The organism is Paenirhizobium cremeum (assembly GCF_047553425.1).
Lineage (GTDB): Bacteria > Pseudomonadota > Alphaproteobacteria > Rhizobiales > Rhizobiaceae > Allorhizobium > Allorhizobium cremeum.
Window position 1 is genome coordinate 3310344 of the sequence record NZ_CP180217.1, and the last position, 57671, is coordinate 3368014.

50 protein-coding genes (2 of these 50 cut by a window edge) are annotated in these 57671 nt (G+C 59.7%); 27 read left to right on the forward strand and 23 right to left on the reverse strand.

Annotation, left to right across the window (positions count from 1 at the left end):
• The 4 genes in view from ACLBKR_RS16085 to ACLBKR_RS16100 are tightly spaced (at most 57 nt apart) and all read right to left on the reverse strand, a layout consistent with a single transcriptional unit that may run on beyond the window.
• Nucleotides 1-1150 carry the 5' portion of an ABC transporter substrate-binding protein gene (locus ACLBKR_RS16085; protein ID WP_113486330.1) on the reverse strand. Its footprint begins 110 nt before the window's first position, so only the first 1150 of its 1260 coding nucleotides appear in the window; the start codon lies at nt 1148-1150; the stop codon falls past the left edge of the window.
• Nucleotides 1151-1167: 17 nt separating this feature from the next.
• Nucleotides 1168-2280 carry a sn-glycerol-3-phosphate ABC transporter ATP-binding protein UgpC gene (locus ACLBKR_RS16090; RefSeq protein WP_113448639.1) on the reverse strand — a complete coding sequence of 371 codons (1113 nt, stop codon included), beginning with the start codon at nt 2278-2280 and terminating at the stop codon, nt 1168-1170.
• Nucleotides 2281-2282: 2 nt separating this feature from the next.
• Complete coding sequence (locus tag ACLBKR_RS16095; protein WP_113486373.1) at nt 2283-3137, reverse strand: carbohydrate ABC transporter permease; 855 nt, start codon at nt 3135-3137, stop codon at nt 2283-2285.
• Nucleotides 3138-3194: 57 nt separating this feature from the next.
• Entirely contained in the window at nt 3195-4076 is an 882-nt protein-coding gene (locus ACLBKR_RS16100) for a carbohydrate ABC transporter permease (RefSeq protein ID WP_113339371.1), read from the reverse strand.
• Between the two features lie 211 nt (nt 4077-4287).
• Between ACLBKR_RS16100 and ACLBKR_RS16105 the strand changes: the two genes are divergently transcribed.
• Nucleotides 4288-5205, forward strand: a complete 918-nt coding sequence (locus tag ACLBKR_RS16105) for a helix-turn-helix domain-containing protein (protein ID WP_113339372.1) — start codon at nt 4288-4290, stop codon at nt 5203-5205.
• A 7-nt stretch (nt 5206-5212) separates the two neighbouring features.
• On the opposite strand, the gene kduD is transcribed toward ACLBKR_RS16105, so the two are convergent.
• Complete coding sequence (gene kduD, locus ACLBKR_RS16110) at nt 5213-5953, reverse strand: 2-dehydro-3-deoxy-D-gluconate 5-dehydrogenase KduD (RefSeq protein ID WP_113339373.1); 741 nt, start codon at nt 5951-5953, stop codon at nt 5213-5215.
• Entirely contained in the window at nt 5950-6774 is an 825-nt protein-coding gene (kduI, locus tag ACLBKR_RS16115; RefSeq protein WP_113443025.1) for a 5-dehydro-4-deoxy-D-glucuronate isomerase, read from the reverse strand. The genes kduD and kduI overlap by 4 nt, the downstream gene beginning before the upstream one ends.
• A gap of 248 nt (nt 6775-7022) precedes the next feature.
• On the opposite strand from kduI, the gene ACLBKR_RS16120 reads away from it, so the two are divergent.
• The 3 genes from ACLBKR_RS16120 (at nt 7023) to ACLBKR_RS16130 (ending at nt 9997) form a co-directional block, all read left to right on the forward strand.
• On the forward strand, nt 7023-7823 hold the full coding sequence (locus tag ACLBKR_RS16120; RefSeq protein WP_113448638.1) for an NAD-dependent epimerase/dehydratase family protein: 801 nt from the start codon (nt 7023-7025) through the stop codon (nt 7821-7823).
• A gap of 185 nt (nt 7824-8008) precedes the next feature.
• Nucleotides 8009-8782, forward strand: a complete 774-nt coding sequence (locus tag ACLBKR_RS16125; protein ID WP_113339376.1) for a FadR/GntR family transcriptional regulator — start codon at nt 8009-8011, stop codon at nt 8780-8782.
• A gap of 171 nt (nt 8783-8953) precedes the next feature.
• On the forward strand, nt 8954-9997 hold the full coding sequence (locus ACLBKR_RS16130; protein ID WP_112829472.1) for a GlxA family transcriptional regulator: 1044 nt from the start codon (nt 8954-8956) through the stop codon (nt 9995-9997).
• Between the two features lie 44 nt (nt 9998-10041).
• Here ACLBKR_RS16130 and ACLBKR_RS16135 read toward each other — a convergent pair whose 3' ends face one another.
• The 3 genes from ACLBKR_RS16135 to xylF form a co-directional block, all read right to left on the reverse strand.
• Entirely contained in the window at nt 10042-10824 is a 783-nt protein-coding gene (locus ACLBKR_RS16135) for an ATP-binding cassette domain-containing protein (protein WP_112829471.1), read from the reverse strand.
• A gap of 15 nt (nt 10825-10839) precedes the next feature.
• Entirely contained in the window at nt 10840-12144 is a 1305-nt protein-coding gene (locus tag ACLBKR_RS16140; RefSeq protein WP_414899666.1) for a sugar ABC transporter permease, read from the reverse strand.
• A 133-nt stretch (nt 12145-12277) separates the two neighbouring features.
• Nucleotides 12278-13321, reverse strand: a complete 1044-nt coding sequence (gene xylF / locus ACLBKR_RS16145; protein WP_113339378.1) for a D-xylose ABC transporter substrate-binding protein — start codon at nt 13319-13321, stop codon at nt 12278-12280.
• A 297-nt stretch (nt 13322-13618) separates the two neighbouring features.
• On the opposite strand from xylF, the gene ACLBKR_RS16150 reads away from it, so the two are divergent.
• The 15 genes from ACLBKR_RS16150 (at nt 13619) to ACLBKR_RS16220 (ending at nt 32577) form a co-directional block, all read left to right on the forward strand.
• Nucleotides 13619-14854 carry an ROK family transcriptional regulator gene (locus ACLBKR_RS16150; protein WP_112829570.1) on the forward strand — a complete coding sequence of 412 codons (1236 nt, stop codon included), beginning with the start codon at nt 13619-13621 and terminating at the stop codon, nt 14852-14854.
• Nucleotides 14855-15121: 267 nt separating this feature from the next.
• Entirely contained in the window at nt 15122-17857 is a 2736-nt protein-coding gene (locus tag ACLBKR_RS16155) for a DNA translocase FtsK (RefSeq protein WP_414899669.1), read from the forward strand.
• Between the two features lie 157 nt (nt 17858-18014).
• The gene (gene galE / locus ACLBKR_RS16160) at nt 18015-19001 is read left to right on the forward strand and encodes a UDP-glucose 4-epimerase GalE (RefSeq protein ID WP_113424734.1); all 987 of its coding nucleotides are present in this window, start codon (nt 18015-18017) and stop codon (nt 18999-19001) included.
• Nucleotides 19002-19571: 570 nt separating this feature from the next.
• Nucleotides 19572-20423 (forward strand): glycosyltransferase family A protein, encoded by an 852-nt coding sequence (locus tag ACLBKR_RS16165; protein WP_113339381.1) that lies wholly within the window; start codon nt 19572-19574, stop codon nt 20421-20423.
• A gap of 37 nt (nt 20424-20460) precedes the next feature.
• Entirely contained in the window at nt 20461-20907 is a 447-nt protein-coding gene (locus ACLBKR_RS16170; RefSeq protein ID WP_112829465.1) for an acyltransferase, read from the forward strand.
• A gap of 33 nt (nt 20908-20940) precedes the next feature.
• The gene (locus ACLBKR_RS16175; protein WP_162748286.1) at nt 20941-21867 is read left to right on the forward strand and encodes a glycosyltransferase family 2 protein; all 927 of its coding nucleotides are present in this window, start codon (nt 20941-20943) and stop codon (nt 21865-21867) included.
• A gap of 43 nt (nt 21868-21910) precedes the next feature.
• Nucleotides 21911-23398 carry a lipopolysaccharide biosynthesis protein gene (locus ACLBKR_RS16180; protein ID WP_113339383.1) on the forward strand — a complete coding sequence of 496 codons (1488 nt, stop codon included), beginning with the start codon at nt 21911-21913 and terminating at the stop codon, nt 23396-23398.
• 43 nt (nt 23399-23441) lie between these two features.
• Entirely contained in the window at nt 23442-24443 is a 1002-nt protein-coding gene (locus ACLBKR_RS16185; protein WP_113339384.1) for a polysaccharide pyruvyl transferase family protein, read from the forward strand.
• A 20-nt stretch (nt 24444-24463) separates the two neighbouring features.
• The gene (locus ACLBKR_RS16190; protein WP_113339385.1) at nt 24464-25273 is read left to right on the forward strand and encodes a galactosyl transferase; all 810 of its coding nucleotides are present in this window, start codon (nt 24464-24466) and stop codon (nt 25271-25273) included.
• Entirely contained in the window at nt 25248-26318 is a 1071-nt protein-coding gene (locus ACLBKR_RS16195; RefSeq protein ID WP_113339386.1) for a glycosyltransferase family 2 protein, read from the forward strand. Before ACLBKR_RS16190 ends, ACLBKR_RS16195 begins: the two co-directional genes overlap by 26 nt.
• Nucleotides 26319-26335: 17 nt before the next feature.
• Nucleotides 26336-27361, forward strand: a complete 1026-nt coding sequence (locus tag ACLBKR_RS16200; RefSeq protein WP_113339387.1) for a polysaccharide pyruvyl transferase family protein — start codon at nt 26336-26338, stop codon at nt 27359-27361.
• 122 nt (nt 27362-27483) lie between these two features.
• Complete coding sequence (locus ACLBKR_RS16205) at nt 27484-28680, forward strand: O-antigen ligase family protein (RefSeq protein WP_113339388.1); 1197 nt, start codon at nt 27484-27486, stop codon at nt 28678-28680.
• A 40-nt stretch (nt 28681-28720) separates the two neighbouring features.
• On the forward strand, nt 28721-29395 hold the full coding sequence (locus ACLBKR_RS16210) for an SGNH/GDSL hydrolase family protein (protein WP_414899675.1): 675 nt from the start codon (nt 28721-28723) through the stop codon (nt 29393-29395).
• A 210-nt stretch (nt 29396-29605) separates the two neighbouring features.
• Complete coding sequence (locus tag ACLBKR_RS16215) at nt 29606-31300, forward strand: SGNH/GDSL hydrolase family protein (RefSeq protein ID WP_162759177.1); 1695 nt, start codon at nt 29606-29608, stop codon at nt 31298-31300.
• 290 nt (nt 31301-31590) lie between these two features.
• Nucleotides 31591-32577 carry a substrate-binding domain-containing protein gene (locus ACLBKR_RS16220; RefSeq protein WP_112829456.1) on the forward strand — a complete coding sequence of 329 codons (987 nt, stop codon included), beginning with the start codon at nt 31591-31593 and terminating at the stop codon, nt 32575-32577.
• Nucleotides 32578-32659: 82 nt separating this feature from the next.
• Here ACLBKR_RS16220 and ACLBKR_RS16225 read toward each other — a convergent pair whose 3' ends face one another.
• From ACLBKR_RS16225 to ACLBKR_RS16255, 7 genes are all read right to left on the reverse strand, one after another.
• Complete coding sequence (locus ACLBKR_RS16225) at nt 32660-33925, reverse strand: ABC transporter substrate-binding protein (protein ID WP_113424741.1); 1266 nt, start codon at nt 33923-33925, stop codon at nt 32660-32662.
• A gap of 24 nt (nt 33926-33949) precedes the next feature.
• Complete coding sequence (locus ACLBKR_RS16230; protein WP_113467217.1) at nt 33950-34786, reverse strand: carbohydrate ABC transporter permease; 837 nt, start codon at nt 34784-34786, stop codon at nt 33950-33952.
• Nucleotides 34783-35718: a carbohydrate ABC transporter permease gene (locus ACLBKR_RS16235; RefSeq protein WP_112829453.1), complete on the reverse strand. Its 936-nt coding sequence runs from the start codon at nt 35716-35718 to the stop codon at nt 34783-34785. Before ACLBKR_RS16235 ends, ACLBKR_RS16230 begins: the two co-directional genes overlap by 4 nt.
• The gene (locus tag ACLBKR_RS16240) at nt 35711-36880 is read right to left on the reverse strand and encodes an ABC transporter ATP-binding protein (protein ID WP_113448635.1); all 1170 of its coding nucleotides are present in this window, start codon (nt 36878-36880) and stop codon (nt 35711-35713) included. The genes ACLBKR_RS16235 and ACLBKR_RS16240 overlap by 8 nt, the downstream gene beginning before the upstream one ends.
• Nucleotides 36877-37713 carry a metallophosphoesterase family protein gene (locus tag ACLBKR_RS16245; RefSeq protein ID WP_113448634.1) on the reverse strand — a complete coding sequence of 279 codons (837 nt, stop codon included), beginning with the start codon at nt 37711-37713 and terminating at the stop codon, nt 36877-36879. The genes ACLBKR_RS16240 and ACLBKR_RS16245 overlap by 4 nt, the downstream gene beginning before the upstream one ends.
• A gap of 215 nt (nt 37714-37928) precedes the next feature.
• The gene (gene hutC / locus ACLBKR_RS16250) at nt 37929-38654 is read right to left on the reverse strand and encodes a histidine utilization repressor (RefSeq protein WP_113448633.1); all 726 of its coding nucleotides are present in this window, start codon (nt 38652-38654) and stop codon (nt 37929-37931) included.
• Between the two features lie 86 nt (nt 38655-38740).
• Nucleotides 38741-40087, reverse strand: coding sequence for a formimidoylglutamate deiminase (locus ACLBKR_RS16255; protein ID WP_113448692.1), 1347 nt, complete (start codon nt 40085-40087; stop codon nt 38741-38743).
• Between the two features lie 122 nt (nt 40088-40209).
• Between ACLBKR_RS16255 and hutI the strand changes: the two genes are divergently transcribed.
• The 5 genes from hutI to ACLBKR_RS16280 are packed head-to-tail and all read left to right on the forward strand — an operon-like array spanning nt 40210 to nt 46167.
• Nucleotides 40210-41472 (forward strand): imidazolonepropionase, encoded by a 1263-nt coding sequence (gene hutI, locus ACLBKR_RS16260; RefSeq protein ID WP_113424752.1) that lies wholly within the window; start codon nt 40210-40212, stop codon nt 41470-41472.
• Nucleotides 41469-43004, forward strand: coding sequence for a histidine ammonia-lyase (gene hutH / locus ACLBKR_RS16265; RefSeq protein ID WP_113448632.1), 1536 nt, complete (start codon nt 41469-41471; stop codon nt 43002-43004). The genes hutI and hutH overlap by 4 nt, the downstream gene beginning before the upstream one ends.
• 1 nt (nt 43005) lies before the next feature.
• Complete coding sequence (hutG, locus tag ACLBKR_RS16270; protein WP_113448631.1) at nt 43006-43806, forward strand: N-formylglutamate deformylase; 801 nt, start codon at nt 43006-43008, stop codon at nt 43804-43806.
• Nucleotides 43807-43830: 24 nt separating this feature from the next.
• Nucleotides 43831-45507 carry a urocanate hydratase gene (gene hutU / locus ACLBKR_RS16275; RefSeq protein ID WP_113448630.1) on the forward strand — a complete coding sequence of 559 codons (1677 nt, stop codon included), beginning with the start codon at nt 43831-43833 and terminating at the stop codon, nt 45505-45507.
• Nucleotides 45508-45564: 57 nt separating this feature from the next.
• Nucleotides 45565-46167: a HutD family protein gene (locus tag ACLBKR_RS16280; RefSeq protein WP_162757806.1), complete on the forward strand. Its 603-nt coding sequence runs from the start codon at nt 45565-45567 to the stop codon at nt 46165-46167.
• Between the two features lie 71 nt (nt 46168-46238).
• Here the strand turns inward: ACLBKR_RS16280 and ACLBKR_RS16285 are convergent, their stop codons facing one another.
• From ACLBKR_RS16285 to ACLBKR_RS16315, 7 genes are all read right to left on the reverse strand, one after another.
• The gene (locus ACLBKR_RS16285) at nt 46239-47936 is read right to left on the reverse strand and encodes a glycosyltransferase family 2 protein (protein ID WP_414899682.1); all 1698 of its coding nucleotides are present in this window, start codon (nt 47934-47936) and stop codon (nt 46239-46241) included.
• Nucleotides 47937-48043: 107 nt separating this feature from the next.
• The gene (locus ACLBKR_RS16290; RefSeq protein ID WP_414899684.1) at nt 48044-50071 is read right to left on the reverse strand and encodes a hypothetical protein; all 2028 of its coding nucleotides are present in this window, start codon (nt 50069-50071) and stop codon (nt 48044-48046) included.
• Between the two features lie 58 nt (nt 50072-50129).
• Nucleotides 50130-50627 (reverse strand): acyltransferase, encoded by a 498-nt coding sequence (locus tag ACLBKR_RS16295; protein ID WP_113448627.1) that lies wholly within the window; start codon nt 50625-50627, stop codon nt 50130-50132.
• An 18-nt stretch (nt 50628-50645) separates the two neighbouring features.
• On the reverse strand, nt 50646-51401 hold the full coding sequence (locus ACLBKR_RS16300) for a TylF/MycF/NovP-related O-methyltransferase (RefSeq protein WP_414899686.1): 756 nt from the start codon (nt 51399-51401) through the stop codon (nt 50646-50648).
• Nucleotides 51398-52633 carry an ABC transporter ATP-binding protein gene (locus ACLBKR_RS16305; RefSeq protein WP_113448626.1) on the reverse strand — a complete coding sequence of 412 codons (1236 nt, stop codon included), beginning with the start codon at nt 52631-52633 and terminating at the stop codon, nt 51398-51400. Before ACLBKR_RS16305 ends, ACLBKR_RS16300 begins: the two co-directional genes overlap by 4 nt.
• Nucleotides 52623-53501 (reverse strand): ABC transporter permease, encoded by an 879-nt coding sequence (locus ACLBKR_RS16310; protein ID WP_244712185.1) that lies wholly within the window; start codon nt 53499-53501, stop codon nt 52623-52625. Before ACLBKR_RS16310 ends, ACLBKR_RS16305 begins: the two co-directional genes overlap by 11 nt.
• Complete coding sequence (locus tag ACLBKR_RS16315) at nt 53491-54414, reverse strand: methyltransferase type 12 (RefSeq protein ID WP_113448625.1); 924 nt, start codon at nt 54412-54414, stop codon at nt 53491-53493. The genes ACLBKR_RS16310 and ACLBKR_RS16315 overlap by 11 nt, the downstream gene beginning before the upstream one ends.
• A gap of 250 nt (nt 54415-54664) precedes the next feature.
• Between ACLBKR_RS16315 and ACLBKR_RS16320 the strand changes: the two genes are divergently transcribed.
• The 3 genes from ACLBKR_RS16320 to ACLBKR_RS16330 form a co-directional block, all read left to right on the forward strand.
• Nucleotides 54665-55675 carry a glycosyltransferase gene (locus ACLBKR_RS16320; RefSeq protein ID WP_112829565.1) on the forward strand — a complete coding sequence of 337 codons (1011 nt, stop codon included), beginning with the start codon at nt 54665-54667 and terminating at the stop codon, nt 55673-55675.
• A gap of 308 nt (nt 55676-55983) precedes the next feature.
• Nucleotides 55984-57060, forward strand: coding sequence for a methyltransferase domain-containing protein (locus ACLBKR_RS16325; protein ID WP_112829439.1), 1077 nt, complete (start codon nt 55984-55986; stop codon nt 57058-57060).
• A gap of 121 nt (nt 57061-57181) precedes the next feature.
• Nucleotides 57182-57671, forward strand: the start of a protein-coding gene (locus tag ACLBKR_RS16330) for a glycosyltransferase (protein ID WP_113448624.1). Its footprint extends 752 nt past the window's final position; only the first 490 of its 1242 coding nucleotides appear in the window; its start codon is at nt 57182-57184; the stop codon falls past the right edge of the window.

Genomic DNA, 57671 nt, shown 5'->3' on the forward strand with positions numbered 1-57671 from the left:
AACGCACCTGCGGATGCTCGTTGAAGGGCGAGACCGAAGGGCCACTCGCGGCGATGACGATATCGTTCGCCGCCTTAACATTGGCATCGACCTTGCCGGCTTTGGCGAGCATCTCCGCCGCGATCCGGGAAGCGGGCAGGCCGCGGCTGTCGCCAAGCGCTGCGATACCCTCGGGCTCGTTCAGCAGGCAGTTGAGGATCTGTGCGGCAGCCTCGGGATGCTTGGAATTCCGTGAGATGGAAAACACCATGGAGGGACGCCGATAAACCCCGTCCGTCACAGCATCGGCGAAACGGATCATCGGCCGCGGTTCGAGCTTCTGCCCGTCTTTCAGGGGATCGGCATATTTCGAATAGGTCGAATCCCATTCATAGGACCCGGCAATCCTGCCGTCTGCCCATGCCGGCTTTTCAAAGAGATTAACGCTGCCCTCGCCCGCTTCCTTTTCGATGGACTGCACCGTCCCCGTCTTGACGAGCTGCCCGTAGAATTCGATGCCGGCGGCCAGTTCCTGCGGCGTCCAAGCGACCCGGTTGATCGACGGATCGACCATATCCTTGCCGGTCTTCTGGACGACAGCGAGCGTCACCAGAAGCTGGGCGGTTTCCTTGACCGCGTTGAAGGCAAAGGCATCGGCTCCGAGCTTTTCCTTGATGACGGGAGAGACGGCCATCAGTTCGTCCCAAGACTTCGGCACTGCGACACCGATCTTGTCGAATGTCGTTGTATTGAAGAAGAAAACGCGACCGGTCGTCGAAACCGGGATACCATTGATCTTGCCGCCGATGGTCGTGGTTGCCAACGCCTCAGGGGACCATTGGCCAAGGTCCAGCGCCGAAAGGCTCTTGAGATCGACAAAACCGGTTCCATCACGCGAGAAGAGCGGCAACCACGGCCAGTTGACCTGAATGATGTCCGCCTCCGTGCCACCCGCCATCTGGGTGGTGAGCTTTTCGAGGTAACCGTCGAAACCGGTGAATTCAGCGGCAATCTTATGGCCGTGCTTCGCGCCGCAGGCCTCCAGCGCCTTCTGCGTTGCCACGTGGCGGCTCTCTCCTCCCCACCAGGACATGCGAAGGCTTTCGGCACGCGCAGTGCCGGAAAGCGCCGTTGCGGCAATCAGGGCCGCTGTCGTCATCAGTCGTCTCATGTTTTCCTCCCTCAAGGTCAGGCATTTGCGCCCAGCGAAACGTTCTGACCGCTCCCACGGTCGAACACATACATCCACTCCGCATCGGGCCTCATCCGGATGCGGTCGTCAGCGCGGCTTGTCGCCTCGAACTCGTCGGCTCCGACGACGGCAACAAGCTGCCGGCCGCCGAGCGAGACATGCAGGTAGACTTCGTGCCCCATGAATTCGACATTGGTCAGCCGCGTATCGAAGGCCGGCACGCCATCCCCGGAGACGATCTTGAGATGCTGCGGGCGAAAGCCAAGCACCGCATCCTGGGGGCGCGCGCTCATGCGGGCAGAAAGCGATGGCCCGATCGGCAGCGTCTGTCCTTCGCCATGAAACCCGTCGCCATCGAGCTGCCCTTCCAACAGGTTCATCTCGGGACTGCCGATGAAGCCCGCGACAAAAAGATTGGCGGGTCGGCTGTAAAGCTCCTTCGGTGTTGCCACCTGCATGATGCGGCCCGCCTGCATGACGCAGATGCGGTCGCCCATGGTCATCGCTTCCGTCTGGTCATGGGTGACGTAGACCACGGTCGAGGCAAGACCGTCTGCCTTAAGCCGCCGGTGCAGATCGGTGATGCGCACCCGCATCGAGGCGCGCAGCTTGGCGTCGAGATTGGAGAGAGGCTCGTCGAAAAGAAACACACTCGGCTTCTTGATGAGGGCGCGTCCGAGCGCCACGCGCTGGGCCTGCCCCCCGGAAAGCTGCTTGGGCAGCCGGTCGAGCAGCGGTTCGATCTCGAGGATCCTCGCCACTTCCTCGGTGGCCACCGCGATCTCCGCCTTGGATTTGCCGGCGAGCCTCAGGCCGAAGGCGAGATTGCCTCGGACCTTCATGTGCGGATAAAGCGCATAGTTCTGGAAAACCATGGCAATTGACCGCTTGCCGGGCGGCAGTTCGTTGACCACCCGATCGCCAATGCGGATCTCGCCGCCGGAGATATCCTCGAGACCGGCGATCATGCGCAGCGTGGTCGACTTCGCGCAGCCGGACGGACCCACCAGCACCATGAACTCGCCTTCCGCCACATCGAGGTCGATCCCGTGCACCGCCTTGAAGCCGCCATAGACCTTCTCGAGATTTTTCAGTTGAACGCGTGCCATGATTATCCCTTGATCCCGCCGGCGGAGATCCCTTCGATGAAATACTTTTGAGCCATGAAGAACACGACCAGCGCGGGCGTCAGCGTCAGCACGGACATCGCCAGGATCTGGTTCCAATCAAAGGCTTCGGTTGTGTCGATCGACAGCTTGAGCGCAAGGCTCACCGGGTATTTGTCGACCGAGGAGAGATAGATCAGCGGTCCGAGAAAATCGTTCATCGTCCACATGAACTGGAACAGGCAGACCGAAATCAGCGCCGGCGCGAGCATCGGCACGACGACATAGGCGAGCGTCTGGATGGAATTCGCCCCGTCGACGCGCGCGGCCTCTTCCGTATCCCGAGGGATCGAACGGAGGAATTGCACGAGCATGAAGATGAAGAATGCATCGCCCGCCAGCGCGGAAGGCACCCACAGCGGCAGAAAACTGTCGAGCCAGCCGAGATCGCGAAAGAGAATATACTGCGGAATGCGCGTCACCACATTCGGCAGGAGCAGGATCGCGATGACGGAGCCGAACAGGATTTTCTTGCCCGGAAAGTCGAAGCGCGCGAAGCCGTAGGCAACCAACGTGCAGGAAATCGCGGTACCCGCCATCTTCGGGAGCACGATCAGGAAACTGTTCAGGAAAAAACGGCCGAACGTGTAGGGCGTGGATGTCTGCCAACCCTTCACATAACCGTCGACGGTCGGGTTTTCCGGCCAGAAACCCGGGCTCGAAAAGATCTCCGCATTCGTTTTAAACGATGCGCCGACCAGCCAAATCAACGGATAGAGCATGACGAGCCCGACCACGAACAGCAGCAGATAGCGGGCGGCGGCGGAAAATCCTTGCATTCGTTCGCGACGCCTTACCATGTCGCCGGAAGAACGCGCCTGTGCCGGAGAAGAGGTAGCTGCATGCATGTCCATGGCTCAACTCCTCTTGTCGCCGGCATAGAAGACCCATTTCTTCGACGACCAGAAGGCAGCGAGGGTCAGCAGCATGATAATCAGGAAAAGCACCCAGGCGATCGCCGAGGCGTAACCCATGTTGAAGCGGCGGAAAGCTTCGTCGTAAATGTAGAGCGGGAGAAGATAGGTCGACTTCAACGGACCGCCGCCGGTGATGATGTAGGGACCGTTGAACTCCTGAAAAGCCTGGACCATCTGCATCACAAGGTTGAAGAAGATGACCGGTGTGATGAGGGGAATGGTGATGAAGATGAAGCTATGGAACTTCGAGGCCCCGTCGATCGCCGCTGCCTCGTAGAGCGACTTGTCGATCGACTGTAGAGCGGCAAGAAATATCACCATGGCCGAGCCGAACTGCCAGCATCTGAGCAGCGTGATCGTGAAAAGCGCATTCTGCGGATCGCCAAACCAGTTGACCGGCTCAAAGCCCAGCGCCGCCAGCAGCATGTTGACGAGCCCGTTGGTCGCGAAGACGTAACGCCACAGCACGGCAATCGCGATCGAGCCTCCCAGGATGGAGGGGACATAAAATGCAGTCCGGAAGAAGTTGATGAACTTCAGCCGGTAATTCAGGATGTATGCGACGAAGAGCGCGAAGGCGAGCTTCAGCGGCACCGTCAGGAAAACATAGATCAGCGTCACCGAAAGCGAACGGCGAAAGGTTCTGTCCCCGGTGAAGAGCTCCACATAGTTCTTCAAACCCGTCCAGCGCGGCGCGCTCATCAGGTTGTAGTCCGTGAAGCTCATATAGAACGACGCCATGAACGGGATCGCCGTGAAAACGAGGAGACCCGCGATATACGGCGAAAGATAAGCGAGCCCGAGCACGCGTTGGCGGTTCACGGCTGCCCCCCGGCGCCGTGAGATACTACGGTAATGTACAAAATTCTCTCCTCCCAGAGCCGAAGTCCAACCGCTTCCGTGCCTGTTCGGCAAGGATTGCGGATGCCCTTATTTGCACGTTTCCTCCGTCCCATCCGGTTTTATCAACCAGCTTTCGTGTTATCCTATGAAAAGACCGTGAATGACAGAATTGACAAAGGCGGGGAAAAAGATGGACGAAATCGAAGGTGGCATTCTGTCGAGTATTCCGCCCGGCGCGCTGACCCTGACCCTGACACGCGCCACCATTCGAATGCAGCATTCGCGGACGTGGCGCATCGACAAGGAAAACCCCGTGGACGACCTTCTCATATGCCTCGAGGGTCGCGGAGAATATCTGATCGACGGCGAGCGCTTTTCTCTGTCCCCCGGCGAGTCGATGCTCATTCCGCGCAACAGCCGCTTCATTGGGTGGAACGAAGGCCGGCAGACCTACATCGGTATCGCGCAGCATTTTACGCTCGACATTTATGGCCGGCACGATCTTCTCGCTCAGATGAAACTGAGACCCAAGGTCAGGCTCTCCCGCTGGCCTCTGCTGGAACCGCTGGTAAGGCACTACCGACAGAGCGCTCCGCCAAGCTCGGTCACGCTCGCCCAGCATCACCTCTTCATGTATCTCCTGATCTCCCATGTGGAGGACGCCTTCGAGAACTGGCGCGACACCGCAACCTACCAGCCGGAGGGAAGCGATGCGATGGACCTGGCGGTCATGAAGGTTGCCTCGCAGATCGCAGCAGCGCCGCTCGACCCCGACATCGCCGAGACCGCTGTGGCCTCCGCTCCCTACAATCGCGATTATTTCCTGCGGGAATTTCAGAAACGGGTCGGTCGTACGCCCCGCAAATATCAGGAACTCCAGCGCATGGAACGGGCCATGCACCTGCTGGAGACCGGCATCAACGTCTCCGCGGCCGCGGCCGAAGTCGGCTATGCCGATCCCTATTATTTCTCCCGCATGTTCAAGCGCATCGTCGGGATGAGTCCACGCGATCACATCGAGAAGGTACGCCGCAGTCGCGACGGCACCTTGCTGCATCTGGACGAGCCGGAACAGGCAGCCCGTCTCGCCCGGCGCGAGGCGGTCTGATACGCCGTCAGCGCGCGAGCCAACCGCCATCGACGTTAAGAATGGCGCCATGAACATAATCGGCTGCCGGCGAACAAAGATAGACGGCAGTACCCGCAATATCCTCCGCCCGCCCCCAGCGTCCGGCCGGAATGCGTGCGAGGATCGCCGCGTTGCGCTCCTCGTCGGCCCGCAGCGCTTCCGTGTTATTCGTGGCAATGTAACCGGGCGCTATCGCATTCACGTTGATGCCGCGGGACGCCCATTCGTTTGCCAACAACTTGGTGATGCCCGCCACGCCGTGCTTGGCGGCCGTATAGGAGGCAACGCGAATGCCGCCCTGAAACGACAGCAGGGATGCGATGTTGACGATCTTTCCGCTTGCGTTTCTGGACATGAGAGCCCGCGCAAAGGCTTGTGAGGTGAAGAAGACGGCCTTCAGGTTCACGTCCATCACCGCGTCCCAGTCATCCTCGGAGAAATCGACTGCATCGGCACGACGAATGATGCCGGCATTGTTGATGAGGAGATCGTAAGCGCTTTCGGCAAAAGCATCTCTTGCCGCCATGGGATCGGAAAGATCGAGCGCCAGCTCCCTTGCCTCTCCGCCCGCGCCGGCGATCATGGAGACCGTCTGCGCCGAAGAGGAGCGCCCCGCGCAGGTCACGGAGGCGCCGGCCGAAGCAACGGCAATGGCGATCGCCTGACCGATGCCGGTATTGGCGCCGGTAATCAACGCATGACGGCCGGCAAGCGAAAACATACTCATCGAAGATCTCCCGGCTGGATGAAGTCCATATCGGTATAATCGACATTGTCGCCGGCCATGGCCCAGATGAAGGTATAGCTGCCAATGCCGGCTCCCGCATGGATGGACCACGGCGGCGAGATCGCGCCCTCCTCGTTGGCGATGAAGAGATGCCTCGTTTGTTGCGGCTCGCCCATCAGATGCAGAACCCGCGACGTCTCATCCATGCCGAAATAGAGATAGGCCTCCATGCGGCGGTCGTGCACATGCGCAGGCATGGTGTTCCAGACCGACCCGTCCTCCAGCGTGGTATATCCCAGCACCAGTTGGCAGCTTTCCATGACCAGGGGATGAATGAACTGATTGATGGTGCGTTTGTTGGAAGTCTCGACAGCCCCAAGCTTCACCTCCTTGCTGTCGGCCAGAGTGACGAGCCGGTTGGGCAGGCTGCGATGCGCCGGGGCCGAGACGATGTAGAAGCGCCCGGCGCCTTCGAAGGTAACCGGCCCGGCACCCATGCCGAGATAAAGTACGTCACCTCGGTTCAGCGACCAGCTTTCGTTGCCGGCGCGCACGCTGCCCTCAGCACCGATGTTGACGATTCCCATCTCCCGTCGGTCGAGAAAGCCCAGCGTTTTTGTCTCCTCGACATGATCGAGCACAAGTGGCGTGCCGGACGGCACGGCGCCTCCCATGACAAATCGATCGTAATGCGTATAGATCAGCCGTATCTCGCCTTCCGCAAACAGACCCTGGGCCAGGAAGTGCCGGCGAAGGCCCTCTGTATCGAGCGATCTCGCGTGATCCGCGTGAACGGCGTGCCTCGTTTCCACGTTCAGCATGCGCGAACCTCCCTCTTGATAAATCCCGCCACCCGGAGAGAGCGAGTTAACATAATATATGTTGACAGTTTTGTATGACATGTTGAATGCTGTCAAGCGCCGTGGGCAAGACGTGCTTCCTCCCGACGGGGTATCGAATCCCATTATGGAAGATGCATGCGAAGGAGGCCGCGCTGTCTTCAAGCTTGACGCACAGCGTTAGCGAAGAGCATGTATGATGACTTGAGGAATTCCGGAGGGAGAAGACAGTGAAGAGACTTCTGATTACCGGCGCGGCGGGTGCACTGGGCCGTGTGATGCGGGAAAGGCTCGCCCCCATGGCAACGATCCTGCGCCTATCCGATATCGCCCCGATCGGGGCGGCCCGGAAGAACGAGGAAATCGTCCAGTGCGATCTTGCCGATGCCAAGGCAGTGCATGCCCTGGTCGAGGATTGCGACGGGATCGTCCATCTCGGCGGCGTCTCGGTAGAGCGCAAGTTCTCGCAGATCGTCGCCGGCAACATCGTCGGCCTTTACAATCTCTACGAAGCCGCCCGCGCGCATCGGATGCCGCGCATCGTCTTTGCAAGTTCCAATCACACCATCGGATTTTATCCACAGACCGAACGGTTGTCGGTGGACCATCCCTATCGTCCGGACGGGCTCTACGGCGTATCGAAATGTTTCGGTGAGTCTCTGGCGCAGATGTACCATGAAAAGTTCGGGCAGGAGACGGCGCTCGTGCGCATCGGGTCCTGCGTGGCCGAACCGGTCAACCACCGCATGCTTTCCACTTGGTTTTCCTACGATGATTTCGTCTCGCTGATCGAGGCCGTATTCCGCGCGCCGAAACTCGGCTGCCCCGTCATCTGGGGCGCATCGAACAACGATGCAGGCTGGTGGGACAATTCCGCCGCCGGCTTTCTCGGCTGGAAGCCGAAAGACAATGCCGAAATCTTCCGTTCGAAGATCGAAGCCGCTTGCGAGCGCCCCGGTCCTGACGATTCGGCCGCCCGCTGGCAAGGCGGGCTCTTCACGCAGGACCCGATCTTCCCGGAGGACGAATAAGGCCACGCCTGGCTTCCTGAAACAGGTCGCGAAAAAGCGTTGAGCGGTCCTGCGGTGACGACATGCGGTGAAATGAAGATTTGAAGGATAGGGAGCGAACCTGAAGGATCGCGATGCGCTCCAAGCAGGGCTTCGGGGGAAATCCCGCGATGCATTCGGGATATCCCTGAGATTTCACCACAGGTATGATAGGCATTGTGAACGAAGACAGAGGAGTGCCACCCATTAGCGTCGCAACGAAAAGCCGGAATCTGGTCGTCACGCTTCGCGATGCCCTGAAGCAGCAGATCGAGGCGGGCGCCTACAAGCCGGGTGAACGCCTGCCGAGCGAAGCCCAACTCACCCGCGAGTTCGGGGTCAGCCGCACGGTCGTTCGCGAGGCGATCGCCGCTCTGCGCGCCGACCGGCTGGTTGAACCTCGCCAGGGAGCAGGCGTCTTCGTCCTCGAACCGGTGCCCGAACTGGAAGTACCGTTCCAGAACATCGATTTCGTGCGCATTTCCTCCGTCATCGAACTTCTGGAACTCCGCACCGCGGTCGAGGTGGAGGCCGCGGGGCTTGCCGCGCAACGCCGCTCCCCATCCCAGGAGGAAAGGATCGTTGAACGCTTCCGCGAAATCGACCGCCTCGCCCGTCAGGGCCTCCCGACAGGAGAAGCTGACTTCGAACTGCATCTTGCCATCGCTGATGCGACCAACAATCCGCGCTTTCGCGAATTCCTGACGATGCTGGGTCCGAACGTCATTCCCCGGCGTTCGCTCCGGGCGACAGGGCAGGAGACCGTTTCCGACGATTATCTTCGCGGCATCCATGCCGAGCACGAACGGATCGTCAGCGCCATCATGGAAGGCGATGAGGAAGCCGCCCGGCTTGCCATGCGCCAGCATCTGAAGGGCAGCCAGGCGCGTTACCGGGCCTTGCTGCGCAACCGCATCCAGCAAACCGAAGCCCCGGCCTGAAAATCGATAGCCGCACCGCGAACAGGTGCCGCCGCTGGTAGGCATTGACATATTTCATGTTCTGCGAGCCAATGCTTCCCTTGAATAACGGAGATGACTGCGACCGGCGTCCGTCACGGGACACGTCGCCGACATTGCCGTGCCGATAGCGGGAAGCTTTGCAGATCCAACATGTCCAGTTCCGAACCCGCCAAGCCGCGCCCGCCTCTCAAGGTCGGCTTCATTTTGAGCAAGAGCTTCACACTCAGCGCCTTTGCGCTTTTCGTCGACACCTTGCGGCTGGCGAGCGATGACGAAGATCGCTCGACGCGGAAACACTGCGACTGGCAGATCTTAAGCGCCCATGGCCATTTCATCCGCTCGAGCTGCGGCGTGCAGATAGCACCGGGAACCGGACTGCCGGCTCCGAGAGAATTCGATTATCTGGCCGTCGTCGGGGGACTGCTGAATGTCGAGGACCCGATCGATGCGGAGATGGAACGCTATCTGAAACGGGCGATCAGCGAAAAGGTCAAAGTCATCGGTGTCTGCACCGGCAGCTTCATTCTGGCCAAGGCCGGCCTGATGAAGAACCGGACTGCCTGCGTGAGCTGGCTGCATCACCACGATTATCTCGACCGTTTCCCCGATCACAGACTGGTCAGCAACCAGCTTTACGTCGAGGATCGTGACATCATCACCTGCGCGGGGGGAAGCGCGGTGGCGGATCTAGCCGCAAGCCTCGTACGCCGGCATATCGGCAACACGGCGGAAAAGAACGCCCTTCAGATCCTGCAGATCGAGCGCCGGCGCGAGGGGCGTGAAATCCAGCCGCGCAATCCACTGTCGACCGAGCACAAGGACTCCAAGATGCGCCTTGCGCTGATCTTCATGGAGAACAATCTCGACAAGCCCGTTTCGATGGACGATGTGGCGAAATCGATGAACCTTTCGCGTCGACAGATGGAACGGCTCTTCCACCGACGGCTCAAGATGTCGCCAGGCGCGGTTTATGCAAGACTGCGGATGCGACGCGCGCGAAGCCTCGTCCTTCAGACCTCGAAACCACTGATCGATATCGCCCTTGAAGTCGGCTTCGCCAATTCCAGCCATTTCGGCAGGCGTTTCCGGCAGACCTTCGGCTGCACGCCGAACGTCCTCAGATCACGGCAGAAGGACAACGGCTTCGTACATCTCGATGACGACCTCTTCGCCGGCATCGAGTCGGAGGGATGACCGGCATGGCCGGTCTCCGGCGCCTCTGCGCCGGAGACGCGCCGTCAGCCCCGCATCGCTCCCGGTCCCGGAATCGCGCCGGGCGGGCACTTGCCCATGATAATCATGCCGAGCACTTCGTCCTTGGTCACATCCTGCGTACGCGCATGTCCGACCACCTGACCATTCTTCATGACAAAGACCCGGTCGGCGAGATCGAAGACATCGTGGATGTCGTGGCTGATGAGGAAGATGCCGATACCTTCCGACTTCAGCTGACGGATGAGATCCCCGACCTGTGCGGTCTCCTGGGGCCCAAGCGCTGCGGTCGGCTCGTCCATGATGAGGATGCGGGCATCGAACAGGATCGCTCGCGCGATCGCAACCGATTGCCGCTGGCCGCCGGAAAGCGCCTTTACCGGTTCCTTGAAGCGGCGGAAGTTGGGGTTGAGCCGTCCCATTACCTCTCGGGCCTTCGCCTCCATGGCAACGTCGTCGAGCGTGCCCCAAGGCGTCTTCAGTTCTCGACCGAGATAGAGATTGGCGGCGGCATCCACGTTATCTGCAACAGCAAGCGTCTGGTAGATCGTCTCGATCCCATAGGCCTTGGCGTCACGCGGATTGCGGATATCGGCCGGCTCGCCGTTGATCAGGATATCGCCGCTATCGCGTCTGTAGGCGCCGGAGAGGATCTTGATCAGCGTCGATTTGCCTGCGCCGTTATGGCCGAGAAGGGCCACGACTTCACCGGGATAGAGATCGACAGAAGCCCTGTCGACGGCATGAATGCCACCGAAGGAGATGGAAATGTCCTTCATTTCCACGAGGGGCGTGCGTTGCTCCGTCATGATGGAAACTCCTGATTACTTTGCGCGGGCGCGATAGACGGTGTCGAGCCAGACGGCGACAACAAGGACGACGCCGACGACAATGCGCTGGAAGGGGGTATCGATGCCGAGGAGCACCATTCCGGACTGGAGCGACTGCATCACCAGCGCCCCCAGCATTGCCCCTGCTATGGTGCCGGTGCCACCGGCAAGGGACGTGCCGCCGATCACGGCTGCAGCGATGGTGTAGAGTTCGTCGAGTTCGCCTTGCGCATTGGTCGCGGCGTTGAGGCGGGCGGTCGAGATCGCTGCAGCAATGGCGCAGAGAATGCCCATGATCGCGAAAATGCGGACGGTGACCCAACGGGTCTTGATGCCGGCGAGTTCAGCCGCTTCCGGATTGCCACCGATCGCAAAAACATAGCGTCCGAACCGCAGACGGGTGGCGACGAAAGTCATGATGAGACCGACACCGAGGGCGATCAGAACCGGAACCGCGACGCCGTGGGAAATCAGCAGCCCACCATCGGGCCAAGCAATGCCGTTGGCGTCGGCATAGCGACGGGCGATATTCGTCGGCCAGAAATAATTGTTTGCGACGGCGACAGCCCCGAGAACGATGAAGCAGCCGAGCGCCGAAAGAAAATACTCCGCCCAGAGCGGTCTTTGCGGAAAACCGAAGCGCTTGCGCTGGTGGCGCGAATGAATGATGCCGGCGACGATACCTATACAGGCGATGACACCGACGACCCAGCTTGCGGTCCAGCCGATGGAGCCTTCCGTGCCGCCGCCCATCAGGCGGAAATTGGCATCCATGGGTGCAACCGTCTGACCGCTGGTCACAAACCATGTCGCACCGCGCCAGACCAGCAGGCCCCCGAGCGTGACGATGAAGGACGGTACGTTGAGGAAGGCTATGATCGCGCCGTGGAACATGCCGATCAGCCCGCCGACCACGATGCCTCCGCCCAGCGCCAGAACCCATGTGGCAGGATGATCGAAGCCGAGGATGCCGGGCAAAAGCTTGGCTTGCAGCACGCCCATAATCATCCCGGTAAAGCCGAGAATGGAACCGACGGAAAGGTCGATGTTACGGGTGACGATGACCAGAACCATTCCGGTCGCCATCACCGCCACCGATGAAGTCTGCACCGAAAGGTTCCAAAGGTTGCGGGGCGTCAGGAACAATCCGCCGGTCAATATCTCGAAGCCCACCCAGATGATGAGAAGAGCTCCGACCATGCCGAGAAGGCGTGTGTCGATTTCGGTCGCCCTGAAGAACGAGGCGATCGCCCCACCGCTGGACACTCCCGCATTCTTGGATGTTGTGGTCTGCATCATGCCGGCCATTGCGTTGCCGCCCCTCCACTCTTCATTCATTGCTGGCAAACCCTGCCTCATAGTCTACTGATCGCGCGACGAATGCCGCAACGGAAACCCCGCTGCGGCATTCCGGACTGATGGGCCCGCCTGCTTAGTTGCAGGCAGCGACGGAACCAGCCTTGACGCCCTGGCAAGCTTCCGCCTTGCTGATCCAGCCGGCGTCGATCACGACATTGAGGTTGTCCTTGGTGATCGGAAGCGGGGCAAGGAAGACGGACTTCATCGCGACGCCCTTCGGACCGCCGTTGAAGGTCATGACACCAGGCACATCATCCATGGTCTTGCCACTCGCCAGAAGAAGCGCGATCTCGGCGGCATTCTTGCCAAGCTCGCGGCTGTCCTTCCATACCGAAACGGTCTGCGTGCCGAGCGCAACGCGGTTCAAGGCAGCCTTGTCGGCGTCCTGGCCGGAAACCGGCACGGAACCGGCAAGTCCCTGAGCCTCCAGAGCAGCGATCGCGCCGCCGGCCGTGCCGTCGTTCGAAGCGACGACTGCATCGACCTTGTTGTCAGCCGCAGTCAGGAACTGCTCCATGTTCTTCTGGGCGATTTCCGGCTTCCAGCCATCCGTATAGGCTTCACCGACATTCTTGATCTTGCCGGCGTCGATTGCTTCCTTCAGCACTTCCTGCTGGCCTGCGAAGAGGAAGTCGGCGTTCGGGTCGGAAGACGAGCCCTTGATGAAGACGTAATTGCCCTCAGGCTTCACCTTGAACACCTCGCGCGCCTGCAGGCGGCCCACTTCCTTGTTGTCGAAGGTGATGTAGAAGGCATCCGGATTCTCGATCAGACGGTCATAACCGACCACCGGAATACCTTCCGCGGTAGCCTTCTCGATGGCGGGCCCGATGGCGTCGGAATCCTGGGCAAGCACGATCAGCGCATTGGCGCCCTGGGAGATCAGCGATTCGACGTCGGTGAGCTGCTTGGCGGCCGAAGACTGCGCGTCAGCGGAAATGTATTTCGCCCCGGCGGCCTCGAGAGCCTTCTTGATTGCGGCCTCGTCGGTCTTCCAGCGTTCTTCCTGAAAGTTCGACCAGGAAACGCCGACAACGACATCCGCAGCCATGGCTGCGGCGGAGTGCAAGGAAACAATGATGGCAGCCCCTGCCATCAGCTTGAAAATAGACTTCATGATGTCCTCCCGATGTTGGCGACCGGATGCATCCACTGCTCCCGCCGGCTGCCACGATTGCGCCGTCGAGCCTCCAATATTTTTCTCGACAGTCGAGAAAATAGATGTCAGAGATCATCGGGACTGTCAACACGGCAATTTCCGCTGAAATGACGCCGACAACAGCAGGCCTGCACAGGTCACAAACGGCGGAAAAGCGGCTCATCGGCTTTTCAGGTTGACAGGCGGATGCCTTCGGTTGTTGTGGCGGATATTCGCCACGCCTCCAAGATCCGGGACTGGCAGGAACGGAGGTCCATGTTTCCGACGAAATCCAGCAGCACGGAAATCATCCGTCGGCAAAACAGCGCGCTCGTGCTTTCAGCGCTGAGGCGCGGCGGCCGGCTCGCCCATACTGAACTGTCTGCGGCAACCGGCCTCTCCTCCGCCACCGTCTCCGCCATCACGGCGGAACTCGAGCGCGCCGAGATCCTGGTGAAATCCGAGCATCAACCCGTTGGCGGACGAGGACGTCCGCGCGTATTGTTCGAACCGCGCCGTAATTGCGGCTACCTCATCGTTGTCAGCATTTCTTCGGATGCTCTGGAATATTCGCTCGTGGATTATTCCGCCCGGCTGATCGACCGATTCTCCGAGTCCCGGGTTACATCGGGCGGCGCTTTGGCTTTCTCAATGGCTCTGAGGTCCGGCCTGGAAAAAACTGTAACCCGCGCGGACCTCGCCCAGTCTTCCGTGCTGGCCATCTCCATCAGCAGCAAGGGCCTTGTCGACACCGAACGGCCGCTGTTGCTCTGGTCGCCAGTGCTCGGAACGGAACGGATCGATTTCGGGTCACTGCTTGCGGCGGACTGGAGTGGGCGGGTCCTGCTCGCCAATGAAACCCAACTCGTCGCAGGCGCTTTGGCGAGCCGTGCCAAAAGGTCGGGACAAACGGGCCCACGTGCACTTGCCGCCCTGTCCCTCGGCCACAGCATAGGGCTGGGCGTCGCGACCCAATCGCCGAGCGGCAGCTATAATGTCATCTCTCCGAATTTCGGGCATATGCTGCACCAGGCGAACGGCGCGCTGTGTCGATGTGGAGGCCGGGGCTGCATTGAGGCCTATGCCGGTTTCTACGCCATTTTGCGGACCGCCTTCGAGGTGCCGACGGATACCCTGCCGGCAAAGTTCGTTCCCCTTTCGGAAGTGGACAAGATCGCAGCTCTTGCCCACCGCGGCGACCGCGGCAGCGTGCATGCCTTCCGGCAGGCAGGCCTTGCGCTCGGCAACGGCCTGTCGCGGCTTCTAAGCCTCTATGAACACATGCCGATCACCATCACCGGCCCCGGCACGCGCTATTACGATCTGTTGCGCCAGGGGATAGAGGAAGGTTTGTCTCAATCCCATATCGTTCGGTTTTCCGGCATGCCGGAGATCTCGGTGGCATTTGACGAGGGAGCCCTGGTTTTCGAAGGTCATCTCGATCACGCGCTGGCGCTGATCGACCAGGACATCGTGCAACTGCGCCCCCAAGCGGCCGGCAACGTCGCTTAGCGCTTGACCGGACGTTCCACCTCGGAGCATTCAGGCTGGATTGAGCCGGCTGATCCACGCAGCGCGACGACAAGCCTTCAAAAGCGGATTCCACAAAAAATTTAGCGGGGCGGGATGCCTTGAAGCTGCTCGGAAAATCATGACTTGCAGCATCCCGGCGCGTCCCGGAAGGGGAGCTGGCCCCTGCCTCGGCAAGGGCTGGTTAACGTTTATTTTCTATTGAGAAGAGATGTTAATTGTCCGCGTATAACGAGTGTACAGGTTGCCATGCATCTCCCCCGCTCCAATTTCTTGAATTCCGACAATAACATAGGGGAAGAAAAGGCCCGCGAACCGGCTCCGTCCGCAGCCGGTCGCATTGAGGCCGCGCCAGAGGAAAAGCTGCCCGCAAGAGTAAACGGCCGCCACACCGACGAACTCGCTGCCAGCGAGATCGAAGGGCGTTCCGAAATGCCGATCTGGCAGAGCGCTTTTGCCATGGCCCCCAATGTGCGTTTCACCCGGACACCCGAAAATGCCCTGGGACGTCGCACAACAAGGGAAAGCGCCGTGCCGACGGCGGCCGCTCCGGAGCCGACGCCAGCATCGGTTCCGGTCGTGATCCCGGCATCGCCAGCGCCTGTAACCGTGCAGGCAGCGTCGCCACAGCCTGTCGCCCCTCGTGAAGAACGCCGCGCGGGGCTCTCCGTCATGCTGCCCCAGCCGCCGGATGCCACCGGCGCACGCGCCCTCACCTACAAACTCCGGCGCGAACTCGCCCGCCAGCAGGAAGAGGCGGCATCGGCCGGTCTGCAGCAAGTCGCCACTCCGGCAGCCGGACGTCCGGCGACAGCGCCGGCTCCCGCGATGCATGAGCCCAAACCGGGCAACGTCATTGCCACGCCGCCGCAGCCGAACATTCCGATAGCGCCTCAGGAGCCTGGCAAAGGTGTCGCATCGCCGGCCACAGCCGCCCCGGCCCTGCCAGCCTATGCCGCCTATCTGTCGGATCACGTTTTCTGGGAGGCGATGAACCTCGACGGCGGCGCAGACGATATCGAACCGCCTCTCGCTGGCCCGGTCAGCGTCGCGCCACCAACCCCGGGCCCCGTCAAAGTCGCGCAGCCGAACCATATGGCAGTTGCACCGGCGCGTACGCCTCCAGTCGTGAAGGCAACCGTCGTCAGGGCGCAGAGCCTCGTCCCCCAACCCGCCCCCAACCAGCCAGGCGTAGCGTTGCCGACGTTCCAGGCGCCGGACTGGTCGGTCATCGCGCTCTATCGCGAAGTCGGGCTGCGTGAAGCCGATCCGGCCGCGACACCCTGCGCCACCGGCGAAGAGGCCGCCGAAGCCGCAATCCGTCAGGAAACGGCGATGGATGCACCGGCCGAGAGCACGGCCGTGGAAGCCGTTCCCATGCAACAGCCGAGCCAGCCGGTCTTCCGTCGGTTGCCGGCGCTTGCCGACGGCGAATACGAATTCCCGCCGATCGATCTTCTGCAGGAGCCCCGGTTCCAGGAGACGACGACCATGACTCCCGAAGCGCTGGAGCAGAGCGCCGGCCTCCTGGAAAGCGTCCTTGAAGATTTCGGCATCAAGGGCGAGATCATCGACGTCCGCCCCGGCCCGGTCGTGACACTCTACGAATTTGAACCGGCCCCAGGCGTGAAGTCCTCCCGCGTCATCGGTCTTTCCGACGACATCGCCCGCTCCATGTCGGCCCTCTCGGCGCGCGTCGCAGTCGTTCCCGGTCGCAATGTCATCGGTATCGAACTGCCGAACCCCGTTCGCGAAACCGTCTATCTGCGCGAACTGATCGAGTCCCGCGATTACACGGAAACCCGCTTCAAACTCGCCATGGCGCTCGGCAAAACCATCGGCGGCGAGCCCGTGATTGCCGAACTCGCCAAGATGCCTCACCTTCTGGTCGCCGGGACCACCGGTTCGGGTAAATCCGTCGCCATTAACACCATGATCCTGTCGCTGCTTTATCGCCTGCGCCCGGAAGAATGCCGCCTCATCATGGTCGATCCCAAGATGCTGGAACTCTCTGTCTATGACGGCATTCCGCATCTGCTGACGCCTGTCGTGACCGATCCGAAGAAGGCTGTCATGGCGCTGAAATGGGCCGTGCGCGAAATGGAAGACCGTTACCGCAAGATGTCGCGGCTCGGCGTCCGCAACATCGACGGCTATAATGCGCGCGCCGCCTCGGCCCGCGCCAAGGGCGAGACGATCCTCTGCAGCGTACAGACCGGTTTCGACCGTTCGACGGGCGAACCCGTCTACGAGCAGGAGGAAATGGATCTCGCCGCGATGCCATACATCGTCGTCATCGTCGACGAGATGGCGGACCTGATGATGGTCGCCGGCAAGGAAATCGAAGGTGCGATCCAGCGCCTCGCCCAGATGGCGCGTGCCGCCGGCATCCATCTCATCATGGCGACCCAACGTCCCTCGGTCGACGTCATCACCGGCACCATCAAGGCAAATTTCCCGACCCGTATCTCCTTCCAGGTGACCTCGAAGATCGACAGCCGCACCATTCTCGGCGAACAGGGTGCCGAACACCTGCTCGGTCAGGGCGACATGCTGCACATGATGGGTGGCGGACGCATTGCCCGCGTCCACGGACCCTTCGTGTCGGACGAGGAGGTCGAGAAAGTCGTGGCTCACCTGAAAACACAGGGCCGCCCCGAATATCTCGGCACCGTAACCGAAGATGCCGATGAGGTCGAAGAGACGGCGGACGACGGCGGTGCCGTCTTCGACAAATCGGCCATGGGCGAGGAAGACGCAAGCGACCTCTATGAAAAAGCGGTCAAGGTGGTCCTGCGCGACAAGAAGTGCTCGACATCCTACATCCAGCGTCGCCTTTCGATCGGCTATAACAAGGCGGCCTCGCTGGTCGAACGCATGGAACAGGAGGGCCTCGTCGGCCCGGCTAACCATGTGGGCAAAAGGTCGATCATCATTGGTGGGCGCGACAGCGCCGACGTTCCGGGCACCGACACGGATTTCTGAACGGGAAACGGGCGACAGGTGCCGACGGGCGGCCTGTCGTCACTCTATTCGGCATCCGACCAAAGCGTCGAAAGCAAAACCGGCGGGAAACTGCCGGCTTGTCTTTTCCCGATACAGTCCCTAGAAAAGTGTGCACTGCAACGGAGCCCGGTTATTTATGACGGAAACGCCTGTTCTGGTCGTCGGCGGCGCTGGTTACATCGGCTCGCATACCTGCCTGCAACTCTCCCAAAAAGGCTTTCTGCCTGTTGTCTACGACAACCTTTCGAACGGACATGCGGAATTCGTCAAATGGGGTCCCCTCGAAAAAGGCGACATCCGCGACCGCGCAAGGCTCGACGAAGTGCTTAGAAAATATCAGCCCGCGGCTATCATGCATTTCGCCGCCCTGATCGAGGTCGGCGAAAGCGTCAAGGACCCGCCATCCTTCTACGAAAACAACGTCATCGGCTCCCTGACTCTTTTGTCGGCGGCACAGGCCGCTGGCGTCAAAGCCTTCGTTTTCTCTTCGACCTGCGCGACCTATGGCCTGCCGGAACAAGTTCCGATGGACGAGACCCACCGCCAGCAACCGATCAATCCCTATGGCCGCACCAAGTGGATCATCGAACAGGCGCTTTCTGATTATGACAGCTATGTCGGCCTGCGTTCCGCGGTTCTCAGGTATTTCAATGCGGCCGGCGCCGATCCGGAAGGTCGGATCGGCGAATGGCACACGCCGGAAACCCACGCCATCCCGCTTGCGATCGAAGCTGCGCTCGGTCGTCGGGCAGGCTTCAAGGTGTTCGGAAGCGATTACGAAACACGCGACGGCACCTGCGTACGCGACTACATTCACGTGCTGGACCTTGCCGACGCCCATGTACGGGCACTGCAATACCTGCTCGACGGCGGGCCTTCCGTGGCCCTCAACCTCGGCACCGGAACCGGCACAACGGTAAAGGAACTGCTGCAGACGATCGAAGACGTCTCAGGGCGGAGCTTCCCCGTCGATTATGTCGATCGCCGCGAAGGCGACTCGCCGGCGCTCGTTGCCAACAACGAAAAGGCGCGTGAAGTTCTTGGCTGGGAGCCCCACTCCTCGCTCGAGGACATCATCAGCACGGCCTGGCGGTGGCACTCTTCGTCCAACATGCTGGGTTAGGCGGATTGCTACCGCAGCGATATCGGGCGGGCGACCCTCCAGAGTGGCCGATACCGGGATGTTTGCGCCGGCCGCGTCAGGTTTATTGTGCAGTGCGGCAAATCGGGGTTGATGATCCGCTGCGGCTCGGACTATAGTATTACCAGTTGGAGTGCAAAACGGAACCAATGGCTTTTCCGGAGGCCTTCGTTTTGAATGAATAATGACTGCGAAATTGCAAGAGAAGTCGCGCGGACCCGCAAAATAGCCATAGCTGAAAAGCAATCTGGGGCTGAGAAACTTGAACGGAAACACGTTGCAGCCAGCAACAATGCCCATGCCAAGATACATGCGCCAGCCTGAAACGAAAGATAGCGGGTGCGTTGTTCTATTGGCCTTCGGCAGCTTGCGAGCTTTCCCCCAGAATTGGCCGGTCGCTCCTGACGACCGCCACTATCGGCCTGATCCATCGCCGTGCATGAAGGCGAAAGTTGCGGGCAGCCGCTCAAGCTTCCGCCGGACGATCTATGCCGCGAACTCTTCGCGGGCTTCCCGGAACAACAGCGTATTCGAGTTGCAGGAACCGTGCCCATGAGTGAGACCCGTACAGCGCTGCCCGTAACCCTGTTCTCGACCACGGATATGCAATCGGGCCGCAGCGACGATATTGCGCGAATGATCGCTTCCGTCGAGGCCTTCCGGAAGCGCAATCCCGCAGTGGACCTTACCCTCTTCCTCCTGCTGCAACGCTGCGACGCGGGAGTTGCAGAGAACTTCATCGCATCCGGCCCGGCATGGGCGCAGATATCCTTCATTCCGGATCGCCGATCGCTTTCGGCGGCCCGCAACATGCTGCTGACGGGGGAGGACGCCAGGCACCGCCTCGCACTCAACGGTATCGTAGCTTTCCCCGACGACGACTGCTGGTATCCCGAGGATACTCTCGACACCATCCACACGGCCTTCTCGACCGACCCTTCGCTCGATTTCTGGTTCTGCCGCTACGGCATGGAACCGCGATCGGCTGCAAGTTTCACCGCAACCCAGCCTCGTCTCCAGAGCGTCATCTCCTTCGCATCGTCGAACACCATATTCCTGCGCGGCCCGCTCGCGGCAAGGATCGGCGGCTTCGACGAGCAACTCGGCGTTGGCGCGGCCCTTTCGGGCGGAGAGGACACGGACTATGCGATCCGCGCCTTTCAGGAGGCCCGCAAGGCGGCTTATGTCGATGCGCGCTGCATCGGCCATCGGGATCCGAACAAGGCTCTGAAGGCGAAATATTATCCAGGTTCGCTGCGCGCAATCGCCAAGAACGTCCGCACACGTCCTTCTGAAATTCAGGCGCTCGGCCGCAAGCTTCTGGTCGGAAGCCTGCTCGCCGCCCGCGGGCAAATGCCCTGGAAGGACTACGTCTCCGCCCTGACCCGCGCCTTTGCCGGATGATGCCGATGCATCCGTTCATTAAACGATAAGGTCTCCCATGCTTCGTTCGTTGAACCAATTCATCAAACTCCAGCGCTTCGTGGTCGGCTGCAAGCGCCTTTATCTGACCAAGGTTTGGGGCATGGACATCCACCCCACAGTGGTCATGTCCCTGAGCGCACGCCTCGACAAGACGCATCCGCGCGGCATCCATATCGGGGAATTGACGTACATCGCCTTTGATGCCGCCATTCTGACGCATGACATGACACGCGCCATCAAGACGGACACGCGCATCGGCAAGAACTGCTTCATTGGTGCCCGCAGTATCATTCTGCCCGGCGTGACCATCGGCGACAACTGCGTCATCGGGTCCGGAGCCGTGGTAACCAAGGACGTTCCGCCCAACAGCGCTGTCGCCGGCAATCCGGCGCAAGTCATTCGCAGTGGTATCGAAACCCTGAAGTTCGGACGCCTGAAGGACCGGGTGAACGAGGATGACTGAAATCCGTATTCCCTTCAAATGCGAAGAGGCCCGATGAAAGTATCCGTTATCATTCCCTGCCATAACGGCGAGGACTTCGTGGCGAAAGCCATCCATTCCGTGCTTAATCAGACCCACACGGACGTGGAGTGCATTGTCATTGACGATGCATCCAGGGACAGATCGCGAGAGATAATCCTTGCGATCAGCGAGAAGGATCAAAGGGTCGTCCCGATCCTGTTGGACCGGAATGCAGGTCCCTCGGCCGCTCGCAACAAGGCCATCGACATCACGACCGGCGAGTGGATCACTTTGCTCGACGCTGACGATCTTTATAAGGAGGACAGGCTGGAGGTTCTCCTCGATCTGGCCCGCAAAACGGACGCGGACGCCGTCGTCGACAATCAGAGTGTTCGAAACTTCGGCGACGACCGCCATGTCTTCGATGCTTTCGGGTTTCTGAAGGAAAGCAATCCGATCCCGATCTCCCAGGAACTGTTTTTCCGCGAAACCATCCCCGTCGCCTTTATGAATTCGGGCTATTTGAAGCCGATGTTCCGCCGCGACTATCTGATCCGCAACAAGCTTCGCTATCAGGAAGACTGCCGGGTCGGGGAAGACTTTCTGCTCTATTCGGATTTCGTCACCCTCAATCCCAAATTTTACGGCACGAGCTATGCCGGTTACATCTATTTCCGACGCCCCAATTCGCTGACACGGTCCGGGAGCTCTCTCCAGAATCTGGCCGCCATGTCCGATGAGCTAATCGCCAGACTCGGCACCCGGCTCACACCGGCCTCGGTCAAGGCGTTGGAAACTCGCAAGAAGGTCATCATCAAGCACGCACGGTGGAAAGACTTCAGGCAGGCACTTTCAGCGAAAGATCTGAAGAGGGCGACCGGGCTGCTGCTTGGCGATCCTACGCTGGTTTTCATGGTGAAAAACTTCGTCCGCCGCAGGCTGCAGGAACGCGGGCTGTGAGGCCTGTCAAGCAATTCGATTGGTATCAATTGTCGAGTAAGCGATGAGCAATGTTGCCGACCGCCTGATGAAAGGCAGCCTCCTGATCAGCCTTTCACGAGCCATCGTGAACGGGCTATCGAGCCTGAGCACGATCATTCTCGCCTGGTACCTGATGCCCTCAGACTTCGGTATCGTTGCGCTTGCGACCACGATGCTGGCGATTGTGACCACCGTGACGGACCTTTCGCTCAGTCAGGCTCTGATACGTCACGAAAATCCGCAGGAATCCCATTTCAGCGCCGCCTGGACGCTCGGCGCGACCCGTGGTCTGCTGTTGTGCCTTGTCTTTGCCGGCATCGCATATCCGTCATCGGTCATCTACAACGATCCGCGGCTTTTCGACGTCATGCTAGCGCTAAGCCTTAGCCTTCTGATTAACGGCCTTGCCAATCCAAAGCGTTTCATGCTGCAGCGCGACCTGATCTTCTGGCAGGAATTTGTGCTGAACGTCGTGCAGAAGATCGCCGGCTTTGTGGCAACCGTCGCCGTCGCAGTCATCTATCAGAGCTATTGGGCGCTCGTGGTGGGCACACTGGTAATGCAGGCGACCAACGTGATTACCTCCTATATGGTTCTCCCCTTCCGCCCGAGAATAACGTTCCGACATATGCGGGAGTTCGTTTCCTTCTCGGTGTGGCTGACCGCCGGCCAGATCGTCAACACGCTGAACTGGCGTTTCGACTACCTGCTCACCGGAAAATACCTGGACAGCTCGGCGCTTGGCTACTACTCGCTCGGCAGCACGCTGGCGATGATGCCAACCAGAGAGACGACCGCCCCCCTGACGGCCACGATCTATCCGGGCTTTTCGAATGTCCGAAATGACCCCCAGCGGCTGGCCAATGCCTACCAGCGTGCGCAGGCCATGCTTGCCGCTATCGCACTTCCGGCCGGCATTGGTTTTGCCGTTGTTGGCGACCCGCTGGTCCGGCTCGCTCTCGGGGAACGATGGATGGATATCGTCCCCATCATTCAGGCCCTCGCCTCGGTCTACGCATTGCAAACGCTCGGATCGCTCGTACAGCCGCTGGGCATGGCGCTCGGCAAGACACGCACATTATTCATCCGCGATACGCAGATGCTCATCATCCGCGTTCCGATCATTGCCGCGGGATTGCTGCTTTACGGACTGCAGGGTCTGGTCATCTGCCGCGTTTTCACCGGCCTCCTCAGTGCGGTAATCAATATGTTTATCGTGAAGAAATTCGTGGGCGTGTCGGTCCTTGTCCAACTCGCGGCGAATTTCCGTGCGCTCTTCAGTTCCGCGCTCATGGCGGCAGGCGTGTATGCAGTGCTCGATATGTGGGGACCGGTGGATGGCCTCTATGAAAGGATCATCCAGCTTGCCGCTCTCATTGCTCTTGGCGGCGTGATCTATTGCGGTTCGACATTTCTCCTGTGGGTTCTGGCGAAACGCCCCACCGGACCGGAAACAGAAATACAGAAACTGGTCGTCAAGATTCTAACGAAACTGCGCGGTCGGGGCTGAACCGACGCGGTTCCCCTGTGCCAATTCAGAAGATGGAGAGATTATGCCAAGCCTATCGCGATCGGAACTGATCAGAAAGCTGCAGGATAAGACCAACGATTGCCTGAAGGAATTCATCAGGCCCGACGAGCCGCTTGCCATCCTTGATTTTCCCGACATCAAGAATTGCGGGGACTCCGCCATCTGGCTTGGCGAGATCGCCTACCTGAAAAACAGGCACGGCAAGATCCCGTCCTATGTCTCGCGCATCGAGGATTTTTCCGAGAGCGAACTCAAGAGGGTGGCGCCCACCGGTCCGATCTTCATTCATGGCGGCGGAAACTTCGGCGATATCTGGGTTTCCCACCAGGACTTCAGGGAACGGATTCTGGACATGTTTCCGGATCGCCAGATCATCCAGTTCCCTCAGTCCATTCACTATAAATCCGAGCAGCGTATCCTTGAAAGCGCGCGCGCTATCGGACGGCATAAGAACTTCGTCCTGCTCGTCCGCGACGAAGAATCCCTGCACTTTTCTCAGAAACATTTCGACTGCCGGGTGCAGCTTTGCCCGGATATGGCCTTTTGCATTGGCGAGGTAACACCCGATGCTCCGCAGTTTCCGGTTCTGGCAATGCTTCGGCAGGACAAGGAGCAGGTCGGCACCGTCGATTATTCCATCTATCCGGAGATCCCGAAGGAAGACTGGATCACGGAATCAAGACGCAAGGTGCGCATCGCCAAGGCTCTCGGCGCCGCATCGGCGCTGCTGCGGCTCCGTCCATCCGAACTCGCGTTCCGCAAGCTCGATGCGGCGGCGCAGAATCGTTTCAATCGCGGCATTCGTCAGATTTCCCGCGGTCGCGCTATCGTCACCGACAGGCTTCATGTTCATATCTGCTCGCTTCTCATCGGTCGCCCCCATGCCGTTCTCGACAACAGCTACGGGAAGATCCAGCGTTTCATGAATGCATTTTCCGGTGGGACCGATCTTTCCTACCGCGCGACATCTCTCGACGACGGTGTGGCCTGGGCGAAAGCGCAGGCGGCCGCCAACCAGACCTGACCGGAACCGGAGAACCAGCCATGAGCCTTCTCACATTCATCATTCCCGTCAGGCACCAGAAAAATGCCCGCGACTGGGGTCTGCTCAAGAAGAATCTTGCCCAGACCGTGGCTTCGATCTCCAACCAGACCAATCCCGACTGGAGGGGCATCATCGTTGCAAACGAGGGTGCCGATCTGCCCGTCCTGCCGGACAAATTTTCCGTGACCCGCGTCACTTTTCCACCGAACGACATTCACGAACGCGGAAATGCCACACAGGACGACTTTCTCGATGCCTTCCGCCTCGACAAGGGACGCCGTGTATTGTCCGGCATGCTGGATGCACCAGACAGCAAGTTCTTCATGATTGTCGATGACGACGACTTCGTCAGCTCCCGGATCGTGCAGTACGTATCAGAGCACCCGAATGAAAACGGCTGGACCATCAACAAGGGCTATATCTGGGACGACGGCGGCAAGCTGCTGCTTGGTTACAACCATTTCAACCATCTTTGCGGAACATCGCTGATTATCAGCTCCGAGGCTTACGGGATACCGGAGAGCTTCGAAGCGGCTTCCGTGGATTGGATCAAGGACATGCTCGGGAGCCATGTGCGCATCGAAGGGCTTCTGGCAAAAAAGGGCAAGCCGCTGAAAGCATTGCCGTTCCGCGGTGCAGTCTATCGCGTGGCCCACAAAGGTTCCCACAGCAACGCACCCAGCCTCCTGCAGAAGTATTTCCTGAGCATGGAAGCGCTGAAACACCCCCGCAACGTGCTGAGAAACCTGACACGGCTCCGGTTCCTCGGCAGCAAGCAAAGGGATGAGTTTTTCGGCACGCTTTCCTGATTGCCGGAAAAGCAATGTTACCAGAACCGAAATTCGGCAACTGCCCACGAATCTGCTGAAAAATGACGACCGCACAAGGGATAGGATGATGAAAGAAAGCAATTCCAGCCCACGCATCAGCGTCATCATGCCGGTCTATAATGCGGCAGGCTTTGTGACCGAAGCAATCGAAAGCGCCTTGAATCAGGAGGGCGTTGACCTGGAACTTGTCATCGTTGACGATCAATCAAGCGACAATACGGTTGAGGTCGTAACCCATATCAGCGATCAGGACAGCCGGGTTCGGGTCATTCAACTCCCAAAGAACCAGGGGCCTGCAGCAGCGCGCAATGCGGCCATCGATGCCGCGCGGGGGGAGTGGATCGCCCTTCTTGATGCGGACGATCTTTACGTACCGGGAAGGCTCTCTGAGCTTCTAACCATAGCGGAAGCAGAAGGCTTGGATTTCATTGCAGACAATCAGCTATTTTATGATGCGCAGGCACGACAAGTAACCCGCACGGCATTTCCACTAGATGCAGCAAAATCACGGTGGGACCTTGATGCTCATTTGCAGCAGGAACTAAAGGGATGGGGAACCGGATTCACCAGCGGCCTGCTAAAGCCGATGTTCCGCGCGGATTTCGTGAAAGAAAGAAAAATAAGATACAATACAGAATTCAGATTTGCTGAGGATTTTCTTTTTTATTCTGAAATAATAGCGACCGGCGCCAGAGGAATGTTAATTCCAGACGCGTTCTACAGATATACACTGCCATATGGAACGACATCAGGCTTGAATTCAGGAACATCAAAAACCGGGGACAAAATGTTCCAAGCCATAAATGTATACAATATTTTTGAAAAGAAATACAAAGAAAAATTAACAATCAATCAAAAAGATACAATATCAAAAATAAAAAACAAGGCATCAAGGGAAATAAGTCTAATCTTGATGAGAAAATATTACAAATCCAGAGATTATAAGGGGGCAATTTTCCTAGCAATATCCAATCCGGGAGTGATGGTTACGGCAATCTCCCAAAAAATAAAACAAAGAGCTTGAATCGCAAAGGGTACGAAATGAAGGTCTTCTACTACCAGGATCCGCAGAAGAACTTTGGGGACGACCTCAACGAATGGATCTGGGAGCGGTTGCTTCCGGGTGTATGGGATGAGGACGATTCAAGTCTCTTTGCCGGTATAGGCACCATTATCGGGCCTCTGATGCAACCGTTTGCCGACCGCAAGTGGACTGTATTCGGCAGCGGCGTGGGTTACGGCCCGTTGCCAACCGGATTCGGTGGAAAGAACTGGAATATCGCCTGCGTACGCGGCCCGCTTACTGCGCAACTCCTCAGGCTTGCGCCGGAAACCGCCGTATGCGACGGCGCGATGTTGCTCAGAAGGCTGCCCGAGTTCGCGCCACTGCCGGAAGTGGAGCGAAATGGCACCATATTCATGCCGCACCACTCGGCACTCCACTATGGAGATTGGGAGGCCGTTTGCCAGCGTGCAGGAATTGAATATGTAAGCCCGCGCTCCGACAGTATCGAAACACTGGAAAGGATCCGAAGGGCAAAGCTGGTCATCGCAGACGCCATGCATGCGGCAATTGTTGCGGATGCCATGAGAGTGCCGTGGGTCCCCGTGTCCGTATCACCGAATACCAGCACGTTTAAATGGCTGGATTGGACCATGTCCCTGAATTTGCCTTATATGCCGGTCAACCTTCCGAGCAGCAATCCGGTTGAGGCCTCCCGTAACTTTTTCTCTGTCGCGGCTGGAAAACATCAATCCTTCGCTTTCCATCCGGGATCGGACGTTGTTTCGATATACAGCAAGGCAGAGGAGCGTCGTAATTCTGAAAGCGCAGCACGGAAATTCCGGTGGGGCCTTCGCGTCCATAAGCTTGCAGTCTCGCCGTGGCTCAGGTCCGCACCCCGGAAAATGCTGCTGCCGAGGATGGAGGAAAGGTATATTGATCGCGCGGCAGCAGCCATGAGCGCCGCGGCAAAGGGACCGACATTCCTGAGCGAGGATCGCCTTCTCAATGCAGCCGTGGACAATCTGTCGGAGAGACTGGACAAGGTCAGAGCTCAGCTCTGAAGCAGAGCCTGATCCGTTAAATTGCATGACGTAAACGGAGGAAGATCCGGCGCCTTCCCCTTGAGGGGCCAGATAAACCCGATGAGTTTGCACGCCGTTGAGCGGAAGGAGATTTGTGTTCGATGCTGTTTCGCTACGCACTGACGTTCTTCGTGATTTTCGTCGGAATCGGCGTAGGAAACATTGTCCACATCGATTCCAATCCCGTCGAGAAGATGATGCTTTTCGTTCTGGGTGCCATTTTCCTGCTAACGCGCAAGATCCGTTGGGACATTCTCGTGCTGATCGCGCTCATGCTGCTGATGACGCTGATATCTGCGCTGCTGTCTTCCTATTACAACTTGAGCTTCAATCGCTATATGCGATCGGCCTTCAGTCTGAGCGCGACATTCCTGTTGCTGGCCGGAGAACCAACCAAGAAGGATCGCGACACGATCGTCCGCCTCCTCGCCGCGCTTCCGGTCATGATGATCGTCGTCGGCAGCCTGTACCAGGTGGCCGGCATCAGGCCGCTCTTCTACGTCGACTTTCTCGGAGCACCCCGACTGCAGGGCACCAGTATTCCCGCAGGCCTGGGAACCGCCGGCTATCTGGGTTCTGTGGCAGCCATGCTTGGAGCGGCCTTCTTGAACAAGAAGGTCTATCTTCCGCTGGCCTTTGTGAACCTGATTATTCTCGTTCTCTCTGCCGCTCGCATGCCGCTTGCTCTCGCCGTTGCGATTTGCGGATATGTCTATTTCATCATGGTAAATCGCAGTTTTCTCATGCGTGCGGCATCGGTGGGTGCGGTCATACCGGCGGCAGCGGGTTTCGTGCTTCTGTTTGGCGAGTCCATTCTTACACGTTTTGGAAGCGAATCCCTCAGTGGCCGCGACCTGATATGGGAAGCGTTACAACGCGTTGTCGATGCCTACCCCTATTTCGGCATCGGGCTTGGGCACCAGATTCTCGTTATTCCCGGCGATGTCGCATTTCTTGCACGCACGATGGCGGCCCATAACGAATATCTTCGCATAACCGTGGAGACCGGATACGTTGGCGCGACGGCCATCTTTGCCCTCCTCGCCATCATGTGCCTGGCCATATGGCTGCGGCCAGCCACGGGGCGCAACTTCGCTTTTCTTCTCATGTGCCTGAGCTTCTTTGTCTACTGCAGCACCGACAACGCCATCAGTTCGACGACCACGCCGCTCATGCTGGTACTTGCTTCTTTTGCATTCTCCTACCGTCGACAGACCGTCATCCGCGGAAGACCAACAGCTCAGCCAGTAAAAGCTGCGTCCGTGATCGGACCGGCAACGGAACCGAAACTGCGGTAAAGTTCAAGGGGTAATACCGGCAGCAATTTTGGAGAGTCGATTGATTTCGAAAAAAACGACGCTCTCGCTTTTATGCGCCACGCTGCTCCTGTCGCAACCCTCAACTGGTATCTCTGAGGAGGAGCCCTCGGCATTGAAAATCGTCGCGCTTGGTACTTCCCTCACGTCCCGAGGCGGCTGGCCGGAAATGCTCGGGGAAGAGCTTTCCGCTTGCCTGCAGGAGCCGGTCACGGTGAAGACGGTCGCGCTGGCGGGCTCCACCACCGACTGGGCACTCGGCCAGATCGCCCGCGTGACCGAGGAAAAGCCTGACATCGTTCTCGTGGAATTCTATGCCAACGACGCAGCCATCAACCGCTGGATGAGCGTCTCGACCAGCCGGTCCAATATCGCGGCAATTCTTGACGGACTGCGCGCGGGAGCACCCCAGGCGCGGATCGTCATCATGGCGATGAACCCCGTTTCAGGTCTGCGCGGCTGGATGCGGCCATTTCTCTCCTCCTATATCGACGCCCATCGCGAGGAAGCTGAAAGCCGCGGCATGGGCTTCGTCGACTTCAGGCCGGCCTGGAATGCCATGTCTGAGGCGGACCGCGAGGAAGCGATCCCTGACGGACTTCACCCACAGCCGGAAAAGGCCGGCATGGTCATGGCGCCGATCCTGTCTCGTTACCTCGCGGGAAATGGTTGCAAATCGGGGAAAACCACTCCCTAGCGGGGCATCCGCCATGCAAGGCAAAACAACGGAGTAGAGGAGAAAACGATGCGAAACCGGCAGTCCGGAAGGGGCCTCGCGTCCCCCTCGTCCAAAACCCGGATAGGCTTCAAGGCAGTTCTTCACGAAGGAAATTGCCATGAACCGAAGCATGAACCGAAATCCTCGCTACCGACCAGCCGCCGCACCGTTCTCCGGGGAGGTGCGGCCATGATCGGGATCGGGCTTGGATTGACGGGGCATGCTCTTGCCGGCAGCCGGCCCCTTATCGTCCTTTCTGGACAGACAATCGATGACGACAGCCCTGCCGGCTCGCCTGTTGCGACGATCTCCATGGAAAACACGACCGCGGCTCCCTGGAGCTTTACGCTTGAGGAAGATGCCGGAGGCATGTTTGCTTTGTCCGGGAATGCCCTCGTGACCGGTTCGACTGCACTGGATCATGACGAGGTTCCGTTTCCACGGATCACGATCACGGTCACCGCCGGGGAACACAGTATCCGCCAGTCCTTTGTCATCAATGTCCGTCGCCCTCTCCCGGCGCTGCCATTGGCAGCCGGCGCGAAGGTCGTGGGCTTCGGCCATTCGTTCATTCAGCGCGGCGGGTGGGCGATCGTTGCAGGCGGCCTGCCAAAAGACGTGGCCACAAGCATCGTGCGCGGCGTGCTCCCCTGGATCAGGCTGCGCGACAATCGCTTCAACCTCGACGCCTGGCCTGATCTGACCAACAACCTGGGCCAGGACAACTTTATCACCGGCGCGTTCCAGGGGCGCGGCGGCGATCATGTCGTCCGCGAGGGCAATGCACCCGGAACGCTCGGACGCACACCCTATGTCGCCTCCCTGCGGCCGGGTATCGTGTATCTCGATATCGGCACGAACGACATATCGAGCGGCGCCGGCGTGGATTCTCCCCGAAAGATGATCGAGCGCCTCGACAGGCAACTGAGCCTGCTGCGCAATCAGGGCATCTGGACCGTGGTCCAGACCATCACCGATCGCGGCCCATGGCCGGAGGGATCCGAAAAGGCATCGATCGTTGCCGGCGTTAACGAATGGATCAAGGCGCAGGCGACGCGCGAAGGCGTGCGTGTCTGCGACCTCACCCATGCCGGCTTTAATTATCCGGACTTCGACACGACCCTGTTCGGCGGCGATGTCCTTCATCCCAATCCCAAGGGTGCGGAACGGATGGCAGACGTCCTCCTGCCGATCCTGCAGGACATGGTGCAAGCCGGCGATCATATGGATCTCTCGGAGACGGCAGTGCTGGCAAGCTCCAATCTCTGGAGCGACGCGGCTTTTGCATCCTCAAGCCCGGCGGGAGGCACCGGTGCCTCGGGCACCCGCGTCAGCACGCTCTCGATATCCCGCGCCAGCGGCGACAGTGTCGCGACATGTTCGGTCGAAGCCGCCGAGAACTATAAAAGGCAGGTAGTCGCTTTCACGCCGAGCGGTACTCCAACAGGCAACCGGCACGAGGAATGGCGCATCGCCAGAACCGCAGCCTTGACGCTATCGGCGGTCGCCATCACACCCGGCGTGGATTGGCTGGAATCCGGTATCCATGTGGAACTGAACGCCTGGGAAGGCTGGCTCTCCGTCTATTGGCAAATGGAATTCTACAATAACGCCAATGCTCAGGTCTTCATTGCCCGCGGTGGCCTGCAGAATGCCGACTATACGACACAGGACTTGCCATTCGCCACCGAGGGTTTCGCAGGCTGGCTGAAGATCCCGCCTTTCCAGGTGCCGGTAGGCATCGATGCGACGACGCTTCGCATCGCGACCCGCCCGCTGGTGGTCAACATCAATCGGCGGGTTTCGGGACAGGGCATCATCAAGATTTCGCAGCCGTTCCTGCGCAAGTGCGCCGATCCGAGACCGGCGTGGAATTTGGCCTAGGGACATCACCCGCCTTAACGGGTCTGCGGTCGGCCGCAGGCCCGCGTGCCGATCCGGCCGGAAGCTGGTGCGCGCTGTCTGCATCCAACGCGCGCGATCCTCAACGCGCTGAATGCTCGCAAGACCACCCTCGCTGCGGAGCGACAGGTCCGTCTGCCGTCGCAAACACCCGCCGGCGGCAGTCACCCCATGTGATGACCTTCAAACCAATGTCACAACGACCCGCTATCGGGTCATCGCCAGGCAGATCCGACAGGGATTGAAGGACTCCGAAATCACGCCGAGGGCCAATGTCGACACTTCAGGACATCGCATCGAGAGCCGGCTGCTCGACAGCCACTGTCAGCCGGGTCCTGAACCGCAGCGGCCCGGTGAGCGAAAGCATGGTGCGGCGTGTGCGCAAGGCGGTCTCCGACCTCGGCTATCGTCGAACGGAACGCCCCGCCCCGATGATCCGCCGCCGTTCAGCTATCGGCGTGCTGGTCCCGAGCATCACCAATCCCGTCTTTGCCGCCTCCTTGCTCGGCATCCAGAACCGCATGCGGGTTTCCGGAATCGGCGTGCTGATCGCGCAGTCGGACTACGATCCCACACGCGAGGCAGAGGCCATCGAATATCTCCTCTCCGAAAAGCCGACTGGCCTTATCCTCACGGTGTGCAATCCGCTGAAGAGCGAACTGGCCCTGCCCTTCGCCATGCCGCCGACCGTGCTGCTCAACAACCTGCCAACGCCGCGCTTTCCGGCCGCCGTGACCACCGACAACAGACGCGCCGGAGAGGAAATCACCGAACATCTGATCGCACACGGCCACCGGCGCATCCTCTTCGTCTCCGGGCATTTCGAGGCGTCCGACCGGGCCAAGCTGCGGTATGACGGTCATTGCGAGGCCATGGCAGCCGCCGGCCTGCCCGCGCTCGATGCGCTGCAGATCCCCTTCGTGACCGGCCATGCTGAACTCGATCTTTCCGACACGCTGAAGCGCCAGCGACCGACGGCAATCATCGCCTCCAACGATCTTCTCGCCCTCAGCGTCATCAGCGCGATCAGGCAGGAGGGGCTTTCCGTCCCGAAGGATATGTCCGTCGTCGGCTTCGACGGGATCGCCATCGGCCGCCTCGTCGATCCGCCGCTCACCACAATCGAAATGCCCGACACCAGCATGGGCGCGACCGCCGCCTCGCTGTTGCTCGATATCGCCGACAACGCCGCCACGCCGCGTCATCTGATGATCGGCTACAAACTGCATGCCGGCGGCACCGTGCGTCGATTGGACTGACGCGTCGTTCTATTTCTGACCTGCAAGCTGAAGCGCCGCCCTTTTGGGCGGCGCTTCTTCGGTTCCTCGTGAAGAATGTGCCTTAGCTGCGCGGCAGCAGGCTTTCGACTTCGGCAGCCGCATCGTCGAGTGCTTCCTTCGGCGAAGCCGTCTGCTCGACGACGCGGGACAGGTTCTCGACGATCGTCTGGGTAACCTTCACGCCGTTGGAGCCAGGGAAGGCATACCACGGGATCATGCGCGGCATCTGCGAGAGGCCGGCGACGAAGAGCGGATTCTCCTTGTAGAAGTTGCCGAGATATTCCGGAGACTTGGCGGCAAGTTCGTTGTTCGGCACGTAGCCGGTGCCCGGCACGACAACCGAGGCGCCGAACGGGCCGGCGGCGAACTTGATGAACTTCCAGGCGGCATCCTGCTTGGCAGCGTCGCGGGTCAGCATGACGGCGGCGTTGCCACCGGTCGGCAGTTTGCCGTTCACCGGATCGATCAGCGGGATCTGGGCGGTGCGCAGGTCGAACTTGTCGCCGACGTTCTTGATGGTGTTGCGCAGCGCGCCGGTGGTCTGGAAGGCAAAACCGACCTTGCCGGCCACGAAGGCCTGCTCGCCGGCCTGCTTGGTGAAGACCGGCAAACCGCCTTCCTTGACCATGCGGTCCAGCAGTTCGATGGCCTTCTGGCCTTCCGGACCGTTGAAAGCGACGGCGCTTTCGTCATCGTTCAGCATCTTGCCGCCGGCGCCGAACAGCAGCGCGGAGAACATCCAGTCGTCGCCCTGCCAGCGGAAATCGATGCCTTCATTGCCGTCGCCGAGCGCCTTGATCTTGGAGGAAAGCGCAATCACTTCGTCCCAGGTCTTCGGCGGGGTATCCGGGTTGCCACCGGCTTTACGAACGAGGTCGGCATTGTAATACATGATCGGGTTCGACGTCGCGAAGGCGAGACCGACCTGCTTGCCCTTGACCTGGGCGAGCTTCAGGATGTTGTCCGAAAAGCCCTGCTCGGCCATGTTGCCGTCCTTGGCGATGAACGGAGCGAGATCGACCGGGATGTCGCGCTCATTGACCATGCGCAGGCGATTGAGGCCGATGAACGTGACGTCGGGCATTTCCGCCGTACCGGCCTGACGCATGATGGTCTGGATACCTTCCTCATAGGTCGCGGAAGGATTGGCGAAGGTGATCTTGATATCCGGGTTTTCTTCCATGAATTTCTTCGAGATCGTGTCCATCACGTCCTTGAAGAAGCCCGGCATCGGATAGTGAACATTGAGCGTCGTTTCGGCATGGGCCGGAACGATCGTCGCCAGCGTCACGGCCGCCGCGGCAATCGCCTTTTTGAAGAGAGTCATCGCTGTGCTCCTGGGTTGGACCGATCAGCCTTTCAGACCGGTCATGGTGATACCCTCGACGAACCGCTTCTGCGCGAGCAGGAATGCGAGGACGAGGGGAAGAGTGATGGTGAGGGTCGCGGCCATCAGCGCGCCGTAGTCGTCGCCGGCTTCCGCGGCGCGGAAATAGAGAAGTCCGAGCGGCGGCGTCGCATAGGCCTGGTTGGTAACGACGATCAGTGGCCAGAACAGGTCGTTCCAGTGGGCCACCACCGAGAAGATCGAGAAGGCGGTGATCGCCGGCCAGGCATTAGGCACGATGACCCTCATCACAATGCCCGTCTCCGACATGCCGTCGAGCCGCGCCGCATGGATCAGGTCATCAGGAATGCCGCGAAAGAACTGCAGGAAGAGAAAGATGGCGAAGACGGAGATCGAAAAGGGCGCGACAAGGGCGAAGTAACTGTTCAGCACCGACATCCTGTCGAAGGCGACATAAAGCGGCAGCGCGGTCGCATGGATCGGCACCAGCAGGCCGAGCATGACCAGCGCCATCATCAGCCGCGCTGCCCGGAAGGAGAGCTTTGCCATGGCATAGGCGCAGGGAATGGCGACCACCACCTGCACGATCAGGATCAGGCCACAGACGACCACGCCATTGAGAAGCAGGCTAACCATGGAGACGCGGCTGAGGGCTTTGGAGAAATTCTCCACATAGAACCAGGTCTGCGGGATGAGCGAGAGCGACGACGAGAAGATATCGCTCTGCGCCTTGCCGGCCGTGGAGATCATGAAGATGTAGGGAGCGAGGAAGACGATAGCTCCGATTGTCAAAACCAAAAGTCGCAGGATGCGGCCGAGGGAGAGAGTGTCGTTCGTCATGCGTAGTGCACCTTCCGGTCCATGACGCGGTACTGGAGGAACATCAGCGACACGAGGATCGCGAGAAAGATCACCGTCATGGCCGAGGCATAGCCGACCCGGAGATAGACGAAGCCCTCCTGATAGATGGTGAAAAGCAGGACCTCGGAAGCCTTGTTCGGGCCGCCTTCAGTGAGGGTCTTGACCGTCTCGAACACCTTGACCGCGTTGATGATGCTGATCGTGGTGACGAAGAGCGTGGTCGGCCCGAGCATCGGCCACGTCACGAGTCCGAAACGGGAGAAGGCCGAACGGGCGCCGTCAATCTCCGCCGCCTGATAGAGTTCGCGCGGGATCGCGGAGAGGCCGGCAAGAAACAGCACCATGTTGAAACCGGTCGATTGCCAGATGCCGATGATCGCAAGGCTGGTCAGCACCGTGCTGGACGCGCCGAGCCAGTTCGGACCGGCGACGCCGACGAGACCGAGAAGGGCGTTGATCGGGCCGATGGTCGGATGGAAGAGATACTGCCATACGGTTGCCATCGCGACGAGCAGCGATGCGACCGGCAGAAAATAGGCCGTGCGGAAGAACCCCTTGCCCCAGCCTTCCGCCTCGATCAGCAAAGCGATGCCAAGGCCGAGCGCCATGGAGGTCGGCGCGACGATGGCGGCATAGACGATCGTATTCCACAGGGACTTTCGGAAGGTCCTGTCGCCGATCAGGTCGGCATAGTTCTCGAAGCCGACGAAACGGAAGCTGCCGTAGCCCAGTTCGAAATCGGTGAAGCCGAGAAAGATTACCGCAATCGTCGGCAGAATGATGAAAAGCAGCATCAGCACGAGCGCCGGTGCGGACAGAAGAAGTGCAATGCGCACCTCCCGGCGCCGCGCGACCTTTGCCGGAGAGTGTACCGTTGCAGCCTTGATCCCGTCGAAAGCAAGGCTAGCCATGAAGCACCTCCGCCCGGTGTCCGGAGACCGAGGCGACGTCCGCCGGCAGCCTTGCACCGTTTTCATCGAAGACCATCAATGCTGCGGGATCGATCTTCAGGTCGACACGCTGGCCGGCCGACAGGCCGATGGCCTCGGCCGGCGATATCTTCGCGACAACGACGGTTTCCATCGCCGCAAGCCGGGTGAACACCACCACTTCCGAACCGAGGAATTCCAGTCGTTCGACGCTCGCTGCCAAACCGCCTTCGCCGCTTGCCGTCAGCCGGACGAATTCCGGCCGGAAGGCAACGGAAACGGCAGCGCCTGCGACGAGGTAGCTGCGCGTGGCAAGCCGGATGTCACCAGCCTGAACCAGCCCGCTGTCATCGACCCGGGTCGAGATCACGTTGATGCGCGGCTGGCCCAGAAAACGGGCGACCTCGATATGCGCGGGATCATCATAGATATTGCGGGGCGTATCGAGCTGGAGCATCCGGCCGCCGATCATCACCGCTACGCGATCCGCCATGGAAAGCGCTTCCGACTGGTCGTGGGTGACGTAAAGCGTCGGCACCCCGGCCTTGCGATGCAGTTCGACGATCTCGCCGCGAGCGTGAACGCGAAGGTTCGCGTCGAGGTTGGAAAGCGGCTCGTCCATCAGGAAAACGCTGGGATGACGCACCATGGCGCGGGCAAGGGCCACGCGCTGGCGCTGGCCGCCAGACATCTGCCCCGGCTTGCGGTCGAGCAGGTGGTCGATCTTGAGCGACGTCGCCATCTCGTTGACCTGACGCTGGATATCGGCGCGGATCTGGCGCTGGCTGCCGATCATTCCGCCGATCACAGGCAAACGGCCGGCCGTGCTCAGGCGACGCATGGCGAGTGGCACGGCGATGTTCTGCGCGGCGGTCAGGTGCGGATAGAGCGCGTAGGACTGGAAAACCATGGCGACGTTGCGGTCGCCGGCCGCCTTATGCGCCACATCGGCACCGCCGATCACGATCTCGCCGCGATCGGCATGGTCGAGACCGGCAACGATACGCAGAAGCGTGCTCTTGCCGCAGCCGGACGGCCCCACCAGCGCGATGAACTCGCCAGCCTCGGCTTCGAGGCTGACACCCTTCAGGATGCTGTTGCCGCCATAGGATTTTTCAATACCGCGAAGGCTGAAGGCGCTCATTGGGCCGCCTCCACCGGAACCGCGGTGATGTTGCGCGGATAGACCTCGTCGATGACATCGTCGAGAACATGGGCGATGGTGCCCTCGACAGCGACGGTCTCGCTCGTAACCTCGTCGCCGAGATAATGCACCACACCGCCTACGAGGCGTTCGCCCGGCATTTCACGCTCGAGCTTGTCGAGGATGAACGAGGTCGGCGGCGCCCACACAAGCTTCGTGCCGTTGAGCGCGCCCTGCCACGTCCAGTGCAGATGGCCGCTGGCGTAAAGCGCGACATCATGCGCCGAAATGAGATCGATCAACCGCTGGCGTTCCACCGGCCGCGCCCCCCAATAGCCTGTATCGCCTTCAGCCGGATCGTCGACGAACAACGGCTTGTGGCCAAACATCGCCACGCGGCGGCCATCGCGGGTCTCCAGTTGTTCCGCCAGCCAGTCAATCTGCATCGCCTCTTCGGCATGGCCGGAACCGACGAGCAGGCTGTTGATGCCGATCAGTCGCCACTCGCCCACATCCTTGGCGAAACGGTCGGGACCGGCGAGACGCCGCCAGCGGGCAAGGCGATCGTCATTGATCGGCTGGTGAGAACCGGGCATGTGGCCGACATCGTGATTGCCGGGCACCAGGAGCACCGGCACGTCGAGTTCCCCGAGCATGGCCATGGAAAAGACGATATCGTCTTCGTTGTCGGCGCCGTCGATGGTGAGGTCGCCGGTATGTACGACGAGATCGGGTTTCACCGACTCGATCCAGCGGCGGACCGGCTCCCAGTTGCCGTTGAAATGCGGCTTGGACGGACTGAAATGCGTATCGCTGATCTGAACGATCTTCATGGGGCGGCACCTTGAGACACAGAGGAGGCGGGACCTTGTCCGCGCTGTTTGCGATGTGTGTAGGTGCTATCCGTGTCAGCCGCTTAACGGTACTTTTCAGCCTTCTTCCAATTTCGTCATGAAATCGTCATGAAACGGCTGCGCCCCGCGAGAAAAACGATCATTTTCCTCGCCGCACGACAGAATAGCGGGTCTGCCGGCTGAGATTGCCTTTGCTATGAAGCAGGAGTGAACCGGGCGACGAGCGCGTGCGTGTCTCCCGGATAGGTAAGGCGCACATGCGTGATCGGTCCAAGCCCGCTCCAGGTGCGTCGCTCGACGACGAGGCAGGCCGCTCCCTTCGAAATGCCCAGCATGGATGCCATTTCAGCGGCAGCGGAGACCGCCCGGATCCGGTGTTCGGCCGTACTCCAGGGTACTTGACCGATCAGCCATTGGCCCGGTGGCGTGCTGGTGAAATCGGCTGTCGCCGCCTCCGGTACATTGGCAAGGTTAATCAATCGCTCTTCGACGCAGAACTGCCGTGGTCCGGCGAAGTGAATGCAGGTCATGGCCAGCACCCTGGTTCCGGTCGCGACCTCGAGCAGACGGACATCCGCATCCGTCGCCTTGCGCAGCTCACGGCGTTTCAGCGTGAAGGAATAGGGGAGGTTCAGCGATCTGACCTCCGCCTCGATATCGTTGATTTCGAGGACCGCCGATTGCGCCTGCGGCTGAGTGACGAAACTGCCGGACTTCTTGCGCCGTTCAATCAGCCCGCCCTTGGCAAGCTGGGTCATCACCTTGTTCACCGTCATGCGCGAACAGTCGTATTGTGCGGCAAGATCGACCTCGAACGGCAGCCTGTGACCCGGCGGCCATTCGCCGGAAACGATCTTGCCTTCGATATCGTTCAATATGCGCTGGTGCAGGGTGGGCTCCCTGCCGTTGGTGTCCGCCACGATTCGTCGCTTTCTGTGTAGCTCTCGCGCTGATGTAGCGCAGCAAGGGACCCGATCGAAAGGAAATATTGTCTCGCGCCGCTCCGTCAGTCGCGAAGGAGTTCCGCCATGGTCGCACGGAACCGCGCCGAGATCGCCTCTCGTTTCGCATGCCGCCCGCCCTCGACCAGTTTTCGTCCCGCTGCCCAGACCGCATCCACCGACACGCCGCCCGCGAAGATCCAGTGATCGAGCAGCCGGTCGCGTCCGGCATGCGGCACCAGAGAGGCATTCAATGCGACGATATCCGCATCGGCGCCGACCTGAAGTCCGGTGTCACATTGCAGGGCCGCGTTGCCTCCGAGCCGGGCCTCGTTGAAGAGCTTGCGGCCGGTAGACCCGCCGGGATCGGCGACCACATTGCGGGCGCGCCGGGCAAGCCGCTGGGAATATTCGAGGATGCGTAATTCCTCCGGCACCGAGATCAGGACATTCGAGTCCGAGCCGACGCCATATCGCCCGCCTTCGGCCAGGAAGAGCGGCGCATTGAACACGCCGTCGCCGAGATTGGCCTCGGTGATCGGGCAAAGGCCGGCGGTCGCGCCGCTTTGCGCCATTCGCCGCGTTTCATCTTCGGTCATGTGGGTGGCATGGATGAGGCACCAGCGGTCGTCTACCGGCATGTTGTCGAGCAGCCATTCGACCGGTCTCGCCCCCGAGAAGGCAAGGCAGTCCTCAACCTCCTTCACCTGCTCGGCGACATGGATATGCACGGGACCCGCACCGGCAAGCGGCAGCACGGCACGCAACTCTTCCGTCGTTGCAGCCCTCAGACTGTGGGGGGCAATGCCGAGCACCGCGCCGGGAAGCGACGCAACAATGTCCCGGCATCGCTCAATCAGCCGGCCGAAACTCTCAGGCGAATGGATGAACCGCCGCTGGCCATCGATGGGCGGCTGCCCCCCGAAACCCGAATGAGCATAAAAGACCGGCAGCAGGGTCAGGCCGATGCCCGTCTCCGCCGACGCGGCGGCGATACGACTGGCCATCTCCGCGACGTCTCCGTATCGGGCGCCATCCCTGTCATTGTGCAAATAATGGAATTCGCCGACGCGCGAATAACCGGCCTCAAGCATCTCCATGTAGAGCTGCGCAGCAACGGCCTCGACATGATCGGGCGTCATGGACAGCGCAAAGCGATACATGGTCGTACGCCAGCTCCAGAAACTGTCGTCGGACGGGCCGCGAGTTTCCGCCAGTCCCGCCATGGCCCTTTGGAAAGCGTGGCTGTGGAGGTTGGCAAGCGTCGGCACCACGACATCCCGCCGGTCGTCTCCGGGCTGCGCGTCCGCGTCCGGCGTGATCCCGGAAATCATGGACCCCTCGAGGTCGATCCTGACATTGCTGGCCCAACCATCGGTCAGGAAGGCGGACTTTGCGTGGATCGTCATCAAGGGCGTCATCTCCAGTTTGCGCGGACCACTATTGCCGGCACCGCCGCCGATTTCAAATTCGGCCTTGCCAATCGCCCTATTATGTATATACATGTTTTCAACAAATGAAAGGGTCAACGCAAATGACCGGGAACGATACTTCCATATCGGACGACGAACGCCCGGAGCGGGAAACACTCTGGTCCAACGCCCGTATCGCAACGCTCGCTCCCACAGGAACGGGCCTCGGCATCATCGACGACGGCGCGCTGCTGGTTCGCGACGGACGTATCGCCTGGGTCGGAAAGATGGCCGACTTGCCCCCGGAAGCACGGAACGCTGCTTCGCGGCACGACCTGGACGGCCGCTGGATCACTCCGGGCCTGGTCGATTGCCACACCCACATCGTCTATGGCGGCAACCGCGCGCGCGAATTCGAAATGCGTCTTGAAGGAGCGACCTATGAAGAGATTGCCCGGGCCGGCGGCGGCATCGTCTCCTCCGTCCAGGCCACCAATGCGCTCGATGTCGAAGGTCTCGTCAGGACTGCGCTACCGCGTCTGGACACGCTGCTGGCGGAAGGGATGACCACCATCGAGGTCAAATCCGGTTACGGCCTGAACATCGAAGGAGAGCTGAAGATGCTGCGCGCTGCGCGCAGATTTCAGGAAATCCGCCCGGTGCGCGTCATCACCTCCTGGCTGGCGGCCCATGCGACGCCGGCTGAGTACAAGGGCCGTAACGGCGATTACATCGCCGAGATCGTTCTGCCGGGCCTGGAAGCGGCTCACGCCGAGGGTCTCGTCGACGCGGTCGACGGCTTTTGCGAAGGCATCGCCTTTTCGGTGGACGAAATGCGACGCGTATTCGACAAGGCAAAGTCGCTGGGCCTCCCCGTCAAGCTGCATGCCGAGCAGCTCTCCAATCTGGGGGGAGCGAAGATGGCGGCCTCCTACGGGGCACTGTCCTGCGACCATCTCGAATATCTCGATGACGAGGGCGCGAGGGCCATGGCGAAGGCCGGCACCGTCGCCGTATTGTTGCCCGGCGCCTTCTACGCCATCAGAGAGAAGCAGAAGCCTCCGCTCCAGTCCCTCCGCAACGCCGGCGCGCGCATCGCCGTCGCCACCGACAGCAATCCCGGCACCTCTCCGCTGACATCCCTCCTGCTGGCCATGAACATGGCCGCGACACTCTTCGGCCTGACCGTCGAAGAATGCATCTCCGGCGCGACCCGCGAGGGCGCCCGCGCCCTCGGGCTGCTGGAGGAAACGGGCACGCTCGAAGCCGGAAAATCCGCCGATTTCGCGATCTGGAATGTCGAGACCCCCGCCGAGCTTGTCTACCGCATCGGCTTCAACCCGCTTCATGCAAGAGTTTACAAGGGACAAAGGATCAAGGCATGACCATCACGCTCATTCCCGGTCGCGTAACGCTCTCGCAGCTTGCCGCTGTCTATTGGGATGGCGAAGCGGCGATACTCGATCGCGCAGCAGACGACAACATCGCCAGGGGCGCGGCCCGCATCGCCGAGATCGCCAAGGGCAATGCACCCGTTTATGGCATCAATACAGGCTTCGGAAAGCTCGCTTCAATCAAGATCGACAGCGCCGACGTGGCGACACTCCAGCGCAATCTGATCCTCTCCCACTGTTGCGGCATCGGCGCTCCGCTGCCAGAAAACGTCGTTCGCCTGATCTTGGCGCTGAAGCTGGTTTCGCTCGGTCGCGGCGCCTCCGGTGTGCGGCTGGAACTGATCCGCCTCATCGAGGCCATGCTGGAAAAAGGCGTAACACCGGTCATTCCGGAAAAAGGCTCCGTCGGAGCCTCGGGCGACCTTGCTCCACTGGCTCATATGGCCGCCGTGATGATGGGTGAAGGCGAAGCCTTCTTCGGCAGCGAGCGGCTTTCCGGCGCCGCCGCCCTCGAAAGGGCGGGACTGGAGCCGGTCGTACTGGCCGCCAAAGAAGGTCTGGCGCTGATCAACGGCACCCAGACCTCAACCGCGCTGGCGCTTGCCGGCCTCTTCCGGGCGCACCGGGCGGCACAGGCGGCGCTGATTACCGGTGCCATGTCGACCGATGCGGCCATGGGATCTTCCGCACCCTTCCATCCGGACATCCATGCGCTTCGCGGGCATAAGGGACAGATCGATACCGCTGCAACGCTTCGCGCCCTGCTCGATAATTCCGTCATTCGCCGGAGCCATATCGAAGGCGACGAGCGCGTGCAGGATCCCTATTGCATCCGCTGCCAGCCGCAAGTCGACGGCGCCTGCCTCGATCTCCTGCGCTCGGTGGCACGCACGCTGGAAATCGAAGCGAACGCCGTCACCGACAACCCTTTGGTGCTCTCGGACAATTCGGTGGTTTCCGGCGGCAATTTCCACGCCGAGCCGGTGGCTTTTGCCGCCGACCAGATCGCCCTTGCCGTCTGTGAAATCGGCGCGATTGCCCAGCGGCGTGTCGCCCTTCTCGTCGATCCCGCGCTGTCCCATGGCCTACCGGCCTTCCTCGCCAAGAAACCCGGCCTCAACTCCGGCCTGATGATCGCTGAAGTGACTTCGGCAGCGCTGATGAGCGAAAACAAGCAGATGTCACATCCGGCTTCGGTCGACTCCACGCCGACTTCGGCCAATCAGGAAGATCACGTTTCCATGGCCTGCCACGGCGCCCGCCGGCTACTGCAGATGACTGAAAACCTGTTCGGCATTATCGGCATCGAGGCGCTGGCCGCGGCGCAGGGTGTGGAATTTCGGGCCCCGCTTGCAACGAGCCCGGACCTTGAAAAAGCGATCGCCACGATCCGCAAGGCAATTCCGACCCTTGAGCTTGATCGCTATATGGCCGACGATCTCAAGGCGGCGAGCGATCTCGTCGCCACCGGAGCATTGAATGCCTCCGTCTCGGCCGATATCCTCCCGGTCCTGGAGAGTTGATATGGACGTATTTGAGGTCCAGCAACGCAGTTCCCCTGTTATTCTCGGCTTTCCGCATACGGGAACCGAAGTTCCGCCCGACATTTGGGAACGGTTGAACGACAACGGCAGGATTCTTGCCGACACCGATTGGCATATCCACGAACTCTATGCCGGCCTGCTACCCCGGGCAACGACGGTTCGGGCCACATTCCACCGCTATGTCATCGATGCAAACCGCGATCCGGAAGGCGTCAGCCTTTACCCCGGCCAGAACACTACCGGCCTCGTGCCGGAAACGGATTTCGACGGCACGGCGATCTGGAAGGACGGCGAAGCGCCGGATGAAGCCGAGATCGCGAGGCGGCTTGAGCAATTTCATGCGCCTTACCATGCCGCTCTCACGGCCGAGATCGAACGGGTTAAAGCCATTCACGGGGTGGCGATCCTCTATGATTGCCACTCGATCCGCTCGCGCATCCCTTTTCTCTTCGAAGGAAGGCTGCCGGATTTCAACATCGGCACGGACATGGGCCGCACCTGCGCCCCGGAAATCGAGAAGATCGCCGTCGACATCGCCGCAGCGGCAACCGACTACAGCAGCATCCTGAACGGCCGCTTCAAGGGCGGCTGGACCACCCGGCACTACGGCAGGCCGGAGGATGGCGTTCACGCGATCCAGATGGAACTTGCCCAATCGACCCATCTTCAGACCGAGGCGCCGCCCTTCGCTTACGATGCGACAAGGGCGGAACGTCTCCGAACTTACCTCAGAAACATTCTGGTGCGCATGGAAGAGATCGCGCCGGACTTGAAACGATAACCATCATTCGACAGGGGAACCCGCATGACTTCCAACCCACGTCATAACATCCGCGATGTCCGTGCCCCGCGCGGAACGGAGCTGAATGCCAAGAGCTGGATGACCGAAGCACCGCTGCGCATGCTCATGAACAATCTCGATCCGGATGTCGCCGAGCGCCCGCATGAGCTGGTGGTCTATGGCGGCATCGGACGCGCGGCCCGCACCTGGAACGATTTCGACACCATCGTCGCCACGCTGAAGACGCTGGAGGAAGACGAGACGCTGCTGGTGCAGTCCGGCAAGCCGGTCGGCGTATTCCGCACCCACAAAGACGCGCCGCGGGTGCTGATCGCCAATTCCAACCTCGTGCCTCACTGGGCGACCTGGGATCATTTCAACGAGCTCGATAAAAAGGGGCTGGCCATGTACGGCCAGATGACTGCCGGCTCCTGGATCTATATCGGCACCCAGGGCATCGTGCAGGGCACTTACGAGACCTTCGTGGAGGCCGGCCGCCAGCATTATGGGGGCAACCTCAAGGGCAAGTGGATCCTGACCGGCGGCCTCGGCGGCATGGGCGGCGCCCAGCCGCTCGCCGCCGTCATGGCCGGAGCCTGCTGCCTTGCCGTCGAATGCGACGAGACCCGCATCGATTTCCGCCTGCGCACCCGTTACGTCGATGCCAAGGCGCATACGCTGGACGAGGCGCTGGCGCTAATCGACCAGTGGACCAAGGCCGGCGAAGCCAAATCCGTCGGCCTGCTCGGCAATGCCGCAGAGATTTTCCCTGAACTCGTGCGCCGCGGCGTGAAGCCCGATATCGTCACGGACCAGACGTCCGCCCACGACCCGATCCACGGCTATCTGCCGTCCGGCTGGACAGTCGCCGAATGGCGGGCGAAGCAGGAAAGCGACCCGAAGGCGGTGGAAGTGGCGGCGCGTGCCAGCATGAAAGTGCATGTGCAGGCAATGGTCGATTTCTGGAACATGGGCATCCCCACGCTCGACTATGGCAACAATATCCGCCAGGTCGCCAAGGAGGAAGGTTTCGAGAACGCCTTCGCCTTTCCGGGCTTCGTGCCGGCCTATATCCGCCCGCTCTTCTGCCGCGGCATTGGGCCCTTCCGCTGGGCGGCGCTTTCCGGCGATCCGGAGGACATCTATAAGACCGATGCCAAGGTGAAGGAACTTCTTCCCGACAACAAGCACCTGCACAATTGGCTGGACATGGCGCGCGAACGCATCGCCTTCCAGGGCCTGCCCGCCCGCATCTGCTGGGTCGGCCTCGGCGATCGCCACAAGCTGGGTCTCGCCTTCAACGAGATGGTCCGCAACGGCGAGCTCAAGGCGCCGATCGTCATCGGCCGCGACCACCTCGATTCGGGCTCCGTCGCCTCCCCGAACCGGGAGACGGAAGCGATGAAGGACGGCTCCGACGCCGTATCAGACTGGCCGCTGCTCAATGCGCTCTTGAACTGTGCGTCCGGTGCGACCTGGGTCTCGCTGCATCATGGCGGCGGCGTCGGCATGGGCTTTTCTCAGCACTCCGGCATGGTCATCTGCGCCGACGGTACCGATGATGCCGCCCGCCGCCTCGAGCGTGTTCTGTGGAACGACCCGGCAACCGGCGTCATGCGCCATGCCGACGCCGGCTATGACATCGCAGCTGATTGCGCCCGCGAGAAGGGGCTTCGTCTCCCCGGTATTCTCGGAAACTGATGAACCGGCAAAGGCCTTCGTCCCCGGAAGGCCTTCGCCCAACACCGGGAGGTGCAGGTGAGACTTTTACGTTACGACGATCTTCCGGTCACTCCCTGGAAGAATGGCGGCGGATTGACCAGAGAGATAGCCGTCCACCTGGACCGGGAAATCCATCCGGAATTTCTCTGGCGGATCAGCATGGCGACGGTTGCCGGGCCCGGCCCTTTCTCGCAATTCGAAGGCATAGACCGGACGATCGCAGTCTTGCAGGGAAACGGCATCCTCCTGAATTCCAACGGAAGCGAAATAACCCTCGGTCACGACAGCGCGCCCTATTCCTTCTCCGGCGAAACACCGATCGAGGCCACAGTGATCGCCGGCGAAACCACCGACCTCAATGTCATGACCCGACGCGGCTATTTCACGCACATCATGAAAAGGCACGTCATCAGGCAATCGGCGGCAATCGACGTCGAATGCGACGACATGATTCTCGTCTTCGAAGGCCGTGTTATGGCCAGGGTTGGACAAGATCACTTCCCTGCCGCTCCCATGGACACTCTGACGGGAATACGACGCGGAGACCGTGTCGACCTTTCCCCGGAAGAAGAGACAGTCATCTACACCATCGAGCTCTCAGGCATGACCGTGGGAAACGTCCAGCCCCAAGGCGCCTGAACGCTACGCCACCGCCATTCGCTCCAGGTTATGCCGCTGCGAAAGATCCCGCAGCCGGGCTCTTTTGGACCTCAAACACCCTGATCCCCGAAGGCCTCTGCCCATGGCGGCAAGACACGTGGAGGAAATGCCGGTCGGCAATCCGTCGCCTTGTTGGAGAGATTTGGACTGTAGAACGGATCTTCAGCGAGTTTCTCTCCCCATCTTTCCCGCATGGCTGCCTTGTCGAGCTCAAGCCGGGCCCGGCGCGCCCCTCCATCATCTCGCCCGCGAGAAGCAGACTCCAGATGATATAAAAGGGCATGTGGGGCATAAATCACCCTGAGCCCGGCGCTGCGCACACGCAGACAGAAGTCCACATCGTTATATGCAACGGGGAAACGCTCCTCATCCAGTCCACCGAGGCGGTCGTAAACATCACGCCGCGTGACAAGGCACGCCGCGGTGACACATGTCACATCCTGCGTTACCACCACGCGACCCTGATAGCCCTGCTGCCCGGCGGGTAGGCCCTTGTGGATATGGGAAGCCAGACCGCCGATTCCCATCACGACGCCAGCATGCTGAACCGTATCGTTGCCATAGTGCAACAGCGCTCCGACGGCACCGACATCAGGACGCACGGCAAGGCTTGCCATTTCACGCAGCCAGCCGGCTTCCTTGACGGCGAGGTCGTTATTGATGAGGCCGAACAACGTGCCGGTTGAGGCTGCAGCACCAAGATTGTTAAGCCGCGAGAAGTTGAACGGACCATCATCACGCAGCACTTTTACCCGTGGGTCGTTGGCAAGGCTGCCGAGATAGGCAAGGGTTTCTGCCTCGACACTACCATTATCAACAATGAGTATCTCGAGATCAGGCCAGTCGGTACGGTGACGCAGCCCTTCGATGCAGTTCGCGAGCAATTCCACACGATCGCGAGTCGGGACACAAAGGGATACTCGTGGTGCAGGCGACGGCGTAGGCCAGACAACATGACGGAAGCCGGCTCCCCTGTTGTCATTGCTGCGAATTTCAAGGCCATGCTGTCGCACGAAAAGTGAAGTCCGGACTACATCAGCAAAGGCGGCAGGCTCCGTGCGAGGCGCATCGGCCCTTTGATGATAAAGCAGGAACGGCAGATGCCGGATCGAAAGCTCGTCATGTGCAGCAATCCACAGCCAGATCGCATAGGTTACGCTTGTCAACGAGCATGAATCGATGACTTGCGAGACTGCAGCCTCAACCACCTCGCGGTTCAAAGCGCATGACCTTACGGTATAGGCTTGGGCCAACACTAGATCGGGACTCCAGGCGCCCTTGAACCAGGGATCGGTGTGTCGCCCGGCTAAATCGATGCGATCCTCATCTGCGTAGAGCGCGACCGCATGGGGCGTTTCCGCAAATCCAAGCGCGAAAACCGTCAAAGCTGCCGGGGACAACTGATCCCCTGCAGTTACCGGCACGAGAAGGGTACCCGAGGCGATCTCCAGCAACTTTTCAACGACCCCGCTATCGAACCGCTTGGCCGTAAACATCTTGACTTGTACCCCGTCCTTCCGGATTCGGCATTCGGCAGGGAGATTGACGAGGATTGCTTCCCAGCGATCATAGGTTTGCTCACTTATGGAACGCAGGGTCAGCTCGATTTGCTCGGGACCGGCATTCTGCGCGTCGATCAGCACCGACATCAGCGGCGGCCTGACGAGTTTCTGCTGTAGATCAACGAGACGGCGGCGCTCGGAGGAACCGATTGTCGCGTAGCGGCTTACCCAATCGGCATACGTCAACGGGCCTTCAGCATGTGCCTGGGGGGGAGCCTTCGAGCTTTCGCCAAGTCGTCTGCGCAGAGCCGCAAGGAGGCGCCGGGGTAACGTTGGCATATCGGGAACCTTCATCATGCCTTTTGTTCTGACTGCTTCACTTCGCTAACGCGGCCGGCGTCCGCGAGAATTTTATGAAGGATACGACCAACGGCGTCGCCCTCCACAACATGTCGCATGCGAAATTCTTCCAGACGAGACTGCAAATCGATCGACCTGGCGGTAACGTCATCGATGAAACTCAGCCAATTGCCAGTGCCGGTCAAAACCGGCAAAGGTTCATAAACCGGCAGCGCCATTCCATAACCAGCAACCGCGACGGCGCAACCTGCTCGGGCAGCATCGAGAGCGACCGTGGACGGCGTTGTGATAACCGCATCGACAGAGCCGATAATTGCGCTGGCTGTGTAGGCTTCCCAAGGCTGCACCGAAGGATCGGCCAAAACGATGTTGCTCGGGGCATCCGCCAGCAGATGATTGTTTTTGGCAAGGTATTTGCCCGCGTGATGTGGCTTTAAAAGGAACGTTATGGCCGGGCGCGCGGCCGCGACCTCGCAAAGATCCCGGATGAAGGCGCCGCGATAGATATCGGTGTAACGCTCCCAATGCAGGTTCTCGAACACTGCCACGACCATCCCCTGCGACCGAAGAGGCAACTCCACCCTTGTTGCCTGCGGTGGCTTAGGCGTCCCGACAGCCAGACAGCGTACCCGCATCATGGGGTTCATCTCTGCCGGCAGCTTCTCGACTGGCCCCCAGGTCAGAATGGTCGAGGAAGCCATTTCGATCGGACCTTCGTGATCGGGATAAGACTCGAAATAGGTAAGCCCGACATTCTCCAACCCGTGTTGGAGCGTATAAGTCGGAATGCCGCGACTGTTGGCGCGACGCACAACCGCATGGGGTACGCGATGCGCGGGGTGATTGGTTTCACAGGCCGTGACGACAGCATTTATTCGGCCGAGGTCAGGCTCCGACCCCTCGATAGCGTCCTTCTTGGTGATTATCAACGGGATCACAGACCGAGCAAGCAGCTCGCGCGATACCCGCGGGGAAACCTTGTCCAGCCAGTCCGTGACCGCAACCGTCAATGTGAAACGGCGATCCGTCCGCATCCGCTCCACAATCGGCAACAGCACATCAAGATCCTGGATCAGGTCCAGCAAAAATAGGACTTTAACCCGCGGGGCCTGCTTTAGCCCTGTCGCGGCGGTCAGTAGGGCGCGCTCCATAACGTCGATCCATTGCCGCGCACTTGTCGCCGGGTCCACATGCGGCGTGAGTTGACGGCTGGCATCTGCGACGGGCGTGGCCACAACGCCATGGTCCGCTGCCTTCGATGCCGGCTTTGCCTCTACTTCAGATGACGCTTCGAACGCCCGACCAGCGATCAACCCAAATCGCCTCAAAATCCGTCTTGCCACTGCGCTGGGCACGCGCGTCAGCCACCAGGAAAACGGAATCGAGCGCGCCATATTGAACATGCGCCATGGAGCGGCAAGCGAACCTCGCGGCGACAGCCACTGCTGCGGCACCGACGATAAGCGGCTTCGTATCCTTGCTCCGCGAAGCTCACCCCGGAAGACCTCCAACAACCGGGCTTTCCGAATAGCAGCCTCGGATGGATCCGGGATCACCACCGTCTCCACGTCGAAAGGCACAAGGCTGGCAAGGTCTTCCGCCGCTGCAGAAGACCTTGCCGTAATGACCGTTGCCAATGCCAGGCAATCGCGGGTCGTCGCCGAAATTGCGGTCAACCGACTCGCCCCGGAAAGATGCACGGTTTCAGGTAAACCGACATCGATAAGGAGCGCCAAGCCGAGCTTGACTGCCTCGTCGCAACAGTTCAAGTCGTCTGTACGTGAGGGCTCGATCATCACAAGCGCAGCATAATGCTTCAGCCGGGTTCGCGATGGTGGTGTCAGATAAATGTCGACCCGATAGCCGGCGGATTGCCAGGCCGAAGCTGGCCACAACGCTCGCCGAACGAATTGCACACTTGCCCTGTCTATACCCCGAGCCACCACCGCAATGCGCAGTTGCCGAGGTAAACCCTTTGCCACCTTGTCTGCTAACTCAACTCGCCCGTCGTTCTCGGCCACACGAACACTCCCTGAGATTGCGGCTCAGCTACCGTTTGCGCTGGAAATCAGCACCTCGTCAGGTCGTCGACCGGTTTGCGCCGCGTTCCCCGATTTTTCGCGCGGGAACGCCGGCGAAAATAGCCCGCTCCGGCACGCTGGTTGTCACGACGGCTCCTGCCCCGATAACCGCGCCTTTTCCTATCGTCACACCGTCAAGGATACGGGCACCAGCACCAATCCAAACGTCATCTTCGATCGTGACGCCGAGCTTGGTCAATCCCTGGCTTGTGATCGGAGTGTCGGGATCATCGAAAACATGGTTCGCCGGAATTATCACGGTATGCGTGGCGATACGCACATAATTTCCGATTTTAAGACCACCATGGCCGTATAAAACGCAAAACGGATTGACGCTGCAAAAGTCGCCAATCTCAATGGAACCTCCATGCGCGAGGATCATGGCAAACGAGGCGATTGTGGTCTTGCGTCCAATTTTCACGCTGCCGCCGCCCGCATCAATGACAGCGCGTTCGTCAATGCGAGCGGTGGGATCAATAGTCACACTTTCCGACATGCGGCCATGTTTCCTCTGCTACAGCTTTTCGATGTAGCACTTGGTATGGTTGGTACCCTCTGGTCCGAACCGCAGGTGCAGAAGAATTTCAGGTTTATCCTCCAGAAATTTATCGATGGCGTCCTTGGCCATCGGAAAATCGTGAGAGTGATAATCATCAAAGAAGATAATGCCGCCTGGGTTCATCTTCGGATAAAAATATTCGAGGCACTCGATATGCGGCGCGTATAGATCACAGTCAATGTTGACGAAGTCGTAACGGGTTTCCTCGAGCGTCGGCAAAGTATCCACGAAAAAGCCGCGGATCAATTTGGCGTTGCCAGCAAAACCGGCGGATTTGACGAGTTCGCTAACGGCCTCGAACGAGGTGTCATCGAAGAGCACCTTTTTCCGGTAAGGCGCGTTTTCGGGCGCGACCTTCAGGTCCTCTTCGACCAGCGATGGCAAGCCTGCGAAGCTGTCCAGCCCGACAAAATTGACCGGCACGCGCAGATCCCTTGCAATCCGCAGACATGCGACCAGCGAATGCCCGCGGTAAACTCCGCATTCCGCGGCCTGCATCGGCCTCCCGAGGCCAGCCGACCGCGCCAGCTTTCCCAGAATACCCGAACGCGAGCGGTTGTCCCAAGCCAGAGCAGCCTTCTCAAAGACCTGAAGCAAAGGTACTTTCTCGGCATAATAGAGTTCGTAAGGCCGATTGTGGGGAAGTTCCTGTCGGACGCTGTATACCGGCGGCCGCTTCGGGGTCTTGGCGGGATCTTTTGTTGTTGTCATCCAATTGCTACCTGTGACGTACCGTCATTATGCGAAGCGGTGGCCGTAGCCAGCGTTGCGTTGAGATTAACCAGCCCCGAGTTTGTCCCTCTACTTACGACGTCAAAACGGGCGACGTTGTGATGGGTCCCGAGGGTAAGCGTCACGTCACCGACCTGTTCGGCTACACGCGCGCTGATAAAATAGGCTCCTGCGAGCAGGATATTGTCGAACTGCAGCACCAGCGGCAGCCGTTCACCGCTCGAAAGCGGCTTCAGTTGGTTCGCGTCACGCTCGCTGTCGTAGCTGCAGATCACGATCCCTTCCTGGTTGCGGATGCCGAAACTCACGACAGGATTTGCAACATCGGCCTCAGCAAACAGTTCACAGGTCAAAATGCCACGTTTGACACCGTTGTCGCCCGTAACCTCGTTGAAGCGAACATTCTCAAGTCGAAGCTTTGACGCCACGAGATCGGAGCCGTTGACACCCCCCGTGGCAGGCTTTTTCCCGGCCGCAAGATTTTCGCGAATATCCTTATAGGTGTTGAGTCCATCCAGGGGAGAGCCGTCGAACACCTTTCGGCCTTTCTCGATGACAATCGTCCGCGTGCAGAAGTTGGCGATCAGGTTTGGGCTATGGCTGACGAGAAGGAATGTCTGGCCACTATCCTGCATGTGCTTGATACGCTCATAGCATCTGACACGGAAATTGGCATCGCCGACCGCCAAAGTCTCATCAATAATGATAACATCAGCATCGACATGGATCGCACAAGCGAAACCGAGGCGCGCCATCATGCCTGACGAGTAGGTTCTGAGCGGCATGTCGAAGTAGTCTTCAAGATCGGCGAACGCGATAATGGAACTCATGCGCTCGGCGGTTTCTGCGTTGCTCAGACCCATCAGGCTGCAAAAGAGTTCGGCATTCTCACGACCGGTAAACTGTGGATTGAAGCCGGCCCCGACAGCAAGCAGGACGGCGATGCGGCCATGGCGCGTGATGGTGCCGGAAGACGGCTCGATTACGTTACCAAGAATGCCGAGCAACGTGGTCTTGCCCGCGCCGTTGCGGCCCATGATGCCAAGCGTCTCACCCCGACGAACTTCGATGTCCACGTCTTCCAGCACCACATGGTGCGGCTTGTTCGGTCTCCAGCCAAAGACCGCCTCGAAAAATCGCTCGCGAGGAGACAACGACATGGAATATGTCTTGGAGACACCGTGAGCTTGCAGAAGCACATCAGACGACATCGACGATCGGTCCTCTCAGGCGTGAATAAAGCCAAATTCCCGCCCCAAAAAGTGCCACGGAAGAAGCGAACGTCACGACATAAGAAACAGGCGCTGGCGGCAATCCGAAAACGAACGAATTGCGTATAGCTTCGACGAGAACAGTCAAAGGGTTGGCCCACATAAAGCCAGAAAAACGCTCGGGCACCGCGCTAAGGGGATACGTAACCGGCGAAGTATAGAACAGCACGCGCAGAAGAATACGCGAAAGCTCGTCAAGATCCTTGAAAAACGGGCCAAGCAGCGAAAGAAAGAGAGAAAGAGCGCTTGCCGCGACCACCACCAGCAGGAACGCCTGGGGAATCGCCAATAGAGAATTCAGCGACATAAGCCCCGTGAAAAAGGCCATGGCAGCCAGAACCACGAAATTCACCACCGAACCGACAGCAACGCGCATCAGCGTCGAAAGCCACAGCACCCATATGGGAACCGCGGCCCTCCTGACATATTCCCGCTTCATCCTGAAGGTCGACAACGACGACATGACAACGTCATTGATAAGCAGGTAGGTTGCCAAACCAGCAAAAAGCGGCACGATGTAAGGAACCTGCACCCCCGTTGCAGGGTTGAGCCACTTAAGTTGCAGGAAATAGCCAAAAACCATCCAGTAAATCCCCGCGAAACTCACGGGGGTGATTACAAGCCACAAAAGACCGCCGATGGAATTGCCATAGCGGCTGGCTATGTCGCGATGCGCAAGATCCCACGCCAGCCGAGCGCTGCGCGAGATCTCGCCAAAGGTTTGCATCATTGCTTTCGCGGCCTTCTCATTGCCTGAATTTAGCTGCGCGCCCGCTACCAGCGGCTTTCCGACCGTCTCAGCTGCCACTGCTGCTGCGAGTTGCATAGATCAGGATACGGGGACCGTTGCGCTGTATCTCGAAATTGGCCACATCGATGGAATCGAAGCCAGCCTCGGCCAAAAGCGCCAGCAAATCGTCCTTGAACAACCACTTGGCGTGATCGAGCATGCCGGCAAACGGCGCTTCACGACCCGCTTCGCGATAGTGATGATATCGGTATGTCCGTCCGCCGGATTCGTAGGTAAGCGCCTTTGCATCTTCTGGCGCGATCTGGGTGTCGAGCATGACCCCCTTGCGCACGTGCGGCAACAACGTCTTCAGATGTCCGACCGGGTCCGTCAGGTGATACAGAACGCCCACATGGTGCAGCACATCACAATCGACCGAAACGCCGGCAGGCAAGGCTTCCTCAGCATCCCAGCGAAAGATGTGCGCAGACGTGCCGTACATGGCACAGCGGACGATGCTCTTGACAACGTTTTCGATGCGACTGTCACAGGCTAGCACACGCCTAGCGTGCATTGCCAGCGCGGAGGTATGAATACCCTCGAAACAGCCGATCTCAAACACGGTCAGATCACGCAACGGAATGCGCCGATCAAGCTCGACGATACGCGGATCAGGCATTGCCTGCGGAACGTTGCGCTTGATCGCGGAATGCGCGACACCGAACTGGCGCCCCTTGCTATCCAGAACAAAAGCCGCCCACGGCAGCAGCTTGTTCAAACGATCGAGTTCGTCATCAGGAAGATTGTCGACGCCAGGGATCGGAACCTCGCCTGCCGGATAAACCGTCTTCTCCTCCACCTTCTGAGGCGCGGCAGGTGCCGGGGCCTCATCCTTGGCGGGCACCTGTACCTCATGGGCGACAGGCATCTCATTCACACGGTTCGCGGAAGAACCGCTGAAAGACTTCAAAATCTTCTTCAAGACATTCATTTCCGTTTCCCTTCGACCGCTCTGTACCGCATGAGGCCTTGTTACTCAAGCCGGTATCCGGACTGGTCCTTGGCTCAGGCGGCTCGAGCGACATCGCATAACAAGTTGCGAAATGCTAAATCCATGACAATCAATCTGTATTCAGCCCGGTGAACGGCCGAGCGTATGGCTTGCTTACGACGCTAAAGGTGCTTAGAGTCCGGCGCTACTCGTGCGCGAGGAATTATTTCAGGCAAGAATGGAGTTCGGCATGACGAACGAAAATGACAGCGACACCGCCTACATATTCGTGGGCTCGGACCGATCACAGCTTCTCGCGGTCCCTGTTCTCGAGCATTCCATCAAGCGCCACACCAGCATGAATATCAAGCTGCGGTCGATGCATGACGTGGTGCTGCCTGATCCCAAGGATATAAGGCAAGGAAAGCGTACCGGCTTTTCCTTCACGCGCTTCGCCATTCCGCAGTTGATGGGATACAAGGGCCGGGCCATCTACCTTGATGCCGACATGCTGGTCTTCCGCGATTTCCGGGAGTTGTGGAACCTGCCCTTCAACGGCGCCAAGGTCATCATCCAAGAGGAACTGCCGGATCAGGCACAGAACCAATCTAAGCCCGGCGCACTCAAGAAGCGCGTCAAACAATGCTCTGTGATGCTGCTCGATTGCGAAGCTCTTTCCGATTGGGATCCGGTAAAGATAATTGCCGGCCTTGATGGGCAATACACCTATCAGGATCTGCTCTACGACATGTGCATTCTGGATGAGTCGGAGATCAACTACGGCGTGCCGTTCGAGTGGAATAGCCTGGAGCACTACGAGCCCAACAAGACCGGCTTGATCCACTGGACGGACATGAACACGCAACCCTGGGTTTTTGCCAACAACCCGACCGGCTATCTCTTCCTCGAAGAAGTTCGCATCATGCTTGAGAATGGCTCGATGAAGTTGAGCCAGATTGAGGAAGAGGTCAATCTGGGCTACATCCGCCCGTCCGTGATCCAGGAGATCAAGGATGCCGGAGCCGGCCCTGTGCGGGCGATCACGCCGGAACAGGTTAAGCGCTATGAGGCCATCGACGCGGCTGCCGGCTTTGTCAAGCATAAAGCGGTCTACGAGGCAGCGCGCGAGCGAGCGGCAGCCGTGAAAGCCTACGAGGCCAAGCTTGCGAAGGAAAAAGGGCCAGCTGCATCCGTTGCCCACGCGGCGAGCAGCGGCATCCTGGGAACCTTGAGTTCGTTGAAACGCCGCATCATGGGCTAAATGCCCCTTTGCACGAGGCGCTGGAGAGCAGCCTTCTTCAGTGCCCCGGCTTTGGAACCCCAGCCTCGCCCGTCTCGATCTTCCCCGCCGTGGCAAACGTGCATGCGTGGCTAAAGCGTGAAATCTTTATATATTTTCCCACCTAAACGACTTCATCGGGTTGCCGTTGGGTCGGGTGAGGCAGATTTGCCTGTGAGGTTCCACGTTTGCGTTAAAGAAGCACCGCGCGGCGGTGTTGGCGAGGAGACCGACACGGGGTATGGACTATAGGGCAGCAGCCCATCCCCTCCTAGAAGCAGAGTATTCGTGTGAATCTATTCGATATCGTCAAACGCAATGATCGATGTGTAGAGATCCTTGACGGGAGCGTCGAGCCCTTTCGCTATGATAAACCACAATGGTTCTGCGGTGTGACCCTACAGCCCGGCGCGCGGTTGAAGTTGAAGCGGATTGACGAGTTCGCTGTGATGGAAACATTCCCGCGCGATTTTGGCTGGAGCCTCGTGGGAGCCGAAAACACCCCCTCGCCTATAAAAATCAATGTCTGTTCCTCCGATGGTCGCCGAGCGGATTCGGTCGCGAGCCTTGATTCGAAAGGCGCCATTTTGCTCACGTGGCCAAGCTGGATCGGCTACACCGATGGATACGATCTCGAGATCGTCAATTCGAGCGATAAGCCTCTCGAATTGAAATCAGGCCCTGTCTTCGACCCGCGTGCGGCGACACGCGGCTATCTCCGGGGCACGGGCATTGAAGTCGGCCCCGGAAGCAATCCCTTCGTGAAGCCGAGTGCCGACGTGGATGTACGCTATCTGGAAGCGCTGCCCATCGACGAATGGCTGCGAAATTACGGTAAACATATTGAAGTTACCCCCGAAAAGCAGGAATTGTGGTCTCGTTACATCCTTGGCGATGCTCAACGCATCGAATGCTGCGAAACGGGAAGTCTCGACTTCATTTTTTCAAACCATGTTTTCGAACACCTCATGAATCCGCTTGGGGTTTTGGAAAACTGGTCGAACAGGCTCAAACCGACAGGTGTTGTCGTGGGCGTCGTACCTGACCTGCGCTACTGTTTCGATTTGCGCCAACCGGCGAGCACACCGACGGACTGGCTCTCGGAGTATGAAGCAGGCGCTTGGGCGCTGACGTCGGCAAAATACGAGAAATGGTGCAAGTATACGGCTCCGTATAACACCCCGGAGGATCTGGCCGCGCGAAATTATTCCATCCACGCGCACTATTACACTCCGAGCGCGTTCCGCCAGTTGGCTATGATCGCAATCGAGAAAGGGCTGTTCTCAAACTTTTTCCTGAGCACATCTCCGAACAACAAGGACTTTGGCTGGATCTTGTGGCGTGATCCCAATATGGGAAGCGAGTGAAATGACCGAGACCGTTCGGCAGAGAAACAGGCATTGCCGCGCCCCGCTTCAAAAGCATCAACGCTCGAATAGAGCGATGGTGCAATTTGATATGCGACCTGAGTGATAAGAGTACCTAGCTATGGCACAGTGGATAGAGGACTCGTTTGCTCGACTGATATCGATGGCCAAGCGACGCTATCGATCATCCAGTTCGGTTGGGCGTTTGCTGGGACCGGAAGATCCCGACAGGGCAAAGCTCCGCTTGCTGGTAGTTGCCGACGCTGCGGGGGCAACCCTTCAGATCAATCTTCTTCGTCCAGCTCAAGCAGCGGTAGCGGCTGGCGATCTGCGAATGGTGGTCGTAACGGAAGAAGACGAACGTCTTGCTGTGAAATCAGGAGGGACGGCTCAACAACTTCTTGCCGACGCCTGGCAGCAAGCGGCCCCACATCTCATATTCGTCAGCCGCTATGGCGGCTCGCTTGCCGAAACGCTTCTGCAAATATGCGCCGATAAGAACGTGCCGCTTGTTTATCATATCGATGACAACCTTTTCGAGGTTCCGCCCGAGGCTGGCGTCGAAAAAGCCAGGAAATACGGCGCTCCGGCGCGCCAACAGGCAATCCGAA

Coding starts and splice junctions, on each gene's coding strand:
- ACLBKR_RS16090 (WP_113448639.1), bottom strand. CDS start 2,280: ATGGCACGCGTTCAACTGAAAAATCTCGAGAAGGTCTATGGCGGCTTC.
- ACLBKR_RS16095 (WP_113486373.1), bottom strand. CDS start 3,137: ATGGTAAGGCGTCGCGAACGAATGCAAGGATTTTCCGCCGCCGCCCGC.
- ACLBKR_RS16105 (WP_113339372.1), top strand. CDS start 4,288: ATGGACGAAATCGAAGGTGGCATTCTGTCGAGTATTCCGCCCGGCGCG.
- kduD (WP_113339373.1), bottom strand. CDS start 5,953: ATGAGTATGTTTTCGCTTGCCGGCCGTCATGCGTTGATTACCGGCGCC.
- kduI (WP_113443025.1), bottom strand. CDS start 6,774: ATGCTGAACGTGGAAACGAGGCACGCCGTTCACGCGGATCACGCGAGA.
- ACLBKR_RS16125 (WP_113339376.1), top strand. CDS start 8,009: ATGATAGGCATTGTGAACGAAGACAGAGGAGTGCCACCCATTAGCGTC.
- ACLBKR_RS16130 (WP_112829472.1), top strand. CDS start 8,954: ATGTCCAGTTCCGAACCCGCCAAGCCGCGCCCGCCTCTCAAGGTCGGC.
- ACLBKR_RS16135 (WP_112829471.1), bottom strand. CDS start 10,824: ATGACGGAGCAACGCACGCCCCTCGTGGAAATGAAGGACATTTCCATC.
- ACLBKR_RS16140 (WP_414899666.1), bottom strand. CDS start 12,144: ATGATGCAGACCACAACATCCAAGAATGCGGGAGTGTCCAGCGGTGGG.
- xylF (WP_113339378.1), bottom strand. CDS start 13,321: ATGAAGTCTATTTTCAAGCTGATGGCAGGGGCTGCCATCATTGTTTCC.
- ACLBKR_RS16150 (WP_112829570.1), top strand. CDS start 13,619: ATGTTTCCGACGAAATCCAGCAGCACGGAAATCATCCGTCGGCAAAAC.
- ACLBKR_RS16155 (WP_414899669.1), top strand. CDS start 15,122: ATGCATCTCCCCCGCTCCAATTTCTTGAATTCCGACAATAACATAGGG.
- galE (WP_113424734.1), top strand. CDS start 18,015: ATGACGGAAACGCCTGTTCTGGTCGTCGGCGGCGCTGGTTACATCGGC.
- ACLBKR_RS16165 (WP_113339381.1), top strand. CDS start 19,572: ATGAGTGAGACCCGTACAGCGCTGCCCGTAACCCTGTTCTCGACCACG.
- ACLBKR_RS16170 (WP_112829465.1), top strand. CDS start 20,461: ATGCTTCGTTCGTTGAACCAATTCATCAAACTCCAGCGCTTCGTGGTC.
- ACLBKR_RS16175 (WP_162748286.1), top strand. CDS start 20,941: ATGAAAGTATCCGTTATCATTCCCTGCCATAACGGCGAGGACTTCGTG.
- ACLBKR_RS16180 (WP_113339383.1), top strand. CDS start 21,911: ATGAGCAATGTTGCCGACCGCCTGATGAAAGGCAGCCTCCTGATCAGC.
- ACLBKR_RS16185 (WP_113339384.1), top strand. CDS start 23,442: ATGCCAAGCCTATCGCGATCGGAACTGATCAGAAAGCTGCAGGATAAG.
- ACLBKR_RS16190 (WP_113339385.1), top strand. CDS start 24,464: ATGAGCCTTCTCACATTCATCATTCCCGTCAGGCACCAGAAAAATGCC.
- ACLBKR_RS16195 (WP_113339386.1), top strand. CDS start 25,248: ATGAGTTTTTCGGCACGCTTTCCTGATTGCCGGAAAAGCAATGTTACC.
- ACLBKR_RS16200 (WP_113339387.1), top strand. CDS start 26,336: ATGAAGGTCTTCTACTACCAGGATCCGCAGAAGAACTTTGGGGACGAC.
- ACLBKR_RS16205 (WP_113339388.1), top strand. CDS start 27,484: ATGCTGTTTCGCTACGCACTGACGTTCTTCGTGATTTTCGTCGGAATC.
- ACLBKR_RS16215 (WP_162759177.1), top strand. CDS start 29,606: ATGATCGGGATCGGGCTTGGATTGACGGGGCATGCTCTTGCCGGCAGC.
- ACLBKR_RS16220 (WP_112829456.1), top strand. CDS start 31,591: ATGTCGACACTTCAGGACATCGCATCGAGAGCCGGCTGCTCGACAGCC.
- ACLBKR_RS16225 (WP_113424741.1), bottom strand. CDS start 33,925: ATGACTCTCTTCAAAAAGGCGATTGCCGCGGCGGCCGTGACGCTGGCG.
- ACLBKR_RS16230 (WP_113467217.1), bottom strand. CDS start 34,786: ATGACGAACGACACTCTCTCCCTCGGCCGCATCCTGCGACTTTTGGTT.
- ACLBKR_RS16235 (WP_112829453.1), bottom strand. CDS start 35,718: ATGGCTAGCCTTGCTTTCGACGGGATCAAGGCTGCAACGGTACACTCT.
- ACLBKR_RS16240 (WP_113448635.1), bottom strand. CDS start 36,880: ATGAGCGCCTTCAGCCTTCGCGGTATTGAAAAATCCTATGGCGGCAAC.
- ACLBKR_RS16245 (WP_113448634.1), bottom strand. CDS start 37,713: ATGAAGATCGTTCAGATCAGCGATACGCATTTCAGTCCGTCCAAGCCG.
- hutI (WP_113424752.1), top strand. CDS start 40,210: ATGACCGGGAACGATACTTCCATATCGGACGACGAACGCCCGGAGCGG.
- hutH (WP_113448632.1), top strand. CDS start 41,469: ATGACCATCACGCTCATTCCCGGTCGCGTAACGCTCTCGCAGCTTGCC.
- hutG (WP_113448631.1), top strand. CDS start 43,006: ATGGACGTATTTGAGGTCCAGCAACGCAGTTCCCCTGTTATTCTCGGC.
- hutU (WP_113448630.1), top strand. CDS start 43,831: ATGACTTCCAACCCACGTCATAACATCCGCGATGTCCGTGCCCCGCGC.
- ACLBKR_RS16295 (WP_113448627.1), bottom strand. CDS start 50,627: ATGTCGGAAAGTGTGACTATTGATCCCACCGCTCGCATTGACGAACGC.
- ACLBKR_RS16300 (WP_414899686.1), bottom strand. CDS start 51,401: ATGACAACAACAAAAGATCCCGCCAAGACCCCGAAGCGGCCGCCGGTA.
- ACLBKR_RS16305 (WP_113448626.1), bottom strand. CDS start 52,633: ATGTCGTCTGATGTGCTTCTGCAAGCTCACGGTGTCTCCAAGACATAT.
- ACLBKR_RS16315 (WP_113448625.1), bottom strand. CDS start 54,414: ATGAATGTCTTGAAGAAGATTTTGAAGTCTTTCAGCGGTTCTTCCGCG.
- ACLBKR_RS16320 (WP_112829565.1), top strand. CDS start 54,665: ATGACGAACGAAAATGACAGCGACACCGCCTACATATTCGTGGGCTCG.